The organism is Microbacterium sp. CBA3102 (genome assembly GCF_007954505.1).
GTDB classification, from domain to species: domain Bacteria; phylum Actinomycetota; class Actinomycetes; order Actinomycetales; family Microbacteriaceae; genus Microbacterium; species Microbacterium aurugineum.
This window is the reverse complement of sequence record NZ_CP042412.1, coordinates 3,747,852-3,802,751: the sequence shown is the minus strand read 5'-3', so window position 1 is coordinate 3,802,751 and position 54,900 is coordinate 3,747,852. Positions and strand designations below refer to the sequence as shown.

The 54,900-nt window shown below is 67.6% G+C and carries 55 protein-coding genes, 2 tRNA genes and 1 pseudogene (2 of these 58 running past the window's edge); 25 read left to right on the top strand and 33 right to left on the bottom strand.

All coding sequences use genetic code 11. From position 1 onward, the window contains the following. Positions 1-499, bottom strand: the 5' portion of a protein-coding gene (locus FGL91_RS18285) for a response regulator transcription factor (RefSeq protein ID WP_047522533.1). Its footprint begins 194 nt before the window's first position; 499 of the gene's 693 nt are visible here — the first part of the coding sequence; its start codon is at positions 497-499; its stop codon lies beyond the left edge, outside the window. A 162-nt stretch (positions 500-661) separates the two neighbouring features. Between FGL91_RS18285 and FGL91_RS18280 the strand changes: the two genes are divergently transcribed. Further along, entirely contained in the window at positions 662-1,669 is a 1,008-nt protein-coding gene (locus FGL91_RS18280) for a CPBP family intramembrane glutamic endopeptidase (protein ID WP_153244569.1), read from the top strand. A 35-nt stretch (positions 1,670-1,704) separates the two neighbouring features. Here FGL91_RS18280 and FGL91_RS18275 read toward each other — a convergent pair whose 3' ends face one another. From FGL91_RS18275 to FGL91_RS18265, 3 genes are read right to left on the bottom strand one after another with little or no spacing between them, the layout of a single operon-like run. Then, positions 1,705-3,345: a DNA repair helicase XPB gene (locus FGL91_RS18275; RefSeq protein ID WP_047522531.1), complete on the bottom strand. Its 1,641-nt coding sequence runs from the start codon at positions 3,343-3,345 to the stop codon at positions 1,705-1,707. A 36-nt stretch (positions 3,346-3,381) separates the two neighbouring features. Continuing rightward, positions 3,382-5,094: a helicase-associated domain-containing protein gene (locus FGL91_RS18270; RefSeq protein WP_153244568.1), complete on the bottom strand. Its 1,713-nt coding sequence runs from the start codon at positions 5,092-5,094 to the stop codon at positions 3,382-3,384. 10 nt (positions 5,095-5,104) lie between these two features. Beyond that, positions 5,105-5,380: a multidrug ABC transporter ATPase gene (locus FGL91_RS18265; RefSeq protein ID WP_131491497.1), complete on the bottom strand. Its 276-nt coding sequence runs from the start codon at positions 5,378-5,380 to the stop codon at positions 5,105-5,107. Between the two features lie 118 nt (positions 5,381-5,498). Between FGL91_RS18265 and FGL91_RS18260 the strand changes: the two genes are divergently transcribed. Continuing rightward, complete coding sequence (locus tag FGL91_RS18260) at positions 5,499-5,879, top strand: cold-shock protein (protein ID WP_047522525.1); 381 nt, start codon at positions 5,499-5,501, stop codon at positions 5,877-5,879. After that, positions 5,863-6,495, top strand: coding sequence for a DUF3027 domain-containing protein (locus tag FGL91_RS18255; protein ID WP_153244567.1), 633 nt, complete (start codon positions 5,863-5,865; stop codon positions 6,493-6,495). The genes FGL91_RS18260 and FGL91_RS18255 overlap by 17 nt, the downstream gene beginning before the upstream one ends. Before the next feature lie 10 nt (positions 6,496-6,505). On the opposite strand, the gene serC is transcribed toward FGL91_RS18255, so the two are convergent. Then, complete coding sequence (serC, locus tag FGL91_RS18250) at positions 6,506-7,618, bottom strand: phosphoserine transaminase (protein ID WP_153244566.1); 1,113 nt, start codon at positions 7,616-7,618, stop codon at positions 6,506-6,508. A gap of 101 nt (positions 7,619-7,719) precedes the next feature. On the opposite strand from serC, the gene FGL91_RS18245 reads away from it, so the two are divergent. The 4 genes from FGL91_RS18245 (at position 7,720) to FGL91_RS18230 (ending at position 10,436) form a co-directional block, all read left to right on the top strand. Next, a complete protein-coding gene (locus tag FGL91_RS18245; RefSeq protein WP_047522511.1) occupies positions 7,720-8,421 on the top strand; it encodes a metal-dependent transcriptional regulator in 702 nt (233 codons plus the stop codon). 350 nt (positions 8,422-8,771) lie between these two features. After that, complete coding sequence (locus FGL91_RS18240; protein WP_052193458.1) at positions 8,772-9,509, top strand: M23 family metallopeptidase; 738 nt, start codon at positions 8,772-8,774, stop codon at positions 9,507-9,509. A gap of 309 nt (positions 9,510-9,818) precedes the next feature. Continuing rightward, entirely contained in the window at positions 9,819-10,316 is a 498-nt protein-coding gene (locus tag FGL91_RS18235; RefSeq protein ID WP_134351903.1) for an HNH endonuclease, read from the top strand. Positions 10,317-10,363: 47 nt separating this feature from the next. Continuing rightward, positions 10,364-10,436 (top strand) — tRNA-Arg (locus tag FGL91_RS18230). Between the two features lie 40 nt (positions 10,437-10,476). Here the strand turns inward: FGL91_RS18230 and FGL91_RS18225 are convergent. Genes FGL91_RS18225 through idi form a run of 8 tightly spaced genes read right to left on the bottom strand, consistent with a single transcriptional unit; the run spans position 10,477 to position 18,375 of the window. Then, positions 10,477-12,663, bottom strand: a complete 2,187-nt coding sequence (locus FGL91_RS18225) for an MMPL family transporter (RefSeq protein WP_153244565.1) — start codon at positions 12,661-12,663, stop codon at positions 10,477-10,479. A gap of 38 nt (positions 12,664-12,701) precedes the next feature. After that, positions 12,702-13,595: a prenyltransferase gene (locus FGL91_RS18220; RefSeq protein WP_153244564.1), complete on the bottom strand. Its 894-nt coding sequence runs from the start codon at positions 13,593-13,595 to the stop codon at positions 12,702-12,704. Next, positions 13,592-13,933 carry a lycopene cyclase domain-containing protein gene (locus FGL91_RS18215; protein WP_153244563.1) on the bottom strand — a complete coding sequence of 114 codons (342 nt, stop codon included), beginning with the start codon at positions 13,931-13,933 and terminating at the stop codon, positions 13,592-13,594. The genes FGL91_RS18220 and FGL91_RS18215 overlap by 4 nt, the downstream gene beginning before the upstream one ends. Beyond that, positions 13,930-14,277, bottom strand: a complete 348-nt coding sequence (locus FGL91_RS18210; protein ID WP_047522494.1) for a lycopene cyclase domain-containing protein — start codon at positions 14,275-14,277, stop codon at positions 13,930-13,932. Before FGL91_RS18210 ends, FGL91_RS18215 begins: the two co-directional genes overlap by 4 nt. Next, entirely contained in the window at positions 14,277-15,866 is a 1,590-nt protein-coding gene (gene crtI / locus FGL91_RS18205) for a phytoene desaturase family protein (protein ID WP_153244562.1), read from the bottom strand. The genes FGL91_RS18210 and crtI overlap by 1 nt, the downstream gene beginning before the upstream one ends. Then, on the bottom strand, positions 15,863-16,771 hold the full coding sequence (locus FGL91_RS18200; protein WP_153244561.1) for a phytoene/squalene synthase family protein: 909 nt from the start codon (positions 16,769-16,771) through the stop codon (positions 15,863-15,865). Before FGL91_RS18200 ends, crtI begins: the two co-directional genes overlap by 4 nt. Further along, the gene (locus FGL91_RS18195; protein ID WP_153244560.1) at positions 16,768-17,850 is read right to left on the bottom strand and encodes a polyprenyl synthetase family protein; all 1,083 of its coding nucleotides are present in this window, start codon (positions 17,848-17,850) and stop codon (positions 16,768-16,770) included. The genes FGL91_RS18200 and FGL91_RS18195 overlap by 4 nt, the downstream gene beginning before the upstream one ends. Before the next feature lie 3 nt (positions 17,851-17,853). Beyond that, the gene (gene idi / locus FGL91_RS18190) at positions 17,854-18,375 is read right to left on the bottom strand and encodes an isopentenyl-diphosphate Delta-isomerase (protein WP_153244559.1); all 522 of its coding nucleotides are present in this window, start codon (positions 18,373-18,375) and stop codon (positions 17,854-17,856) included. A gap of 90 nt (positions 18,376-18,465) precedes the next feature. On the opposite strand from idi, the gene FGL91_RS18185 reads away from it, so the two are divergent. Further along, positions 18,466-19,116 (top strand): MarR family winged helix-turn-helix transcriptional regulator, encoded by a 651-nt coding sequence (locus FGL91_RS18185; RefSeq protein ID WP_153244558.1) that lies wholly within the window; start codon positions 18,466-18,468, stop codon positions 19,114-19,116. Positions 19,117-19,146: 30 nt separating this feature from the next. Here the strand turns inward: FGL91_RS18185 and FGL91_RS18180 are convergent, their stop codons facing one another. The 3 genes from FGL91_RS18180 to FGL91_RS18170 all read right to left on the bottom strand — a co-directional run bounded on the left by FGL91_RS18180 (position 19,147) and on the right by FGL91_RS18170 (position 21,072). Then, positions 19,147-19,491 carry a histone-like nucleoid-structuring protein Lsr2 gene (locus tag FGL91_RS18180; protein WP_153244557.1) on the bottom strand — a complete coding sequence of 115 codons (345 nt, stop codon included), beginning with the start codon at positions 19,489-19,491 and terminating at the stop codon, positions 19,147-19,149. A 75-nt stretch (positions 19,492-19,566) separates the two neighbouring features. Continuing rightward, positions 19,567-20,424, bottom strand: a complete 858-nt coding sequence (locus FGL91_RS18175; protein ID WP_131491511.1) for a LuxR C-terminal-related transcriptional regulator — start codon at positions 20,422-20,424, stop codon at positions 19,567-19,569. A gap of 135 nt (positions 20,425-20,559) precedes the next feature. Further along, the gene (locus FGL91_RS18170; RefSeq protein ID WP_047524472.1) at positions 20,560-21,072 is read right to left on the bottom strand and encodes a methylated-DNA--[protein]-cysteine S-methyltransferase; all 513 of its coding nucleotides are present in this window, start codon (positions 21,070-21,072) and stop codon (positions 20,560-20,562) included. 178 nt (positions 21,073-21,250) lie between these two features. Between FGL91_RS18170 and FGL91_RS18165 the strand changes: the two genes are divergently transcribed. Both FGL91_RS18165 and FGL91_RS18160 read left to right on the top strand, forming a co-directional pair. Next, positions 21,251-24,970 (top strand): AAA family ATPase, encoded by a 3,720-nt coding sequence (locus FGL91_RS18165; protein ID WP_372492655.1) that lies wholly within the window; start codon positions 21,251-21,253, stop codon positions 24,968-24,970. Continuing rightward, positions 24,963-25,169: a hypothetical protein gene (locus tag FGL91_RS18160; protein WP_131491512.1), complete on the top strand. Its 207-nt coding sequence runs from the start codon at positions 24,963-24,965 to the stop codon at positions 25,167-25,169. The genes FGL91_RS18165 and FGL91_RS18160 overlap by 8 nt, the downstream gene beginning before the upstream one ends. A gap of 90 nt (positions 25,170-25,259) precedes the next feature. On the opposite strand, the gene mscL is transcribed toward FGL91_RS18160, so the two are convergent. The 3 genes from mscL to FGL91_RS18145 are packed head-to-tail and all read right to left on the bottom strand — an operon-like array spanning position 25,260 to position 26,591. After that, entirely contained in the window at positions 25,260-25,682 is a 423-nt protein-coding gene (mscL, locus tag FGL91_RS18155) for a large conductance mechanosensitive channel protein MscL (protein WP_153244556.1), read from the bottom strand. Between the two features lie 24 nt (positions 25,683-25,706). After that, on the bottom strand, positions 25,707-25,979 hold the full coding sequence (locus tag FGL91_RS18150; RefSeq protein ID WP_153244555.1) for an FmdB family zinc ribbon protein: 273 nt from the start codon (positions 25,977-25,979) through the stop codon (positions 25,707-25,709). A 15-nt stretch (positions 25,980-25,994) separates the two neighbouring features. Continuing rightward, complete coding sequence (locus tag FGL91_RS18145; RefSeq protein ID WP_047524267.1) at positions 25,995-26,591, bottom strand: 5-formyltetrahydrofolate cyclo-ligase; 597 nt, start codon at positions 26,589-26,591, stop codon at positions 25,995-25,997. Between the two features lie 41 nt (positions 26,592-26,632). On the opposite strand from FGL91_RS18145, the gene galU reads away from it, so the two are divergent. From galU to FGL91_RS18120, 5 genes are all read left to right on the top strand, one after another. Then, on the top strand, positions 26,633-27,520 hold the full coding sequence (galU, locus tag FGL91_RS18140; protein WP_131491515.1) for a UTP--glucose-1-phosphate uridylyltransferase GalU: 888 nt from the start codon (positions 26,633-26,635) through the stop codon (positions 27,518-27,520). A gap of 42 nt (positions 27,521-27,562) precedes the next feature. After that, entirely contained in the window at positions 27,563-28,174 is a 612-nt protein-coding gene (locus FGL91_RS18135) for a GNAT family N-acetyltransferase (protein ID WP_081997095.1), read from the top strand. Positions 28,175-28,267: 93 nt separating this feature from the next. After that, positions 28,268-29,116, top strand: coding sequence for a hypothetical protein (locus FGL91_RS18130; RefSeq protein ID WP_047524270.1), 849 nt, complete (start codon positions 28,268-28,270; stop codon positions 29,114-29,116). Between the two features lie 51 nt (positions 29,117-29,167). Continuing rightward, a tRNA-Ala gene (locus tag FGL91_RS18125) sits at positions 29,168-29,240 on the top strand. Positions 29,241-29,384: 144 nt separating this feature from the next. Beyond that, the gene (locus tag FGL91_RS18120; protein ID WP_153244554.1) at positions 29,385-30,638 is read left to right on the top strand and encodes an MFS transporter; all 1,254 of its coding nucleotides are present in this window, start codon (positions 29,385-29,387) and stop codon (positions 30,636-30,638) included. 39 nt (positions 30,639-30,677) lie between these two features. Here FGL91_RS18120 and FGL91_RS18115 read toward each other — a convergent pair whose 3' ends face one another. Continuing rightward, complete coding sequence (locus tag FGL91_RS18115) at positions 30,678-32,066, bottom strand: aspartate aminotransferase family protein (RefSeq protein WP_153244553.1); 1,389 nt, start codon at positions 32,064-32,066, stop codon at positions 30,678-30,680. A 14-nt stretch (positions 32,067-32,080) separates the two neighbouring features. Next, complete coding sequence (locus FGL91_RS18110; RefSeq protein WP_153244552.1) at positions 32,081-33,565, bottom strand: CoA-acylating methylmalonate-semialdehyde dehydrogenase; 1,485 nt, start codon at positions 33,563-33,565, stop codon at positions 32,081-32,083. Positions 33,566-33,665: 100 nt separating this feature from the next. Here FGL91_RS18110 and FGL91_RS18105 point away from each other — a divergent pair, with 100 nt between their 5' ends. Next, positions 33,666-35,207, top strand: coding sequence for a PucR family transcriptional regulator (locus tag FGL91_RS18105; protein ID WP_153244551.1), 1,542 nt, complete (start codon positions 33,666-33,668; stop codon positions 35,205-35,207). 136 nt (positions 35,208-35,343) lie between these two features. Here FGL91_RS18105 and FGL91_RS18100 read toward each other — a convergent pair whose 3' ends face one another. The 6 genes from FGL91_RS18100 to FGL91_RS18075 form a co-directional block, all read right to left on the bottom strand. Next, complete coding sequence (locus FGL91_RS18100) at positions 35,344-36,738, bottom strand: aspartate aminotransferase family protein (RefSeq protein ID WP_153244550.1); 1,395 nt, start codon at positions 36,736-36,738, stop codon at positions 35,344-35,346. After that, complete coding sequence (locus tag FGL91_RS18095) at positions 36,735-37,202, bottom strand: Lrp/AsnC family transcriptional regulator (protein WP_047519065.1); 468 nt, start codon at positions 37,200-37,202, stop codon at positions 36,735-36,737. The genes FGL91_RS18100 and FGL91_RS18095 overlap by 4 nt, the downstream gene beginning before the upstream one ends. An 85-nt stretch (positions 37,203-37,287) precedes the next feature. Next, positions 37,288-38,448: an acyl-CoA dehydrogenase family protein gene (locus tag FGL91_RS18090; protein WP_153244549.1), complete on the bottom strand. Its 1,161-nt coding sequence runs from the start codon at positions 38,446-38,448 to the stop codon at positions 37,288-37,290. After that, a complete protein-coding gene (locus tag FGL91_RS18085) occupies positions 38,445-39,203 on the bottom strand; it encodes an alpha/beta fold hydrolase (RefSeq protein WP_153244548.1) in 759 nt (252 codons plus the stop codon). Before FGL91_RS18085 ends, FGL91_RS18090 begins: the two co-directional genes overlap by 4 nt. 30 nt (positions 39,204-39,233) lie before the next feature. Then, positions 39,234-40,154 carry a sugar kinase gene (locus tag FGL91_RS18080; RefSeq protein WP_153244547.1) on the bottom strand — a complete coding sequence of 307 codons (921 nt, stop codon included), beginning with the start codon at positions 40,152-40,154 and terminating at the stop codon, positions 39,234-39,236. Further along, positions 40,151-41,314, bottom strand: coding sequence for an MFS transporter (locus FGL91_RS18075; protein WP_153244546.1), 1,164 nt, complete (start codon positions 41,312-41,314; stop codon positions 40,151-40,153). Before FGL91_RS18075 ends, FGL91_RS18080 begins: the two co-directional genes overlap by 4 nt. A gap of 434 nt (positions 41,315-41,748) precedes the next feature. Between FGL91_RS18075 and nrdH the strand changes: the two genes are divergently transcribed. The 7 genes and pseudogenes from nrdH (at position 41,749) to FGL91_RS19190 (ending at position 50,342) form a co-directional block, all read left to right on the top strand. Further along, a complete protein-coding gene (gene nrdH / locus FGL91_RS18070; protein ID WP_047519073.1) occupies positions 41,749-41,982 on the top strand; it encodes a glutaredoxin-like protein NrdH in 234 nt (77 codons plus the stop codon). 6 nt (positions 41,983-41,988) lie between these two features. Further along, positions 41,989-42,423 carry a class Ib ribonucleoside-diphosphate reductase assembly flavoprotein NrdI gene (gene nrdI / locus FGL91_RS18065; RefSeq protein ID WP_131491526.1) on the top strand — a complete coding sequence of 145 codons (435 nt, stop codon included), beginning with the start codon at positions 41,989-41,991 and terminating at the stop codon, positions 42,421-42,423. After that, entirely contained in the window at positions 42,420-44,564 is a 2,145-nt protein-coding gene (nrdE, locus tag FGL91_RS18060; protein WP_047519077.1) for a class 1b ribonucleoside-diphosphate reductase subunit alpha, read from the top strand. Before nrdI ends, nrdE begins: the two co-directional genes overlap by 4 nt. Positions 44,565-44,619: 55 nt before the next feature. Further along, a complete protein-coding gene (gene nrdF / locus FGL91_RS18055; RefSeq protein ID WP_017828866.1) occupies positions 44,620-45,597 on the top strand; it encodes a class 1b ribonucleoside-diphosphate reductase subunit beta in 978 nt (325 codons plus the stop codon). A gap of 896 nt (positions 45,598-46,493) precedes the next feature. Further along, positions 46,494-47,000 carry a hypothetical protein gene (locus FGL91_RS18050; RefSeq protein WP_153244545.1) on the top strand — a complete coding sequence of 169 codons (507 nt, stop codon included), beginning with the start codon at positions 46,494-46,496 and terminating at the stop codon, positions 46,998-47,000. 1,227 nt (positions 47,001-48,227) lie between these two features. Next, positions 48,228-48,776, top strand: a pseudogene (locus FGL91_RS19435) (choice-of-anchor K domain-containing protein); the annotation flags it as partial. Between the two features lie 405 nt (positions 48,777-49,181). Then, entirely contained in the window at positions 49,182-50,342 is a 1,161-nt protein-coding gene (locus FGL91_RS19190; RefSeq protein WP_227992089.1) for a SpaA isopeptide-forming pilin-related protein, read from the top strand. Between the two features lie 134 nt (positions 50,343-50,476). Here the strand turns inward: FGL91_RS19190 and FGL91_RS18040 are convergent, their stop codons facing one another. Together FGL91_RS18040 and FGL91_RS18035 are read right to left on the bottom strand one after the other, a co-directional pair. Then, complete coding sequence (locus FGL91_RS18040; protein WP_153244543.1) at positions 50,477-51,595, bottom strand: hypothetical protein; 1,119 nt, start codon at positions 51,593-51,595, stop codon at positions 50,477-50,479. Beyond that, on the bottom strand, positions 51,582-52,202 hold the full coding sequence (locus tag FGL91_RS18035) for an RNA polymerase sigma factor (RefSeq protein ID WP_194239270.1): 621 nt from the start codon (positions 52,200-52,202) through the stop codon (positions 51,582-51,584). The genes FGL91_RS18040 and FGL91_RS18035 overlap by 14 nt, the downstream gene beginning before the upstream one ends. 115 nt (positions 52,203-52,317) lie before the next feature. On the opposite strand from FGL91_RS18035, the gene FGL91_RS18030 reads away from it, so the two are divergent. Beyond that, positions 52,318-52,854 carry a GNAT family N-acetyltransferase gene (locus tag FGL91_RS18030; RefSeq protein WP_153244541.1) on the top strand — a complete coding sequence of 179 codons (537 nt, stop codon included), beginning with the start codon at positions 52,318-52,320 and terminating at the stop codon, positions 52,852-52,854. On the opposite strand, the gene FGL91_RS18025 is transcribed toward FGL91_RS18030, so the two are convergent. Continuing rightward, complete coding sequence (locus tag FGL91_RS18025; RefSeq protein ID WP_153244540.1) at positions 52,826-53,437, bottom strand: flavodoxin family protein; 612 nt, start codon at positions 53,435-53,437, stop codon at positions 52,826-52,828. The two genes, FGL91_RS18030 and FGL91_RS18025, sit on opposite strands and share 29 nt — an antisense overlap. 90 nt (positions 53,438-53,527) lie before the next feature. Between FGL91_RS18025 and FGL91_RS18020 the strand changes: the two genes are divergently transcribed. Then, positions 53,528-53,731: a hypothetical protein gene (locus FGL91_RS18020; protein WP_131491533.1), complete on the top strand. Its 204-nt coding sequence runs from the start codon at positions 53,528-53,530 to the stop codon at positions 53,729-53,731. A 3-nt stretch (positions 53,732-53,734) separates the two neighbouring features. On the opposite strand, the gene FGL91_RS18015 is transcribed toward FGL91_RS18020, so the two are convergent. The 3 genes in view from FGL91_RS18015 to FGL91_RS18005 are tightly spaced (at most 42 nt apart) and all read right to left on the bottom strand, a layout consistent with a single transcriptional unit that may run on beyond the window. Beyond that, complete coding sequence (locus FGL91_RS18015) at positions 53,735-54,337, bottom strand: GNAT family N-acetyltransferase (protein ID WP_153244539.1); 603 nt, start codon at positions 54,335-54,337, stop codon at positions 53,735-53,737. A 20-nt stretch (positions 54,338-54,357) separates the two neighbouring features. After that, positions 54,358-54,756 (bottom strand): ImmA/IrrE family metallo-endopeptidase, encoded by a 399-nt coding sequence (locus tag FGL91_RS18010; protein ID WP_416202669.1) that lies wholly within the window; start codon positions 54,754-54,756, stop codon positions 54,358-54,360. 42 nt (positions 54,757-54,798) lie between these two features. After that, a protein-coding gene (locus FGL91_RS18005; protein WP_227991725.1) for a helix-turn-helix domain-containing protein crosses the window boundary here: on the bottom strand, positions 54,799-54,900 show its final stretch. It continues 273 nt past the right edge of the window; only the last 102 of its 375 coding nucleotides appear in the window; its start codon lies beyond the right edge, outside the window; it ends in the stop codon at positions 54,799-54,801.

Here is a 54,900-nt window from a genome sequence, read left to right as displayed (position 1 = left end):
GCATCAGGTAGCGCAGCAGCTTGAACTCGGTCGGGCTGAGCTCGATCGGCTCCTTGCCCACGTGGACGTCATGGGTGTCCTGGTCCATCGACAACTCGCCGGCACGGATGATCGACTCCTCGTCGGCCTGCATGGTGCGGCGGAGGATCGCCTGCGCTCTGGCCACGATCTCGTCGAGGCTGAACGGCTTGGTGACGTAGTCGTCACCGCCGGCATTGAGACCCTCGATCTTGTCGTCGGTGCCGTCTTTCGCCGTCAGGAAGAGGATCGGGGCGGTGAACCCGGCGCCGCGGAGGCGCTTGGTCACGCTGAACCCGTTCATGTCGGGGAGCATGACGTCCAGGATGATCAGGTCCGGTTCCTCTTCGAGGACGGCCGAGATCGTGGCGGCGCCGTTGGCGACCGTCTTCACCTGGAATCCGGCGAAGCTGAGACCCGTGGAGAGCAGGTCGCGGATGTTGGGTTCGTCATCGACGACCAGGATGCGCGGAGCAGTCATGTCCCCATTATGGTGACTCCGGCCATGCGGATGCTGACTATTGTGCGGAACGGCGTGGAGTCGCGCTCTCCCGGGAGGCCGCCGACGCGCTCGTCACCCGCGGGAAACGACATCATTCCGGGGTGGGAGGAGAGGCACAGGTGAACAGGCCAGGATTGAGACATGAGCTCGAACGAGGACGCGTCCGCCGCCCCCGCCCCGCCCACACTCTCGCCTGCCACGCAGATCCCGTACCACCGCCTGGCGCACCTGCGACCGCGATATCGCTGGTGGCGGCCGCTCCTGACCGGGCTCGTCGCCCTCGCGTTCTACATCGTCCTCCTCCTCGTCCTGACGGTGCCCCTGGTCGTCGCAGCGGTGGTCATCCCGGGGTGGGGCGACGAGATGATGGTGCTCCTCACCTCCGTGCGGTACTTCGACCTCGACCGTCCCTGGCTGCTGATCGCGCTGGTGCTCCCCTTGATCCTGATGATCCCCGCCCTGCTGCTGGCATCCCGGGTCGTGGAAGGCCGTGGCGTCGGGCTGCTGTCCTCGGTCACGGCACGACTGCGGATGGGGTGGCTCGGGAAGAGCCTCCTGCTGGCGCTCGCGGTGTTCGCCGTGTACTTCGCCGTCGTGCTGGGGTGGTCGGCGCTCGCCGGAGAGGCGGTGGTCGCTGACTTCTCGCACCCCGGACTGTGGATCATGGTCCTCCTCGTGCTGGTGCTGATCCCCTTCCAGGCAGCCGCAGAGGAGTACGTCTTCCGCGGCTACCTCATGCAGCTGGTCGGCAGCTGGCTCCGGCATCCGGCCTTCGCCATCCTGGTGCCCGTCCCCTTGTTCGTCCTCGGCCACGGCTACGACGTCTGGGGCGCTGCGAGCGTGGGGGCCTTCGCGATCGTCGCCGCCTGGCTGACCTGGCGGACCGGCGGCCTCGAGGCGGCGATCTCCCTGCACATCGTCAACAACGTGCTCATCTTCCTGCTCGGATCCGTCGCCCTCGTCGATGCGAACGCCACGTCGGGGACGGCGGCGGACCTCGTCGGCTCGATGATCGCGATGGTCGTGTACGCGGTGCTCGCCGACCGGTGGGCGCGACGCCTCGGTGTCACGCGCACGGCGACGGTGCCCGTGTCCGCACCGGCCCGGCACGAGGGGACCCACCATCTGCCGCGCGCCCTGCACGGCTGAGCGGCTCGACCTCCGGGGAGGTCGAACGGACGAGATCAGGCGGCGAGGGCGTCGGAGTCCATGATCGTGTAGCTGTAACCCTGCTCGGCGAGGAAGCGCTGCCGGTTCTGGGCGTAGTCCTGATCGATGGTGTCGCGGGCGACGAGGGTGTAGAAGCTCGCGGTGTGTCCGGACTGCTTCGGGCGCAGCAGGCGTCCGAGTCGCTGGGCCTCTTCCTGGCGCGATCCGAACGAGCCGGACACCTGGATGGCGACGGATGCCTCCGGCAGGTCGATCGAGAAGTTCGCGACCTTCGACACCACCAGGAGCGAGATCTCGCCCTCGCGGAAGGCCCGGTACAGCTCCTCGCGCTCGTCGACCGGCGTCGCCCCGGTGATCTGCGGAGCATCCAAGGCCGCCGACAGCGACTCGAGCTGATCGAGGTACTGGCCGATCACGAGGATGCGCTCGCCCTCATGCTTGGCGATGAGCTCGCGCACCGCCGTCACCTTAGCCGGCGCGGAAGCAGCGAGCCGATAGCGTTCGTCGTCGGTCGCCGCGGCGTACTCGAGACGGTCGCTCGGCGGGAGGTCGACGCGCACTTCGTAGCAGGCGGCGGGGGAGATGAACCCCTGCGCCTCGATCTGCTTCCACGGCGCGTCGAAGCGCTTGGGCCCGATCAGGCTGAACACGTCTCCCTCGCGCCCGTCCTCGCGGACCAGGGTCGCGGTCAGGCCGATACGGCGGCGGGCCTGCAGGTCGGCGGTGAGCTTGAACACGGGGGCCGGGAGCAAGTGGACCTCGTCATACACGATGAGGCCCCAGTCGAGGGCATCCAGCAATGCCAGGTGCGCGTACTGGCCCTTCCGCTTCGCGGTGAGGATCTGATACGTCGCAATGGTGACGGGCTTGACCTCTTTGGCCTGGCCGGAGTACTCGCCGATCTCCTCGGGGGTCAGACTCGTGCGCTTGAGCAGCTCGTCGCGCCACTGCCGGGCCGACACCGTGTTGGTGACGAGGATCAGCGTGGTGGTCTTCGTCGCGGCCATCGCCCCGGCGCCGACGATCGTCTTCCCCGCACCGCAGGGGAGCACCACGACGCCCGAACCGTCCTTCGAGAAAGCATCGACGGCATCCTGCTGGTACGGACGGATCTCCCAGCCGTCTTCGGCGAGGTCGATCTCGTGCGGAGTGCCGGGGGTGTAGCCGGCGAGGTCCTCGGCGGGCCAGCCGATCTTCAGCAGCTCCTGCTTGATCTGTCCGCGTGCCCAGGCGTCGACGACGTACGTCTCAGGGCTTGGGTGACCGATCAGCAGAGGCTGGATGCGCTTGTTGTTCGCGACCTGCGCGAGGACGGCAGGATCCGACGAACGCAGGATCAGGGTGCCTTCGTCGTCACGCTCGATGACCAGCCGGCCGTAGCGATTCACGGTCTCGCGCAGATCGACGGAGACGGAGGGCGGCACCGGGAATCGCGACCAGCGGTCCAGCGTCTCGAGCATGTCGTCCGCGGTGTGCCCGGCGGCACGGGCGTTCCACAGACCGAGCCGGGTGATGCGATAGGTGTGGATGTGTTCGGGAGCGCGTTCCAGCTCGGCGAAGATTGCGAGTTCGTGGCGGGCGCTCTCGGCGTCGGCATGGGCCACTTCGAGCAGCACGGTGCGATCGCTCTGGACGATCAGGGGGCCATCAGACATAGCTGACCAGTTTACCGGTCGCGCGAGGCACGGGGCCTACGGCGCGACGATCGTCGCAGCGCGGATGCTCGATACGGGAAGGGTGCGCTCCACGTCGGCGGCGCGATCGCGCCCGCGCAGCCGTCCGCCGCCCATCCCCGTCGCCTCCAGGAGAAGCTCTCGCGTCGAGCCGTCCGGCATGCCGACGGTCACCTGCAGCACGGACTTCGTCCGTACCGCGGCCTCGAGCTCGCGATCGAGCCAGGCGGCGTCGGCATCCGGTCCCTGGTGCGACCGCAATCGGTCGATGAGGGGGCTCAGGTCCGACGCGTCGGCGTGTGCGGCCTCGGACGCGGGGGCCGGGTGGCGCTCGCGGACGAGGAGGGCACCGTCAGACCCGACCAGGGTGGCCGGGTATCGCGCATCCGTGAGCGCCCAGTACACGGTGTCTCGGCCGACCCGGGTGGTGAGCGATCCGACGTGTGCGGTGAGAGCGAGCGGCCGCAGCGACTGGTCGACGGCCATCGTGTCGATGAGGTGTCCGTCTGTGCTCTCGATCCGGGTGCGGCCGGTCTCCTCGTCCGTGGAGACGCGGACCAGACCGTGCCGTTGCGCCGTCTGCGCGATCAGGTAGCTGAGCGGCTGCGGGATTCCCGTGAGCGAGAGGGTGCCGAGGAAGTCGAGGATCGACTGCTCCGTCTCTCCGGTCGCGAATGCGTGTGCGACGGACTCCGCAGTGAAACGGTAGGACGAAGCCTGCGCCGCGGACTCCCGGGCGGCGATCGTGCGCAGCCGCACGTCGAGAGCGGGTTCCAGCGGGCCGGGGGCGATGGCCGTGAGGTCGTTCTGCAGGAAGATCCGGTCGACTTCGGCGGGAAGGAGTCGCGCGAGTGCGTCCGTCTCCGCTGCATCGCCGCTGCGCAGTGCCGCGGCCCACTCGGGTTCGGTGCCGTCTTCGGCGATCAGGCCCAGCAGGCGGGCCGCGTCGTGCAGCGCTTCAGAGCGCTCCGGCCAGCCCTGGTCCCAGGGGTGAGCGTCGAGCCACGACTCCGGCGGGATCCATCCGCCGTCCGCGGACCGGATTCCGCGCGGAAGGGCATCGCGAAAAGAGCGTGCCAGCACGCTCCAGCGGTCGACGGCCGAGGAACGCAGCCATTCCTCTGCGGACCGGCTCGATCGAAGACGGCGGTCGGCGGAGACCGCGAGACCTGCCTGGAGGGCGATGGAGGCCAGCGTGTCGACCAGCTCCCCCGGTACACCTGCTTCGGTGAGCTGACGCTTCTCGCCCGCGTTCACACCGCCGCCGGTGAGCAGCGCGAAGGGACGTTCCCGCGCGATGAGGAGGAGGTCTGCGAGCACGGCCACCGTCGTGAAGGCGCGTTCGGCCGCGTGCGCCGAGGCGGCGTCGGAGGAGCGGGGCGGAACCGGTCGATCCGTCACGGGCTCGGGAGAAGGTCGTCCCGCGATCGCGGCGGTCACGGGTGGATACGGTGTGCCGTCGGGGCGCAGCAGAGCGAGCGCTGTCAGTCGTTCCTGCAGGGCACCGGCAGAAGCGCCCGAGGTCGTGTCGGTGAGGGCCCTCGCCTCGGCCGCGGTCAGTGAGGGGAGGACTTTCGCCAGCGACGCCGGGTCGAGCAGCGCCTCAGCCACGTCGAAGAAGTCCTGCCAGGCTGCGTCCGGCCGCACTCGACGCGCGGTGAAGAGCCGTCGGAGGTCGTCATCGCTCGCCGCTGCCAGCCAGTCCGCCAGCGGTCGTGCGTGAGTGCTCATGGCCGATTCCTCACGAACGCGTGGAAGCGCGTCCCTTTCGGACGAAGCTCATGATGAGGAGCGTGAGGATCATCAGGAAGGCGACGGGGAGGCCCCAGTAGGGGATCGCCGCGATGAACGGCCACGCTCCCTCGCCGAAGGCGCTCTGGTCCATGCCGACAGCGGTCCCGATGATGATGGCGAAGAAGCACACCACGGAGGCCGCGGCGATACCGAGCGCGGTGAACGCCAGGAAACGATCCAGCCGGCGGACGGGAACCTCCGGTTCGGAATTCTTCGTGCTCATCCGCCTCAGCCTACTCTCACCGACACCATCGGATCGGCGAAGCCCGCGACCGGTAGGCTGGGAGTACGCGCACGAGCGCGTCAATGGTTCTGCATATCGATCTCAGCGAGGTTCTCCCATGCCCACCGGCAAGGTCAGGTTCTACGACGAAGACAAGGGTTTCGGCTTCATCGCCAGCGATGACGGCCAGGACGTCTTCCTGCACGCCTCTGCGATGCCTGCGGGTGCCGCGGTGAAGGCGGGTGCGCGCGTGGAGTTCGGCGTGGCAGACGGCAAGCGCGGCCTCCAGGCGCTCTCGGTGCGGGTGCTCGAGGCGCCGCCCAGCCTGTCGAAGGCCAAGCGCAAGCCCGCCGACGACATGGCGATCATCGTCGAAGACCTTGTGAAGCTCCTCGACGGCATCGGCGGAGACCTGCGCCGCGGACGCTACCCCTCATCCGGACACGGCCGCAAGATCGCGGCCGTCCTGCGCAAGGTCGCCGATGACCTCGAAGCCTGACGCCGACGCCCGTCTCATCGGCGCCCACGATCTCGCGCTGGCGGCTCTGCGCGAGATCACCCCTGCGTCCTCCATTGGACCGGCTGCCGGCTACCTCCCCGAGGACGACGGCTCGGTCTCGCTGCGATTCGAGAACCGTCTCGCCGGCTACCCCGGGTGGTACTGGACGGTGACGATCGCCCGAGTGGACGACGAGGATCCGACGGTCCTCGAGGTCGAACTGCTCCCCGGTGAAGGTGCTCTCCTGGCGCCGGAGTGGGTGCCCTGGGCCGAGCGGCTGGCGGAGTATCGCGCACACCAGGCCGAGCTCGCCGAAGCGGCCGCGGCGGACGGTGACGGAGAATCGCCCGACGACGAGCTGGACGACGACGCGGACGACGATCTCGACGAGGACCTCGACGAAGACGAGGATGACCTCGATGAGGGCGACCACGTCTCGGACATCCTGCATGCGGGTGACGTCGACGGCGTCGACATCGATGAGCTCGACGATTCCGCCGCCGAAGCCGACGCGGACGCGACCGAGGACGACGACGAGGACGAAGACGAAGACGCCGAGGACGACGAAGCCGGCGCCCTCGATGAGGACGCCGGCGAGGTCGACGAAGAGGAGTGAGCCCGGGCGCTCAGGCGCCCAGGTTCTCCAGCACGTATTCGATGGAACGGGTGAGCTGGCGCACGTCGTCCGGCTCGATGGAGACGAACGTCGCCACGCGCAACTGGTTGCGACCGAGCTTGCGGTAGGGCTCCGTGTCGACGATCCCGTTGGCGCGGAGCGTCTTCGCGATGGCGGCGGCGTCGATGCTGTCGTCGAAGTCGATCGTCGCGACCACGGGTGACCGGTGCGCGGGATCCGCGACGAACGGAGTGGCGACCGACGACGCTTCCGCCCAGTCATAGAGCACCGAAGAGGACTCCGCCGTGCGGGCCGCGGCCCAGGCGAGTCCTCCGTTGTCGAGGATCCACCGCAACTGGCTGTCGAGCAGGTGCAGCGTCGTGAGGGCCGGGGTGTTGAGCGTCTGGTTGAGACGCGAGTTGTCGACCGCATTCTTCAGGCTGAGGAACTCGGGGATGTACCGGTCGGTCGCGGCGATGCGTTCGATGCGTTCGATCGCGGCGGGGGAGACGGCGGCGAACCAGAGGCCACCGTCCGAACCGAGGTTCTTCTGCGGTGCGAAGTAGTACACATCGGCCTGGGCGGCATCGAAGTCGATTCCGCCGGCAGCGCTCGTCGCGTCGATGACGGTGAGCGGCCCCTCGGCGTCGACGCGGGCGATGGGCGCCGCGACTCCGGTCGAGGTCTCGTTGTGGGGCCAGGCGTAGACGTCGACACCCGGCACGGCCTCGGCGACGGTCAGCGATCCCGGCTCGGCCTTGCGGACATCGGGAGCCTCGAGCCACGGAGCCCCCGCGGCGGCGGCGAACTTGCCGCCGAACTCACCGAACACGAGGTTCTGGCTGCGGCGCTCGATGAGTCCGAACGCGGCGGCATCCCAGAACGCGGTGGATCCGCCGTTGCCGACGATGATCTCGTATCCCTCGGGAACGCGCAGCAGTGCAGCGAGCTGTTCACGCACGCTTCCGACGAGGTTCTTCACCGGGGCCTGGCGGTGCGATGTCCCCAGGATCGAGGCTCCCGAGGCGGCCAGGGCCTCGAGTTGCGCGGGGCGCACCTTCGAGGGGCCGCAGCCGAAGCGGCCGTCAGTGGGCAGGAGGTCACGGGGAATCTCGATCGCCATGGCTTGATTCTAGAGGGCGAGCGGTGGGCTCCCGCACCGTGCACGGGTCCGATGTCCGTCCGGGAATGTAGGCTTGCCTAAGAACCCCGGAGGGCCTGCACATGACCGATCTGATCGACACCACGGAGATGTATCTCCGCACCATCCTCGAACTCGAGGAGGAGAACATCGTGCCGCTGCGCGCGCGCATCTCCGAGCGCCTGGGCCACTCGGGTCCCACGGTTTCGCAGACGGTGGGGCGTATGGAGCGCGACGGTCTCGTCATCGTCTCCGAAGATCGCACGCTCGAGCTCACCGACGCGGGGCGTCGCAAGGCCGTCGACGTGATGCGCAAGCACCGTCTCGCCGAGCGCCTGCTCTCGGATGTCATCGGGCTCGACTGGGCGTTCGTCCACGAAGAGGCCTGCCGGTGGGAGCACGTCATGAGCGAGCAGGTGGAGCGCCGCTTGGTCGAGCTCCTCGGCCACCCGACCGAGTCGCCCTACGGCAACCCGATCCCGGGCCTCGACCAGCTCGGCGACATCCCCGCTCGTACCTTCGACGAAGGCGTCATCGGTCTCGTGCAGCGTCTGAACGCGGCGGGGGAGCCCGTCGAAGGCACGGTCCGCCGTCTCGCCGAACCCGCGCAGGTCGACCCCGAACTGCTGGAGCAGCTCCGCGACGCCGGCGTGGTGCCCGGCGCGCACGGTGACTTCCGTTTCAGCGAGGGATACGTCCTCATCCAGATGGACGGCCAGACCGACGGACTCGAGCTTCCCGTCGAGCTGGCTTCGCACATCTTCCTGGTGGGTGAACCGGCCTGATCCTCCGCGGGATCCCAGCGCGGAGACGGCCACCGACCGGGCCTCTGCGATGATTGTCAGGTTCCTGGGGTGACACGATCGTTATCTTCCGGTAACCTCGGTCGAGTCGCCAGCGAAGAAGCCCGCTGGAGACGCACCGCGAAGATTCGCCTTCCAGGCTCGTCGTCTTCACGGCAGGAACGCACGAAGTACCCCGAGCTACATTCATGCCACGAGAGCAGAGTGCCGACGAGCCAGCGCTACCCGAAAGCGCGAGGGCCCAGGAGGACCACGTTTTGGCCGCAGACATCGAACCGACCGCGAAGAAGACATCTGAAGACCGAGTACCAGCCCGCCGGACCGGCGCGCGCGTGGGTGCTCGCAAGGCTCTGAAGCCACTTCGTTCCATCGCCATCTTCGGGGCCGTCGGTGCACTGGTCGCCGGGATCGCTCTTCCGGCCTTCGCCTCGCCGAAGCCGACCGAAGCCGCTGCGACCACGACCCTGCAGCAGCTCGCCGCGGTCGACGCGCAGTCACTCGTCGTCGCCTCGCAGGCCACCGCCGCGCCGCTGAGCCGCGGAACCTTCAGCGCCACGACTCCGGAGGAGATCGCGAAGAAGAAGGCGGAGGAGGCCGCAGCCGCTCGTGCCGCCGCCGCGACCACTGCGTCCGCTCAGTTCAACTCCGCGGGTTACGCCCTCACTTCGCCCGGGTCCGGCGAGGTCCGGTACCCGCTCCCGATGGGCTCCTGGAACGTCAGTCGCACGATCGGCGGCGGCCACAACGGTGCCGACATGCTCGCTCCCGCTGGAACCCCGATCTATGCGGCCGCGGCGGGTGTGGTCCGCGCCTCGGCAGAGAGCATCGGCGGCTACGGCGTGTGCATCATGCTCGACAGTGTCGTCGGTGGGCAGCGCGTGCAGACCACCTACGGGCACATGATCTACGGCTCGCGTCAGGTGCAGGTCGGCCAGACGGTCGCCGCGGGGCAGCTGATCGGCTACGTCGGCAGCACCGGACGATCGACCGCGAACCACCTCCACTTCGAGGTCTGGATCAACGGCGGCCTCGTCGAGCCCATGTCGTGGCTGTCGGTCAACGCCGGCTGATTCCCCGACACGTTCTCCGTCATTCACCCGCTGTTTCGCCCTGCATCCAGGGAGATGGGTTAGCCTGATCCCGTTGTCGAACAGCGGGGAGAGGCAGATGGAGCGAATACCGAACATCCGAACCATGGATGCCCTCGGTCGTCACGTCCTTCTGCATAGCCCGCAGGGATGCCACGGCGTTGCCGTGCGCGAAAGGCGCTGTCTTTAGACGGCGCCTTTTTTCGTCCCTGCGATCGCTCTGCCACCTGCGCGACCTCGTGTGAGTCGAGAGTGCCGGGAAGCCGTCCCGGCGGATCGAGAGGATGACGAATGCGCACACTGGTCCTGAATGCCGGATACGAGCCGCTCGCGATCGTGTCGTTCAAACGAGCCCTCGTGCTCGTCATGAACGACAAGGCGACCGTTGTCGAACGCGTGGAAGACGACCCCGTCTGGGGCACCCACGGTGTCTACGATCGTCCCGCGGTCATCATCCTCGCCCGGTACGTCCGGGTGCCGACGAGCAGACGAGTGCCGGTCACGCGGCGTGGCGTGCTCCGTCGCGACAATCACCGGTGCGGCTACTGCGGGAAAGCCGCATCCACGATCGACCACGTGCTGCCGCGTTCGCGTGGAGGCGCGGACTCCTGGGAGAACCTCGTCGCCTGCTGCCTGCGCTGCAACAACGTCAAGAGCGACCGCACCCCGCAGGAGATGCGCTGGCAGCTGCGATTCACGCCGCGGCCCCCGCACGGCACGGCCTGGACGGTGCGGGGAACCGAACGCAGCGACCCGCGATGGGAGCCGTACCTGGCTCTCGCCGCCTAGCCAGGGGCGCCGAGGGCGCGCTCTCGAGTCACGTAGACTTGACGCGCGCCCTCGTAGCTCAGGGGATAGAGCAGCCCTCTCCTAAAGGGCAGGTCGCAGGTTCGAATCCTGTCGAGGGCACCCAACGAGGTCGTCGCTTCCCGCTGTGGGGCGGGGCGTCTCAGTCCTCTCCGCGCCGCCAGAGCTTCGAAGGCCACCAGATCGCTTTGCCGATGTCGTAGGTCAGGGCCGGCACGAGCAGAGAGCGGACGACGAACGTGTCGAGCAGCACTCCGAAGGCGACGATGAACGACAGCTGGACGAGGAACAGGATCGGGATCACGGAGAGCGCGGCGAACGTCGCGGCCAGGACCAGACCGGCCGACGTGATCACGCCCCCCGTGATCGAGAGCCCGCGCAGGATCCCTTCGCGCGTGCCGTGCGCCTTCGACTCCTCGCGCACACGGGTCATCAGGAAGATGTTGTAGTCGATCCCCAGCGCGACCAGGAACACGAAGCCGAAGAGCGGGACGGCGGGGTCCGCACCGGAGAAGTCGAAGACCCCGTTGAACACGAGCGCCGAGACTCCCATCGCCGTGCCGAACGACAGCACCGTGGTCAGGATCAGCAGGACAGGGGCGAGGATCGAGCGCAGCAACAGCATCAGGATCACCATGATCACGACGAGGATCACCGGGATGATCAGGTTGCGGTCGTGGATCGACGCGTCGTTCGTGTCGATGGACGTGGCGGTGACTCCGCCGACGAGGGCGTTCGTGCCGTCGAGCTCGGTCCGCAGCTCACGCACCGTGGCCGCGGCGGCTTCGGAGTCCGCCGCGTCCGTGAGCGTTCCCTGGAGGAGCACCTCGCCGTCGACGGTCGTCGGCTCGGGGGCCGGCGTCCCGGGAGGACCGACGGCCGTGATGCCGTCGGCCGTCACGGGTGCGCTGCCGCTGGGGGAATCCGCGGCGGTGACCGAGACCGCATCGACGCCGTCGTTGGCGAGGAGCACGTCGGCGACGTCCTGCAGGCGGTCCTCGTCGACGACCACGTACACGGGGCTGCCGGATCCGCCGGGGAAGTGTTCACCGAGCGCGACCTGCCCGTCTCGGGCCTCCGAGGCGCCGAGTACCAGCTCGGACTGCGGAACACCGTTGGCATCGAGCTGGGTCACCCCGGCGGCTCCGGCCAGGAGGACGAGTGTGGTCACGATCCAGATCACCCGAGGGCGGCGCTTGATCACGCCGGCCAACCGAGCCCACAGGCCCGTCGTCCGCATGCCGTGCTCGGCGGCGACGACCTCGGGCTCGAAGTGCGGACGTCGCGGCCAGAACACCGCACGGCCGAAGAGCAGCAGGAGCGAGGGCAGCAGCGTCAGCGCGGAGAGCATCGCGAACACGATGCCGATCGCGGCCACGGGGCCGAGAGTGCTGTTCGATTTCAGGTCGCTCAGCAGCAGGCAGAGGAGCCCGGCGATCACGGTCCCACCCGAGGCGGCGATCGGCTCGACCGACCCCTTCCAGGCGGCGAGCAGCGCCACGCCCTTGTCCTGGGAGACCCGCAGCTCTTCCCGGAAGCGTGCCACGAGGAGAAGGGCGTAGTCGGTGGCGGCGCCGATCACGAGGATGAAGAGGATGCCCTGGGTCTGGCCACTGAGCAGCAGCACCTCGAACTTCGCGAGCCACCACACGACCAGGAGTGCCACGCAGAGCGCGAACAGGCTCGTGGACAGCACGACGAGGGGCAACAGGAACGATCGGTAGACGAGCACCAGGATGATCAGGACAGCGAGGAGCGCGACACCGAGCAGCAGGCCGTCGATGCCGGCGAAGCCCGCGACCAGATCGGCGCTGAAGCCGGCCGGACCGGTGATGTACACCCTGATGCCGTCGGGGACGGCGCCGCGCAGCTCGTCGCCGAGAGCCGCCGTCGCATCGGCGAGTTCCGCGTCGCTCTCGATCGGGATGAAGGCCTGGACGGCTTTCCCGTCCTCGGAGGGGAGCGCCGGAGAGACGTCGTCGCCGACGCCCTCCACGTTCGGTGCGTCCGCGACGGCGTCGGAGATGGCGTCCAGCTCGGAAGAGGTGAGCGCGTCGTCCGAGGTGAACACCGCGATGGCCGGGATCGAATCGCTGTCGTTGAACTCGCCGAGCAGTTGCTGGACCTCGGTGGCCTGCGCCGACTCCGGCAGATAGGTCGTCTGGTCGTTGGACGACACCTCGTCGACCTTGCCGAACAGCGGACCGCCGAGCGACGCACCCACCAACCAGACGAGGATCAGTGCCACCGGAAGGAACACGCGTACCCAGGAGTGGCGTCGTGAACGCTCCCTGATCGGTGGAGTCGGCGCGGAGTCGGGGCGGGACATCGTGTTCCTCTCGGAAGGGTTTCTGTTGTCGGGGAGGGTCAGGACACCCACGCGAGGATGAGGATCATCGTCGCGAGGAAACCGGCGAAATAGTTCAGCGCGATGAAGCGCCGCCAGGCCCGGTTCGTGGCTGCCGAGCCGGCGTCGTCGACGTTCCACCACGGTGCCGCGTTCACCACATAGGGCAGTGCGAGCACCGCGGCGAGCGGTCCCGGCCAGGGAGTCAGGAGCATCGCGGCTCCGGCGAGCACCCACAGCGACAGGGACAGTCGGACGGTCGCCCTCGCCCCGATCACGGTCGCGATCGAGGAGATCCCGGCTTCGCGGTCCGGTCCGACATCCTGGACGGCACCGAAGGCATGCGCTGCCATGCCCCACAGGAAGAACGCGACGAGGGTGAGCGTGGTGGCGGCCGTGACGGATGCGCCGGCCAGCGCGAGCCCGACGATCGCCGGGCTGACGAAGTGCGTGCTCGACGTCATCGAATCGAGGAACGGCCGCTCCTTGAAGCGCAGCACCGGTGCGGAGTAGGCGATCACCGCGAACATGCTCACGGCCAGCCAGAACCAGGACGCCGGGTTGCCGACGATCACGAGGTAGGCGAGGAACGGGATGTTCGTCCCTGCCGCTGCCCAGAGGGTGGCGCGATGGATGCGCGGTGCCAGGAGCGCGCCCTCGATCCCGCCCTTACGCGGATTCGCGAGGTCGGACGCGTAGTCGAAGACGTCATTGATGCCGTACATCGCCAGGTTGTACGGGATGAGGAAGTACAGCGTGCCGACCAGCAGGGTCACATCGAGCTCACGGGTGGTGAGCAGGTAGGCGGCTGCGAAAGGGAACGCGGTGTTGATCCAGCTGATGGGTCGCGACGACAGCAGGATCTGCGAGAGATCCCGTCCGAGCGTGCGGGATGGTGTGGCTCCGGCGCTCATCCGTGCTCCTCGTCGGTGTTGCGGTCCTCGCGTGCCCGCCGTCGCGCGCGCAGTTCGGCCCACACGGCGGGAAGGAGCAGGGCACCGGCCAGCGGGTAGGCGAAGTCCTCGACGGGGGCCAGCCCGATGTGGATGCCGAGCAGCGGACCTTGCGCGTAGTGGAACAATCCGCTCGCGATCATCACGGTGTCGAACACGGCGGTGAGGACGAAGAGCACCAGCACGGTGAGCAGCACAGCGGCCGGGAGCGGTCCGCGGCGTCGGCGGAGAAGCGGCAGGATGACACCGACCACGACGGCGACGAGCAGGAAGCAGGCGGCGAGTTGGATGTAGCTCATGACGCACCCGCCCCTGCACGACGGTTTTCACGCCAGCGCGTGATCAGGCGTTCGGCCCCGGTGTAGATCACCATCGTGCACACCACGAGGAACAGCAGGAACACGGGTTCTTCGATCGGCAGTTCCGGTGCGAGCACGATCCCGGTCGCGATCGCGCCGTCACCGCGGAAGAAGATCCCGTTGGCGATGCCCGCCACATCCCACAGGAGGAAGAAGACGAGCCCGACGACCGTCACGACCGTCGCCGACACGGCATCGCGCCAGAAGAAGAGGCGGAACCGCCAATCCAGCAGCAGCATGCAGCCCAGCGACAGGAGAAGGGCCGCCAGGTACACCATGCCCATCAGGACGCCTCCGTCCCGACAACGGTGGGCACGGGAACGGGGAGCGGGCCGGGGGAGTGATCACCGCGGATGCGCTTGAGGACGATCTCCGCACTGATGAGGCACATCGGGACGCCGACACCCGGCGCGGTGGTGGCCCCGGCGTAGAACAGGCCCTGCACACGCCGGGAGGCGTTCTGCGCGCGGAACATCGCACTCTGGGACAGGATGTGCGCCGGTCCCAGCATTCCTCCGCGCCAGGAGTGGTAGTCGTCCTGGAAGTCCGCGGGGCCGATCGTCTCGCGCACGACGATGCGTTCGCGCAGGTCCGGGATCCCGGCCCAGGTGGCGATCTGATCGATCGCGGCATCCGCCGCGCTCTCGACCGCGGGTGATCCCGTCCCGTCGGGTCCGCCGTGTCCGAGTTCGACGTCTGCCGGGACCGGGATCAGGACGAACAGGTTCTCATGGCCCTCCGGAGCGACATCGGGATCCGACGCGCTCGGTCGGCAGACGTAGGTCGACGCCGGATCGGGAACGGTCGGGGTCGCTCCGAAGATCGCGTCGAAGTTGGCGTCCCAGTCATCGGTGAAGAACAGGGAATGATGCGGAAGCTCAGGCAAAGAGCCCCGCACTCCCAGCATCACGAGCACTCCGCCGGGCCCGCTGGTACGCCGCGACCACCAGGACTCGGGGTAGGTCTGCAGGGAAGGCGGCAGCAGCACGGTCTCGGTGTGGTGCAGGTCCGCGGCCGAGACCACGATGTCGGCGTGCTCCACGTGTGCGACGCCCGCGTCGTCCGTCCAGCCGACCCCGGTCGTGTGCACGCCGTCGGGGCCGTCCTGCGTGTGGATGCCGGTGACATCGGCACCGGTCACGATCCGCGCGCCCGCCGCGCGAGCCAGCGCGTCGATCCGTTCGACGACGCGCCAGAAGCCGCCTTGGGGGTAGCGCACGCCCTGATCGAGGTCGAGTGCGCTCATGAGGTGGTACATCGCAGGAGCGGTGCGCGGGTCGGTGCCGAGGAAGACGGCGGGGTAGCCGAGGATCTGGCGCACGACCGGATGAAGGAATCGCTGCTCCGCGAACGACTGCAGTCGGGTGCCGAGGAGCGTGAACAGCCGGGGGAGCGCCCGCAGGACCTCCGGGGCGGCGAGCGTGCGCATGCGGGTGAACGGGTTGTACAGGAAGTACTTCTCCGCCATCGCCGCTGCGTCGCGCGCGGAGTCCAGGTACGCGTCGAGGGCGGGACCGGAGCCCGGCTCCAGCTCGTCGAAGAGCTCGGTGACCGCGTCACGTCCCGCGGGGACGCTCACCGACCCCGAGGACCGAGGCGAACGGAACACCCGATATCCCGGGTCGAGCGCGGTGAGGTCGAGCTGCTCCGACGTCGAGGTCCCCATCATCGCGAAGAAGTGATCGAACACCTCCGGCATCAGGTACCACGAGGGCCCTGAGTCGAAGCGGAACCCGTCCCGCTCGATGGATCCTGCGCGCCCGCCGACACGGTCGTTCTTCTCGAGGACGACGACCTCGTGCCCGTCCTTCGCCAGGAGGCCGGCCGTCGCGAGGCCGGCGACGCCCGCACCGATCACCACCACGCGGCTCATCGGTCCCGCTCCCACGTCGTCACGATCACGGCGCGACCCGCGAGCACGGCCTTGATCGGATCCGGCACACGAACGCGTCGGCGGTACAGCACCTCCACGGGCGTCTTCGCCACGCGTCGGGTGAGCGCGGCGAACAGGGCGAGGGCGCTCCGCACCGCGGCGCGGGAATCCTTCGGGAGGAGGGGGATGGCGGCTTCGGCATCCGCCAGCTGCCGGAACACCGTCGCCACCCAGGCATCGCGGTCCGCATCCGTCAGCCGTGCGGACCCCCCGAGGTACCCGCGGTGGAGCCGGTCCGTGTCGTCGGCGAGATCGCGGAGGAAGTTGACGTTCTGGAACGCGGCGCCCAGTTGGCGCGCACCGCGGCGGAGGGTGCGGAGCTCTTCGTCCGTCCGATCCGCCCCCCGAAGGAAGACCTGGAGGCACATGAGTCCGACCACCTCGGCGGAACCGTAGACGTAGTCGGCGTGGGCGTCGGCATCGTAGGCCGTGAAGTCGGCGTCGTCGGCGAGGTCGGCGCTCATCGAGGCGAAGAACGGCCCGGTCAGGTCCTCGCCGATACCGCACTCGCGTGCCGTCCGTGCGAAGGCGTGCAGGATGAGGTCGCTGCTGTACCCCGTCCGCATCGAGCGGTGCGTCTCTTCGATGTAGGAGGCGAGCGCCGCCGTCTGTGCGGTGCTGTCGAGTCCGGCCTCGGCGGCGACCCCGTCGACGATCTCATCGGCGATGCGCACCATGGCGTAGATGTTGCGGACGTGCTGACGATGACGTCGGCCGAGAAGCCGGGTGGCGAGGCCGAACGAGGTCGAGTACGTGCGGATCACATCGGTCGTGGCGATCTCCGCCGTGCGGTTGAAGCGCCGCAGCGCGGTGTCGTCCGTACGATCAGCCGGTTCCGCGGTCATCGGCGGCGCCCTTCGACGCGGGACGCGTGAGCGCGGATCGTCTGGGCAGCCGCGGCGGGGAGCGTGCCGTCGGACTCCGCGGCGGCAAGCGCGGTGGACACCGCATCCAGATGCTCGTGGATGAGTCCGAGGACGAAGCTCTCGGCACCGCACGCGCGCAATCGATCGCGGGCTTCGGACCCCTCCGAGACGGTGAGTTCGGATCTGCCGAAGTGCACCTCGATGCTCTCCCAGTGCGCCGTCATGCGGGCGTAGGCGATGATCGCCGTCTCCTTGCCCTCGCGCAGGTCGGAGTAGGCGTCCTTGCCGTGTTGTCCGGGGTCGCCGAACGCGGAGAGCAGATCATCCTGCAACTGGTAGGCGAGGCCGAGATGCCGACCGATCTCGCTGAGCTGTTCCTCGGCGGCGGGGGATGAGCCCGCGAGCACGGCGGCGGCGCGCAGGGGGAGCACGAAGGAGTAAGTCGCCGTCTTGTAAGTGCTCGTCGCGAGGATGGTCCGCAGATCGGGCGCGATCACGCCGTCGCTCAGTGCGACGTCGGCATGTTCTCCGGCCACGGTCTCGAAGATCGTCTGCTCGAGCAGTGAGAGCAGGCGCTCACGGGCGTCGGCGGAGACATCGGCTCGCGCGAATCCCAGCACGGCCGAGGAGAGAAGCATGTCCCCGAGGAGGATCGCACTCGAGCGCGCCCAGTGCAGTGCGGGCTCGACGTGAGTATCGGCGTGGGCCGCGACCAGAGCGCCGATCAGGTTCGGACCGCGCCGCCGGGTCAGGTCGCCGTCGATGACGTCGTCGTGCAGGAGGAAGGCGAAGTGGAGGAGCTCGACGTGTGCGGCCACATCGATCGCGCACGCGGTCTCCCGCTCCGACAAGGGGGAGGGGGAGAGTGATTGCAGAAGGTCGATGAGGAGGCGAGGACGGACGAGCTTTCCGCCGAGAGCGTGCTGCGCGGCGGCGCGCCAGAGTCCGACGAACTCCGCTCCGTATTTCTCGGCAGCCGCGCTGCGCTCCGAGAAGCGGTGGCGCAGAGCTTCTTCGATGCGCGTCCCGAGGTCCTCTTCCGTCACCGTGCCGCTCATCGGTCAGACCTCGCCGAGTCGTCGAAGAATCGGAAGCTGCTCGACGAGCCAGGGGCTGAAGGCGAACGGGGCGTGCGTGATGCCCTCGACGAGAGCGGCCACGTCGACCCAGATCCACTCGGACACCTCGTCGGGGTTCGCCGAGGGCCGGCCGTCGATGACGGCGACGTGCACGGGACAGATCTCGTTCTCGACGATCCCGCTCGCGTCCACGGCTCGGTAGCGGTAGTCGGGGAGGACGAGGCGCAGGTCGGTGAGATCGATCCCGAGCTCGTGGACACCGTGCCGCCGGACGGCGTCGAGCATGTCCTCCTCGGGGCGGGGGTGACCGCAGAAGCTGTTCGTCCACACACCCGGCCAGGTCTTCTTCGCCAGTGCGCGACGAGTGAGCAAGAGTCGACCGTGCGTGTCGAGGACGTAGCAGGAGAACGCCAGATGCAGCGGGGTGTCGCGGGTGTGGACGTCGCGCTTCGGCAGCGTGCCCACGGCGGTCCCGTCTTCGGCAAGGAGGGTCACGTCATCCATGGCATCTCCTTGATTCCGAGGCGTCCGGTGTTTCGCTAACTTGGTAAGTAGTCAACTTAGCATGAAACTGTTGGTGTGTAACATGATCGCATGGACACGGAGCCCGGCACCACCCCGCAGGAGAGCGCGGAGGAAGTGTTGTCGAACGGTGACCCCAGCGAGACTGGGCACGAGAAGACTCCCGACGGGCTCACGCACTCGGCGATCTACGACGTCGACGCCAGCGATCCGCGCAGCACGCTCGTGGACCGGCAGGGTGTGCCACCCGAGGAGCTGCGACAGATCGCCCGACTCATGGAGTCGCTCGCGAATCTTCGGGAGGCGGAGCAGAAACTCTCACAGGCGTCCCGGCGCTACATGCGGCTCAATGAGACCGACATGCGCGCGCTGCACTACTTGATCGTGTGCGCGAACCGGCAGCTGGTCGCGACCCCCGGGGGCATCGCGCACCACCTCGGTGTCTCCACGGCGGCGACGACGAAGCTCCTCGACCGGTTGGAGAAGGGTGGGCACATCACGCGGGCGCCGCACCCCACCGACCGACGGGCACTTCATATCGCCATCACGCCGGAGACGCGATTGGCTGCGATGGAGACGGTCGGCCGTCAGCAGGCCAAGCGCTTCTATTCCGCCGCGCGCCTCAGCCCTGCGGAAAGGGAAGTCGTCATCCGATTCCTCGCGGACATGACCGAGGAGATCACTTTGCGGGATGAGCCGTGGTTGAAGGAGACGGCCGAATAGTCTTCCCCGAAGGGATGACTCGGTACGAGATCAGTGTGCGGCGTTGTACGCGTCGACGATAGGCGCGGGAATTCGTCCGCGCTCGGAGAGGGCGTGGCCGTTCTCCTTGGCCCAGGCGCGGATCGCCGCGACCTCCGGATTGCGGGCAGGGCGCTTGCGCGAAGGCGACGTGCGGGTCGCGGCGGAAGAACCGGCGCGGCGTCCGGCGGAGATGTACGGCTCGAGAGCCGCGCGCAACTCCTCGGCGTGGGACGAATTCAGATCGATCTCGTAGGAGGCGCCATTCAACGAGAAGTGGACGGTCTCGCCTTCACCTACTTCGAGGACACTGCCGTCGATGTCGTCTACCAGCTGATGCACAATTCTTCTCGCCATGAATGCGAATATATGTCATCCGGCGAAACCGAGCAACCGGACAATAGCGAATTGACATTCATGCGGTGAATATGTTCACGGGAGGAGACCTGCACGCCGTGCGCGCGTGACGGCGGCATGTCGCGTGGAGGCGTCGAGTTTGGACATCGCCGTGCCGAGATACGCCTTGATGGTGCCCTCGCGCAGACCCAGTTGCGTCGCGATCTCCGCGTTGGTCGCACCCATCGCGGCGCAGGCGAGCACGTCGGTCTCCCGTGGAGAGAGGCGAACGGTGGGGATCGGACTGGTCGAGACGGTCGGATCGTCGCCTGCGAGGGTGACGAGGCGCTGCTCGACCCGCGCGATGCGCGCACGGAGTTCGGCGTCATCGAGGGAAGCCGCGATGCTGCGCAATTCGGCGAAGCTCTCCCGGAGTTCCTCACGCTGTGGCGGGGCTACGGCATCGCCCCCGCCGGTGTTCGCCTGGATCCGCCGCTGGACCTCGTCACGGATGCGCAGCTCGTCGGCCACCGACTGCGCCACTTGCATGGCAGGTGCGGTGGTCACGCCGCCGACCTGTTCCTCATCCCACCCGCCGGCATAGAGGACGCCGCGGGGGCGTCCCTGCACGATGATCGGCAGGGCGAGGAGCGTGCGCAGGCCCTCACCGAGGACGAACACGTCGTAGTCATGCGTGATCTGCTGGGACGAGCCGTAGTCGCTCGTCATCCGCGGGCGCAACTCCATCATCGCTCGTCCGCCCAGTCCGCGCTCCGGGCGGACGCGCAGTCCGTCCAGCGAGCGGGTGCGTGCGCCGACGATGCTGGTGACGCTCACGACGCCCTCTTCGATGAGACCGCCGAAAGCGACGGGGAAACGAGTTCGTCTGGCGAGTTCGCGCACGGCATTGGCGACGAGTTCGGTCTCGGATTCGAGGGTGGCGGGAGCGCTCACGATTACCTGCTTCCGGGTGACGACTGCGTGCCCCGTTTCGTAGCGTCGACTTTATCACCCGGCCTTCTTCTCTCCTGGCGTCAGACGTGGACCCGGCGGCCTACTCGCCGGGTCCACGTCTCGCGCCACGCCGGGTCAGCCGGCTTCGAGGTCGAGCAGGAACCGCTTCCGTTCGGGGTGTGCGCCGTAGTGCCCAGGGCTTCCATCCGAGCGCACCACCCGATGCACGGGGACGATGATCGAGAACGGTGTGAGCCGACACGCGGTGCCGACGGCGCGAGCGGCGCCGGGGTGTCCTGCCATCACGGCGACGTCGCCGTAGCTCATCGTCTCTCCCCAGGCGATGCCGCTGATGGTCTGCAGCGCGGTGCGCGCGAAGCCGTCGGTCAGGCGCCAATCGAGCCGGAGGTGCTCCTGGAAGGCGACCGGTGTGCCGTCGAAGTACTCGGCGAGCAGGTGCGCGAGCTCGTCGGCGGCGCCGGGATCGGGTTCCGGGACGGCGTGCAGTTGGCGGGCGACCCCTTCGAGGAGCCAGGGGACGTGCGGGTCTTCGGACTCGGAGAGGTCGAATCGTACGATGCCCTCGTCGGAGAACACCGCGAGGGCGTCGCCGAACGGAGTCGGAGCGAAGTCGTAGCGGAAGGTCATGGCACCATCCTGACCGGCGACAGTGGTCGCGAACCATCCTCCGCCCGGCTCAGGTGGATAAGACGAAACGGTGGAGCGCGGGGCAGGAGGAGTGCTGGTCGCCCGTCTCCGGCGGAAATTCGGCGGAAACCCGCCTGGGATACTCTCGCTCTCCGCGTGTCGCGCCTAGGGTGTCAATGTGTGGCGACGTGAAGACAGGTCTGCGGAGGACGCAGCGGCGGAAGCCGCTGTGTCGATCGGTGACCTGCGTGAGACCGCGACCGGTGTCGACATCGCGCATGCCGCCGAGGCCGAACGGACCCGGTTGAGGGCCGAGGCCGCTGATCTGGGAGGCCCGTCGCCGCTGGTCAGCTTCCGCGACACCGTCGAGTCCGGCATCGACATCTCCAAAGCGCATCCGGGCAGCCTGCCGCAGTTCATCACCGGCAAGTCGACCCTCCTGTCGAATCTGTTCCGCGATGAGGTGGGCCTGCGCACCGCGCGGCTCGCGGCGGAGCGCATCACCGCGAAGAACACCGAACTCCGCACGGTCCGAGGGATCGAGGCCGTGCACCTCGCCGTCGGCGTCGCGGGGTGGCGCATCGGAGGGGCAGGCTTCGCCGCACCCGTGCTGCTGCGCCCGCTGGCGATCCGTCGCCATCACTCGGACTTCGAGCTGAAGCTGCAGGGCGCCTTCGAGGTGAATCCCGCGCTCGTTCGGATCGCACGCGAACACTTCGGCCTCTCGATCGACGCCGCGGCGCTCGCCGCCCTCGCTTATGACGGCGGCATCTTCAAGCCGCAGCCCGTGATCGACAGCCTGCGAGCGATGACGCGCTCCATCGATACGTTCTCGGTCGAACCGCGGCTCGTCGTCTCGACGTTCGCGGACGTGTCCGGTGCGATGTCGCGTGATGGGGGAAGCCTCGACCACGTGGTCCTCAACGCGCTGGGCGGCCACGTCGGCGACCGCGAGCGTGTCACGGCACCGCGGGCCACGCCGCACCACACCGGCCCCGACGATCGTGCTCCCGCGTCCGACAACCTGCTCCTCGATGCCGACGCCGAGCAGGAAGCCGTGCTCGCACGCATCGCCGCGGGGCACTCCCTGACCGTCGCGACACTTCCCGGCACGGGCGGAACGCAGACCGTGATCAACGCGCTCGGCGAACTGGTGCGGGGCGGCAAGCGGGTGCTCGTGGTCTCCGCCCGTCGGTCGACGCTGGACGGTGTGCGGCATCGGCTCGCGGGCATCGGTCTGGACAGTCTTGCGATCTCGCCCGCCAGCGTGCGCCGCGACCTCGTGAGGGCCATCGGTCGCAACGAGAAGGCCACGGCTCCGAAGGTCAGCGAGGTCGACGATGCGCTGGTGCGCCTGCGCACGGTGCTTCGCGACTATCGACAGGCGCTCACGGCGCCGATCGCCGGCATGGATGCATCGGTGCTCGACGCGACCCGCCAACTCACCCGGCTCGCCTCCCTGCCGGTTCCTCCCTCCACGACCGCGCGGCTCGGATCGGACGCACTGCGTCGTCTGGCGTCCGACCGCAGCGAAGCCGCCGAAGCGCTCGCCCAGGCGGCACGTCTCGGCGAGTTCCGCTTCGGTCCGAACGACTCTCCCTGGTACGGCGTCACCTTCGCCAGCACCGAGGCCGCACGCGCCGCCCACGAACTGGCCGGGAGGCTGCACTCCAGCAGCGTGCCCGCGCTCCTGGAACGCGGCTACGAACTCATCGCGCAGACGCACATGCGTCCGTTCTCGACCATCGACGAACTCGGCGAGTACCTGCGGCTGCTGCAGGGCATCCGCGACTCCCTGGACCGCTTCAGTCCCACCGTGTTCGAGCGCCCGCTCGGCGAGCTCATCCAGGCGCACGGCTCGCGTCGCGATGCGCCCGGGCTCTCCGGGGCGAACAGGCGGCGGCTGCGTCGTCTCGCCAAGGAGTATGTGCGTCCGGGCGTCCACGTCACCGAGATGCACGAGGCCCTGCTGCGGATCCAGGCCCAGCGCACGCAGTGGCAGCGCTATGTCGAAGCCGGTGCCGCTCCGGAGATCCCGCTCGGTCTCGCCGACGTCTACGCCGCCTGGCAGCGGGCGGAGGCCGAGCTCGCGGAGCTCGATGCCGCGCTCGGGCGCCGCGAGCCTCTGGCCTCGCTGCCCGTGGCACGACTCGTGCGGACCCTGGCCGGGCTCGCCGCCAAGTCCGACGTCTTCGAGAACCTCGTGGAGCGCGCACAGCTGCGTGATCGTCTGGCGCTCCTCGGGCTCGAGCCGCTGCTCACGGAACTCTCGGTGCGACACGTCTCCGAGTCGCAGGTGGGGGAGGAGCTCGAGTTCGCCTGGTGGCAGTCACTCCTCGAGCGAGCATTGCAGGACAACCGTGCCCTCCTCGGCGCGAACACCGCCGTGGTCGACCGTCTCGAGCGGGACTTCCGGTTGGTGGATGAAGCGCATGCCGCGATGGCGGGTCCTCTTCTCGCCTGGCAGCTCGCGAACCAGTGGCGGATCGCGATCGTCGACGAGCCTCAGCAATCGCAGCACCTCCGCCGCGCGCTGACGCAGCAGTCGGCGACCACCGCGCAGATCGTCAGTGCCGCGCCCACGCTCGTCGACGTGCTCGCTCCCGTCTGGATCTCCTCGCCGTATCAGGTGCCGGAGATCCCGGAGTCCGTGGAGTTCGACACCGTCCTCCTCGTCGACGCGGCGGCGATCAACCTCGCCGAGGCAGCGCCGACGATCCGTCGTGCTCGTCAGATCGTGGCGTTCGGGGACCCGGTCACACAGCGTCCGACGCCCTTCCACATCGCGGTCGATCCGGAGGATTCGTGGGAGCCCGAGGTCCCGTTCGACGACGTCTCGGCGTTCGAGCGGCTGTCCGAGCTGCTGCCTGTGATGACGCTGACCCGGAGCTACCGAGCCGGTGGCGAAGACCTCGCGGAACTCATCAACGACGCGTTCTACGGCGGCGAGATCGTGTCGCTGCCCTGGGCCGGCTCGTACCTCGGTCGCGGCAGTCTCACGGTCGACTACGTCGAGGGCGGCACCGGCACTCCCGATCCGATCTCGGGCGCGGTCGAGAGCCCGGATGCCGAGGTCGCCCGAGTGGTCACACTCGTCGTCGAGCATGCCGTGCACCGCCCGTCGGAGTCGCTCATGGTCGTCACGGCCAGCGCTCGCCACGCGGAGCGGGTGCGCGCGGCCGTCACCTCCGCCTTCGCCGGCCGATCGGATGTGGCCGATTTCGTCGGACGGGACACGGTCGAGCCCTTCGCGGTGCTGACCCTCGAGGAATCGGTCGCCGAGAGCCGGGACCGCGTCATCTTCTCGCTCGGCTTCGGACTCACCAAGCACGGTCGTGTCCTGAGCGACTTCGGCGACCTCTCCACCCCTGACGGCGAGCGGCTCCTGACCGTCGGGATGACCCGTGCCCGCCGTTCGATGGTCCTGGTCTCCTCGATCCGGCCCTCGTCGTTCGACGATGGGCGTCTCGAGCACGGCGCGGCCACATTGATGTCGATCCTCGGGGGACTCGCCACGCGCAGTCGGGATGCGCGGCTCGAGGACCTCGCAGACCCCCTCACCCTCGCTCTCGCCCGGGAGCTCCGGCGGCTCGGTGCCTCTGTCGACGTCGACTACCGCGGGCTGCTGCCGCTCGTCGCGCAGCACGCGGGCAAGGCCGTCGTCATCGAGTCCGATCCGGAATCCCGGGGTGAATCGTTGCGGGAGACCCTGCGTCTGCGGCCGCACGTGCTGCGTCGTCTCGGCTGGCACTACGTGCGCGTGCACGCCTTCGATCTGTACAGCGATCCGGTGACGGTGGCGACGCGCATCGCCGCCGTGCTCGGCATCTCCGACTCCGCCCCGCGTGCGGAGAACGACACGCAGCCGATCGACATCATCGACACCCAGAATGACTGACGAGAACGACGACCGGATTCCGCGCCAGAGCGTGGTGCGGGTCCCCGGCTCTCGTCGTGCTCGCCTGACGCCGGTTCCCGGCAGTGATCCGGCACCGGAGTCCGCACCCGGTGAGTCGACGCCGCCACCGGCGCGATCGAAGGGGCCGAAAGGTCCGAACGACGACCAGCTCATCCAGGACGTGCCCCCGCACTACTGAGGGACCGGGCGGCCGATCGTGCGGTCGGCGGACGAGAAACGCACGGTCCTCCGAGGAGGAGTCGTGCGTCTCTGGTGACGGGGGGAGCGGTCAGGCCCCGCGCTGTGCCTTGAGCAGGTCGCGGATCTCGACGAGCAGCTCGGCCTCGCTCGCTGCGGCGGGCTCTTCCTCAGGCTCTTCCGCCGGCGTGCCCTTTCGTGCTTCGACCCGGGCCTTGAAGGTGTTCATCGGCAGGACGAAGACGAAGTAGACCACCGCGGCGACAGCCAGGAAGCTGATGATCGCCGAGATCAGGTCGCCGATCGGGAACAGGACCTCTTCGCCGTAGATGTTCGTCACGGGGATCCCGAAATCTCCCGCGGCGTCGGCCTTGAGGAAGAGGGAGATCAGTGGGTTGATGATGCTGTTGACGACCGCGGTGACGATCGCGGTGAACGCCGTGCCGATGACGACGGCGACGGCGAGGTCGATGACGTTGCCGCGGAGCAGGAAGTCCTTGAAGCCTTTGAGCATGGGATCTCCGAACAGGTCAGGGCCTCAGGAAGAGGCCGGTGTCGACGCAGCGGCCGGCTTGGCGCTCGTCGTCGATTCCGACTTCGATGATGCCGAAGTGTCTGTCGAACCACCGGATTTGGCGCGCGAGTCCGTGCGATAGAAGCCGGAGCCGTTGAACGTCACCCCGATCGAGCCGTACTGCTTGCGCAGGGCGCCGCCGCACTCCGGGCACACCGAGAGCGCATCATCGGCGAAGCTCTGCACGGCATCGAACTGGTGTCCGCACGAGGTGCAGGCATAGGCGTAGGTGGGCATGGGCGTCCTTGCGGGTCAGCGTCGCGGAGGCGACAGGGTGAGCGTCTGCGAGGGGGTGACGACGCCGTTCACCGGCTGGTCGTGCACCTCGCTCGGAAGTTCGTCGAGTACCTCGGAATCATAGACGACCGCATAGACCGGAGGGCATCTCTCCATCGAGCCGATCGTCTTGTCGAAGTATCCGCGCCCCCAGCCCATCCGCATCCCGCTGCGGTCGACGGCGGAGGCGGGGACGATCATCAGCTCCACGTCGTTGACGGCGATCGGGCCGAGGACCTCTCCGGTCGGCTCCGGAAGTCCGTAGAGCCCCTCGGCGATCTCATCGTCCTCCGTGGCGACGGCCCAGTCGAGAAGCCCGTCGGCGCGGGTGACGGGAAGGAGGACGCGGATGCCGCGGCGCACCGCCCGTGTCACGAATTCGCGAGTGCCCGGTTCTGTGGTGGTGGAGAGGAAGCACGAGATCGAGCGGGCGCCGAGATCGTCGATGAGCGCGTCGAGTCGTTCACCGATGGCGGTGGCGGCGGCTTCGCGCTGCGCGTCCGAGAGGAGCTGACGCCGCTCGCGCAGATCGGCGCGGAGCGCGCGTTTGGCGTGTTCGACGTCGTTCGACATGGCTTCGAGTCTACGGCGATGCTCACCGCTAGGCTGTGGGGATGGGTGCACAGAAGATCAAGGCCGTCATTCCCGCAGCAGGACTGGGGACACGATTCCTGCCTGCGACGAAGGCGATGCCGAAGGAGATGCTTCCGGTCGTCGACAAGCCGGCCATCCAGTACGTGGTCGAAGAGGCGGCGGACGCAGGGATCGATGACATCCTCGTCATCATCGGCCGCAACAAGAACGCCATCTCCAACCACTTCGACTCGGTTCCCGAGCTCGAGGTGAAGCTCATGGAGAAGGGCGACACGGGGCGGCTGGAGCGGGTGATGAAGTCGAGCGACCTCGCCGACATCCACTTCGTGCGTCAGGGAGAGCCGAAGGGCCTCGGGCACGCCGTCCTGCGGGCACGGACCCACGTGGGGGACAGCTCCTTCGCGGTGCTCCTCGGAGACGATCTCATCGACGAGCGCGACCCCCTGCTGACGGACATGATCGCCGAGCACGAGCGCACCGGTGCCGCGGTGATCGCGCTCATGGAGGTCGACCCCGCGAACATCCACATGTACGGCGCGGCCGCGGTCGAGGACATCGAGGGGTCGGACGCCGTTCGCGTCACCGGGCTCGTCGAGAAGCCCGCGCAGGAGGATGCTCCCTCGAACCTCGCCATCATCGGCCGCTACGTCCTGCCGGCATCGGTCTTCGAGATCCTCGAGCGCACCGAGCCGGGTAAGGGCGGCGAGATCCAGCTCACGGATGCGCTGCAGGAGCTCGCGACCGATCCGCAGGGTCCCGGCGTCGTCGGCGTCATCTTCGGCGGACGCCGCTACGACACGGGCGACCGCGTCGACTACATCAAGGCGATCGTCCAGCTCGCAGCGGACCGTGATGACCTCGGACCCGAACTGCGCCCGTGGCTCAAGGAGTTCGCGGAACGCCTCTAGGCGACTCTGCGGGGTCGGTGCGGCATGGAACTGGCGGCGGGGATGCGACACGGACCCATCGAACTGCGGCTCATCCGCGCGAAGGATGCCCGCCCGCTGCAGCACGAACTGCTCGCGAACCGTTCCTGGTTGCAGCCGTGGGAGGCGACGGTCCCCTACGGCTCGGTGTCCTTCGACATGCGACTCAGCATCAGGAGGCTGCTGCAGCAGTACCGTGACGGTTCGGGCTACCCCTTCGTCATGGAGTACGACGGTGAGGTGGCGGGACAGCTCAACGTGTGGGGTGTCGCCCGCGGCTCCCTGTGCTCGGCGACGATCGGTTACTGGGTGAGCGAGCGGTTCGCCGGGCGGGGCATCACCCCGACCGCCGTCGCGCTCGCCACGGACGCATGCTTCACGGAGTACGGGCTGCACCGGATGGAGATCTGCATCCGTCCCGAGAACGCCGCGAGCATCCGCGTCGTGCAGAAGCTCGGGTTCCGCTACGAAGGTCTGCGCCGCCGGTACATCCACATCGATGGCGACTGGCGTGATCACTACGCGTTCGCGCTGACGCAGGAGGATGTGCCGCAGGGAGTGCTGGCGCGGTGGCTGAGCGGTCAGGTGCCGCCGGATGCCTCGACCGTGCCGCCCTCCGACCGCATCTCGTTCTGACGAGACCCCGAACCGGGCGGATCCGGAAGGACTCGCCGCGACACGCGCCCTTCTGTACGGCCACGCCGCCCCTGTGCCCGTAGCGTTATCACCATGGACGGGCCGGTGCTGAGTGGAGGGGTGATCGTACTCGTCGCCGTGCTCCTCTGGATGCTCTATCTGCTCCCGTCGTGGCGTGGTCGTTTTCAGTACAACGCCGCGGAGCGCAACGCCGTCCGCCTGAATCAGGCCCTGAGGGTTCTCGCCGAGACGAGCGAGACGCCGCAAGAGGTGCGTTTCGAACTGAATGCACGCACCGCACTGGCGCAGCAGAAGCTCGCCAAGCGCGTGCAGTCGGAACGTGAGGCCGCAGAGCTCGAGTCGCTGCGGGAGCAGCTCGCCGCGACCAGGGCCGACCCGGTGATCCGTCGTGCCCGCGCGCGTCGTCGCGTGCGCATGGTGTCGACCGTCTCGCTCCTGCTCGGTCTCGCCGCCGTCGGCTTCGGGATCTGGCAGCTCGTCGTCGCCGGCTCCTCGCTGCTGCTGTGGCTCGGTGGCGCTCTGATCGTTCCCGCCGGAATCGCGCTTCAGCGGATGGCAGCTGTCGCCGCTCGGGCCGCACGCGCCACGCACGTCGTGTCCACTCCGGTGGTCGAACGCGTCGCAGCTCCCGAACTGCATGACCAGGGCCGGGCGACCTGGACGCCACGGCCGTTGCCGGAGCCCTTGGTCTCCGTCGCCGGGTCGCGTGCACAGGCCGCTCAGGATCAGATCGAGGCGCAGGAAGAACGTCGGAAGGCGGCGCGGGTGGCCGCGCTCCGCGAGCGTGCCGAGCAGATGGCGCCCGCCGCTCCCACACCGCTTCCCGCCGCATCCTCGCCCTACGCGAAGATGGGCTTCGTCGACGACGCCGAGATCGAGGCGCACGTGCGTGAACTCCTCTCCCGCCGTGCCGCCGGATGATCCGACGGAAGCGAGCAGCCCGCTCGCCGTGATAGCGTAGATGTTGTTCACGGGCCTATGGCGCAGTTGGTAGCGCGCCTCGTTCGCATCGAGGAGGTCAGGGGTTCGAATCCCCTTAGGTCCACCGAGAAGACGGCCGATCAGACATGAGAGATCATGACTGGTCGGCCGTTCTTGTTTCGGTGTGCGTACGTGTCGGCGCACACCCGGCAGATGCCGCGTCCGATTCCCGCCGGAGTCCGCCGCGGACGATCAATACCGTGAGGATGTGTCTTCGGTAACGAGCAAGCTTCCCCGATCCTTCGTCCGCGTCGGCTGGTCGGGTGTCCTCGTCCAATTCGCCGAGCAGGTGTCCCTCGCCGCCGCGCCGCTGGTCGCTGTGCTGGTCTTCTCAGCCTCTCCGGCTCAGACAGCAGTTCTGCAGGTGGCTCACACGCTCCCGTTCCTGCTCTTTGCAATCCCCGTCGGCTTGCTGGTGGACAGGCTGAACCGCAGAACCGTGCTGATCGTCTCCGAGTCGCTGCGTGCCGTGACCTTGGCGCTGACCATCGTCCTCCTGGTCACCGAGGTGCTCACGTTCCAACAGCTCGTGCTCATCGGCTTCCTCGGTGCCGTCGGAACCGTGGCGTTCAGCGTCGCGATGCCCGCTGTCGTACCGCAGCTCGTCGATCGGGATCAACTCATCCAGGCGAACCGCTGGGTGGAGCTCGGCCGGAGCGCGGCGCTCATCGCCGGGCCCGCGTCTGCCGGCATGCTCGCGTCGTGGCTCGGCGCATCGAGTGCCTTCGTCGTGGCGACCACACTGTGCGTGCTGGGCATACTGTTGCTTCTCCGCCTCGACATCCCACCGCAGAGCGGCGCACCTCGCCGACCCATCCTGCGTGACCTGCGCGAGGCCGCCCGATTCGGATGGTCGATCCCGGTGCTGCGCACCATCATCCTGACCTCGTTCGTCTTCAACATCGGCTGGTTCATCATCCAGGCGATCTTCGTCGTCTACGCCGTCGACATCCTTCTCATGACGCCGGTGCACGTGGGGTACGCGATCGCCGCGAGCGGAGTGGGCATGGCCGTGGGCGCAGCCGTCTCGCCCGCGATCACCAGGCGGCTCAGCCTGGGAGGCGCGGCGCTGCTCGGTCCTCTCGGAGGTTTCGGAGCCGCGCTCGCCCTGGCGGCCACGCTTGTCGCACCGACGTCCGTGCTCGCCGCGCTGAGTTATTTCCTCTTCGGATTCGGCCCGGTGATCTGGGCGATCACGACGACGTCCATCCGTCAGGCGATCACGCCGGTCGAGATGCTGGGGCGCGTCTCCTCACTTCTCGTCGTGGCGACCTACGGTGCCCGACCGGTCGGCGCGGCACTGGCCGCGCTGGTGAGCGTGTTCTGGGGCACGACAGGATGCCTGCTTCTCGCCACGGCACTGTTCGCTGCGCAGCTGCTCTACGTCGCCCTCTCGCCGTTGGCGAAGCTGCGCTCGCTCCAGGGTGCTGCGACCACGAACGCGGACCCGTCGGGCGGTTGAGCTCAAGCCCCGCGGGAGCGCGCGGGGCTCGAGCTCGGATCAGCCGGCGGCGACCTCGTCGGTGACGGTCAGCGCGCTGTCGATCGCGTCCAGACCGCGCACCAGCTCCTCTTCGTCGATCACCAGCGGGGGAGCGACATGCACCCGGTTGAAGTGCGTGAACGGCCAGACGCCGGCCTTCTTGGCGGCCGCGGCGAAAGCACCCATCGGGGCGGCATCCGCTCCGGTCGCGTTGAACGGCACCAGCGGCTCGCGGGTCTCCTGATCGCGCACAAGCTCGATCGCCCAGAACAGCCCGCGCCCGCGGACCTCTCCGACGCTCGGGTGCGTCTGCTCCCATCGACGCAGGGTCGGCTCGACCACACGCGCGCCCAGGTCGCGCACGCGCTCCAGGATGCCGTCGCGGCGGAACACCTCGAACGTCGCGACCCCGGCCGCGCACGCGAGCGGGTGCCCGGAGTAGGTCAGCCCGCCGGCGAACGGCATCGTGTCGAAGGCACTCGCGATCCGGTCCGAGATCACGACCCCGCCCAGCGGCACGTAGCCGGAGTTCACACCCTTCGCGAAGGTGACGAGGTCGGGGCGCCCGTCGAACGCGTCGATGCCGAACCACTCGCCGAGCCGACCGAATCCGACCATGACCTCGTCGGCGATGTACACGATCCCGTAGCGATCGCACAGATCGCGCACGCCCTGCAAGTAGCCGGGCGGTGGCACGAGCACGCCGTTCGTGCCCACGACGGTCTCGATGATGATCGCCGCGATCGTCTGCGGCCCCTCCAGCTGGATCGTCTGTTCGAGGTGCGCGAGCGCGCGCTCGGACTCCTGCTCCGGCGTCTCGGCGTGGAACGGCGAACGGTACAGATAGGGGCCGAAGAAGCGCACCGCGCCGGAGTCGACCGTGTCATTGGCCCAGCGACGCGGGTCGCCCGTGAGCGAGATCGCCGTCGACGTCGAGCCGTGGTAACTGCGATACATCGAGAGCACCTTGCGCCGGCCGGTGAACTGCCGTGCCATGCGCACCGCGTACTCGTTGGCCTCGGCGCCGCCGTTGGTGAAGAAGACCTTCTCCAAGCCGTCGGGTGCGACCTCTGCGATCAGACGCGCCAGCTCACCGCGCACGTCGTTCGCCATCGAGGGCTGGATGGTCGCGAGGCGCCCCGCCTGCTGCTGGATCGCGGCGACCAGGTCGGGGTGCTGGTGCCCGAGGTTCAGGTTCACCAGCTGGCTCGAGAAGTCGAGGTAGGCGTTCCCCTGGTAGTCCCAGAACGTCGAGCCCTGACCCGTGGCGACGGGCAGCGGGTCGATCAGTGCCTGCGCGCTCCAGGAGTGGAACACATGGCCGCGGTCGTCCGCGCGCACCTGCGCCTCGGCCTCGGGAGCGGGGAGCGGGTGGGCGGCCCCGTGGCGGTCGGTGAAGTTCGTCATCGTGGTCGCTCCAGTCAGTGGTTGCTCGGGAAGCCGAGGTCGATCTGCGACGGGGTGTGGTCCGGCCAGCGGGTCGTGACGACCTTGGAGCGGGTGTAGAAGTGCACCGACTCGGGGCCGTAGATGTGCGAGTCGCCGAACAGCGAGTCCTTCCATCCGCCGAACGAGTAGGCACCGATCGGCACCGGGATCGGGACGTTCACGCCGACCATGCCGACCTCGATGTCGAACTCGTACTGGCGTGCGGTGCCGCCGTCGCGGGTGAAGATCGCGGTCCCGTTGCCGTAGGCGTTCGCGTTGACGAGCTCGACGGCTTCGGCGTAGGTCTCCACGCGCACCACGGACAGCACCGGCCCGAAGATCTCATCGTCGTAGACCTTCATGCCCGGCACGACCCGGTCGATCAGGCTGACGCCGAGGAAGAACCCCTCGGAATCGAAGGACTTCTGCGTGCCGTCCACGACGACCGTCGCGCCCTCGGCGTCGGCTCCCGTCACGTAGGAGGCGACCTTGTCGCGGTGCTCGCGCGTGATGAGGGGACCCATCTCGCTCCCGGCATCGGTACCGGGGCCGATCTTCAGGCCGTCGATGCGCGAGGCGATCGCAGAGACCAGGTCGTCGGCGATGTCACCCACGGCGACGAGCACGGAGACGGCCATGCAGCGTTCCCCGGCAGAACCGTAGGCGGCGGAGACCGCGGCATCGGCGGCGGCGTCGATATCGGCATCCGGCATCACCACCATGTGGTTCTTCGCGCCGCCGAGCGCCTGCACCCGCTTCCCTGCGGCCGAGGCGCGCTGGTAGATCGAGCGGGCGATCGGGGTCGACCCCACGAAGCTGACGGCGTTCACCCGAGGCGACTCCAGGAGTGCGTCGACCGCCTCCTTGTCGCCGTTGACGACGTTGAGCACGCCGTCAGGAAGCCCGGCCTCGGCGAACAGCTTCGCGATCCACACGGCGGCGGAGGGATCCTTCTCGCTGGGCTTGAGGACGACCGTGTTGCCGCAGGCGATCGCAGAGGCGATCATCCACAGCGGCACCATCACGGGGAAGTTGAAGGGCGTGATCGCCGCCACTACACCGACGGGCTGCTTGACGGAGTGGACATCGACGCCGCGGGCGACCTGCTCACAGCGCTCGCCCTTGAGGAGGTGCACGAGGCCGGCGGCGAACTCGACGTTCTCGATACCGCGCGACACCTCGCCCGCGGCATCCGAGAGCACCTTGCCGTGCTCGGACGTGACGATCGCGGCGAGTTCGGGGGTGCGCTCCTTGAGGAGCTGCCGCAGACGGAAGAAGACGTCGGCGCGCTTGATCAGGCTCGTCTCGCGCCATGCGGGCAGGGCGGCCGCTGCGGCGGAGATGGCGGATTCGACCTCGGCGGACGAGGCGAGGGCGACGTGCGTGGAGACCTCGCCGGTGGCGGGATCGAAGACCTGGCCGGTGCGAGCCGCCTCGGCGGTCTCCACTCCGTTGATGACGTGACGGACGATGTCCACGGTGTTCCTCCGAGTGTTGAAGAAGTGATCTCGAACACTCTGACCGAGGTTCGCTACGCTGGTGTTTCTCAATGTTCACAAAGTCTGGGGGGCAATAGCGATGTCAGACCGTCAGGACTTCGCGTCGGATCAGACAGATCGTCCGATCCGTGCCACCGCCCTGCTCACGGTCGCCGAGGTCCTCGCGGAGCCGGTGGTGCAGGCCGGGGCGCCGGAAGTCCTCGTCGGTGGGACCGCACTCGACGCCGAAGTGCGCTGGGCTCACGTCTCCGACAGCGCCGGTGTCGCCCGGCTGCTCGACGGCGGGGAACTGCTGCTGAGCACGGGCGCAGGGTGGCCGGAGGAGGCGGAGGAGCAGAGGGCTTTCGTCCGAGGACTGCATCGCGCGGGCATTGCGGGGATCGTCCTGGAACTCGGCGCGTCGCATGCCCGGGTGCCGGATGCGGTGGCCGATGAGTGCGCCGAGACCGGACTCGCGCTGATCGTGCTGACGAGCGAGGTCAAGTTCGTGGCCGTGACCGAGGCCGTGCATCGAGCGCTGATCTCCGCGCAGACCGACGCCCTCTCCGAGCGTCAGCGCCTGCACGAACTCTTCACGGCGCTCAGCCTCCAGGGCGCTCCGGCGGACGTGGTGGTCGCGGAGACCGCGCGGGCACTGGGGTCTCCGGTGGTGCTGCAGAATCTCGCGCACGAGGTGATCGCCGTCGAACCTCTTCGCGTACCCGTCGTCGAGGTGCTCGCGCGGCTCGCCGACGACGGGGAGTCGGTGCCCGTGCAGGCGCGAGGGGTGCGTTGGGGGACCCTGTCAGCGCTGCAGGGGCCCGCGCATCCGGCCGGGCGACTCACGGTGCTCGAACAGGGGGCGACGGCGCTGGCCTTCGGGTGCCTCGCCGACGGGGGCAACGCCGAATGGTCGATCCTGGCGCAGAGCGGACTCATCGACGACCTGCTCGGAGCGCGGTTCGCGAGCCCCGCCGACATCGCCGCCCGTCTCGCCGCCGGTGGTTTCGTGTTCGACGGGCATCACTGCCACGGCATCGTCGCGCACGGGGCGGTGTCGGCGAGCGAGCTCGCCTATCGGGCGCGTCAGGTGGGGTGCGCGGTGGTCGCGGCCCGCGTGGACTCCCACGATGTCGCGCTGCTCTCGGTGCCGGCATCCGTGCCCTTCACCGATGCCATGCTCTCGCGCATCGTGGGTCCCGACCGCACCGTGTTCGTCGGTCCGTCCGCGGAGGACGTCCTCGGACTCCTGGCCTCCCTGCGCATCGCCCGAGACCTCGCGGCGGGGGATCATCCGGGTGCCGGTCCTCGTGTGCGCAGGGTCGAGGATCGCCCCCTCGAACGGCTCGTCGCTTCGTTGCGGGACGATCATCGGCTTCACGAGCACAGCGAACGGATGCTCGCGCCGCTCGTCGAGCATGACCGGGAGCGCCGCGGCGACCTCGTGGATGTGCTGGCGGCGCTCGTCGCACACCCCGGCAACCGGTCAGCAGCGGCGGCAGCGAGCCATCTGTCCCGGTCCGTCTTCTACCAGCGCCTCACCCTGATCGCCGAGCTTCTGGGTGCCGACCTCGACGACGGGGAGACCCTCGCGGCGCTGCACCTCGCCCTCACCGCACGGCGGAGCGCTGCGCACGGTTGAACGCGCCGTCTCTCTCACTGATGCCGAGACCCCCTCTCCGCGTCGAGGCCCCCGCCAGGTCGCGTGAACCACCGGGGGTCTCGACGACAGGACGGGGTTTCGACGACAGGACGGGGTCTCGAGGACGGGACGGGGCCTACAGTGCGGACTGCGCGCGGGTCAGCACGTCCCGGAGGATCTGCTCGATCTCACGGAACTCCGAAGGGCCCACCGTGAGCGGAGGGGCGAGCTGGATGACGGGGTCGCCGCGGTCGTCGGCGCGGCAGTACAGACCGGCCTCGAACAATGCGGGGGAGAGGAAGCCGCGCAGCAGGCGCTCGGACTCGGCATCGTCGAAGGTCTCCTTCGTGCCCCTGTCCTTGACGAGTTCGATGCCGAAGAAGTAGCCGTCCCCGCGGACGTCGCCGACCAGCGGCAGGTCGAGCAGCTTCTCGAGCTCGGCGCGGAAGAGCGGCGAGTTCTCACGCACGTGGGCGTTGAGTCCCTCCTCGTCGAAGATCGCGAGGTTCTCCAGCGCGACCGCAGCCGACACGGGGTGCCCGCCGAACGTGTAACCGTGCGGGAACGACACGTCGCCGTGCGAGAACGGCTCGTAGATCCGGTCGCTGATGATCGTCGCGCCGATCGGGGAGTATCCGCTCGTCATCCCCTTGGCGCAGGTGATCATGTCGGGCACATACCCGAGCCCCGTGCAGGCGAACGTGTGGCCGAGGCGACCGAACGCGCAGATGACCTCGTCCGAGACGAGCAGGACATCGTGGCGGTCGCAGATCTCGCGCACCCGGGCGAAGTAGCCGGGAGGGGGAGGGAAGCACCCACCCGAGTTCTGCACCGGCTCCAGGAAGACCGCGGCGACCGTGTCGGCTCCCTCGAACAGGATCATCTCCTCGATGCGATCGGCCGCCCACCGGCCGAAGGCTTCGAGGTCGTCGGCGGGTCCTCCCATCTCGGCCGCGCGGTAGAAGTTCGTGTTGGGTACGCGGAAGCCTCCGGGCGTGACCGGCTCGAACATCGACTTCATCGCCGGGATGCCGGTGATCGCCAGCGCTCCCTGCGGAGTGCCGTGGTAGGCGACCGCGCGCGAGATGACCTTGTGCTTGGTGGGCTTCCCCCGCAGCTTCCAGTAGTGCTTGGCCAGCTTGAACGCGGTCTCGACCGCCTCGCCGCCACCGGTCGAGAAGAAGACGCGGTTGAGGTCACCGGGCGCCTCGTCGGCGAGACGGTCGGCCAGCTCGATCGCCGCCGGGTGGGCATAGGACCACAGCGGGAAGAACGACAACTCGGATGCCTGTGCGGCAGCGGCCTCGGCAAGCCGACGTCGACCGTGTCCGGCGTTCACGACGAACAGGCCGGCGAGGCCGTCGAAGTACTCCTTGCCCTTCGCGTCCCAGATCCGGTGCCCTTCGCCTTTCACGATGATCGGCACACCGGACTCGGCCATCGTCGACTGGCGCGTGAAGTGCATCCACAGATGGTCCTTCGCCATCGTCTGCAGTGCGGACTCCGAGGGAGTGGTGCGGGCGGTGTTCATCTGGTCCCCCAGTTGTAGAGCTGCTTCTGCAGCTTCGCGTAGATGAAGGTCTCGGTGGAGAGGACTCCGTCGATCGGCCGGATGGTGTCGTTGATCAGTGCCAGCAGGTCGTCGTCGTCCTCGCAGACGACCTCGGCGAGCACGTCGAAGGAGCCGACCGTGATGACCACGTAGTCGACCGCATCGATCGCCGCGACGGCCTCGGCGACGTGGCGCGTGTCGCCGGAGACGCGGATGCCGATCAGGGCCTGGCGCGGGAAGCCGAGCTGCATGGGGTCGGTCACGGCGACGATCTGCATCACGCCGGACTCGGTGAGCCGCTGCACCCGCTGACGTACGGCAGCCTCGCTCAACCCGACGACACGTCCGATGTCGGAGTAGGAGCGACGGCCGTCTTCTTGGAGCAACTCGATGATCGTCTTGGAGATCGCATCGAGAGGGGGATGCTTCTTCACCGAACCCATGGTGCGATCTTCGCACTCGAGTGCGCCTCTGGCAACCGATTCCGCCGTATTGAGGGCGAATGTCGGCGGAATCGGCTGTCCGGGCTCAGCTGTCGATCGGTCCCAGCAACGCGCTCGCCGCGGTGGAGTGCGCGGATTCCGGGTCGGAGGGGTGGAACGCGCCGGCCAGGACGTCCCGGTAGAGCCGCGACAGCTCGTTCGCCGAGAAGTAGGAGCCGCCGCCCGCGACCAGCATCGCCTCGTCCACGACCTGCTTCGCCATCGTGATCGCGCGGTGCTTGACGCCGGACAGCAGGGGGAACCAGCGCGCCCCGTGATCGGCGCGGTCGTCGACGTCACGGGCGAGTGCGGCGATCTGGGGAGGGAGCGCGTCGTAGGCGATCGACATGTCGGCGATGCGCCAGCGGATGTCGGGATCCTGGCTGTATGCCGCGCCGGTCTTCTTGGAGTGCCGCTTCTGCGCGGTCGCGACCGCGAGCTCGAGGGCACGGCGCGCGATGCCGGTGTAGACCGAGGCCAGCAGGATCTCGAACACCGAGAAGATGCCGAACACGATGGGGTCGGGGCTGGGTCCGGGCGGAATGCGGCGCACCACGTGATCGGCCTCCGCCACGGCGCCGTCCAGTCGTGTGGTGCGGCTCTGCGTGGCCCGCATGCCCAGCGTGTCCCAGTCGTCGGACGTCGTCACCGCATCCGTCCGGTCGATGAAGGCGAACACGAGCTGCGGGGCATCGGCGCTCGTGGTGTCGAGTCCGTGCAGGCCGAGTCGCGTCCACACCGGAGCGAGGGAGGTGAAGATCTTGGTTCCGGTGAACGCATAGCCCCCGTCGCCGTCCGGCACCGCGTCGGTGTCGCTGCCGAACAGGACCAGGTCGTTGCCTCCTTCGCTGATGCCGAAGGCGAAGACCTCGCCCGCGACCGCGCCGTCCTGCACGAACTCCAGGCCGGGGACCCCGCGATCGGAGAACACCTTCGCGACGCCGGTCCACACCAGGTGCATGTTGATCGCGAGGGCCGTCGCCGGTGCGGCGCCCGCGAGGCGCTGCTGCAGGATCGCGGCCTCGGCGAGACCGAGCCCCCCGCCGCCGCGTTCCGCCGGCACCAGGATCGACAGGTAGCCCGCGTCGCGCAGTTCCTCGAGGTCCTGTTGGGGGAAGGTGTTCTCGCGGTCGTGGATCGGAGCGCGTTCGCGGATGCGGTCGAGGAGGTCGTCGGGCAGGAAGGTCGTGGGATCGAAGTCGTTCATGCCAGTGCCTCCAGAAGCTGCCGGATGGATTCGTCGGGGCGGTCGCGGTGCAGGGAGTGTCCGGCACCCTCGACGATGGACAGGGTGATCAGGGGGTTCGCCGCGAGGACCTCCTTCGCGAGGGCACCCGTGAAGATGCTGTAGACGGCGGGGTCTGCGCCGATCACATGGGTCGGCACCGTGAGGCGCGCGGCGTCGGCTCGCACGTCCCACGGCTGATTCTGGGCGCTGGTCTGCTCCACCGCCCATGCGCTTGCGCGCCGTACCGCGTCGATCTTGAGCTCGTGATCCTGCGGATGCCAGTGCGGATGCTCCTCCTGCACGACCTCGAGTCGTGTGTCCGCGAACGCGCGCTCCTGGCTCTTCCTGACGATGGCGGCATCGCGCCCGTCGACGTGGATCGCGGGATCGATCAGGACCAGGCGCCGCGTCCACTCCGGAGCGGCTGCCGCGGCGACTGTGCTGGCGGCACCTCCGAGCGAATGACCGATGACCGCGTCCCAGGGGCCGCCGTCATCGGGCTGTGTCGCCGCGAGATCGGCACCATACGCGGCGACGCTGTAGTCGAGGGACCGCGGGGCGTCGCCGTGTCCGCGGAGGTCGACGGCCGTCGCATGCCAGCCCGCCGTGGCGAGAGCATTGCCGAGGCGCCACATCAGAGCGCCGGAGGAACCGAGACCGTGGACCAGGAGGGCCCGCCGAGAGGCCGTGGGGGAGCCCCAGGCGATACGAGGCAGGGTGAGCGGTGCGGGCATGGCACCAGCCTACGACCGGTGGGGGCGCGGTCAGTCGAGCGGCACCAGAGGCGGCAGGTCGGCCGCGATCGTCAGGACGCGCTCGGCTGCGGCGTGACCCGCGGAGAGGCGCGTGGCGAGGTCGTCGCCGTCGAGGGTCGCACTCAGGAAGCCGGAGGCGAAGGCGTCTCCGGCCCCGACCGGCTCGACGACCTCGACCACCGGGGCGGGGACGAACACCGGCTCGGATTCGCCCTCGAAGGCGGTCGCCCCCACGTCGCCGTCCTTGACGACCAGCAGGCCGCAGTTCGGCAGGAACGCACGGATCTCGGCAGGTGAGACCGTCCCCCAGATGCGCTCCGCCTCGTCGCGCCCGACGAAAGCGATGTCGGCGGCGTCGGCCAGGCGGGCGAGGGTCTCGGCCGCGTCTTCCCTGCTCCACAGCTGACGGCGGTCGTTCACGTCGAAGGACACGAGAGCGCCCGCCGTGCGGGCATCGATGAAGAGCCGATCGGTCATCTCCCGGCAGGACGCGGAGAGGGCGGGGGTGATCCCGGTCGTGTGCACGATGCGCACACCCACGAGCCGTGACGGGGCCAGGAAACCGGGTTCCATGAGGGAGGCGGCCGATCCTCGGCGGTAGTAGTAGACGGTCGACGTCTCGACGCCGGGGTTCTTGAACATGACTCCGGTCGGGGAGTTCTCGTCCCGTTCGACCCACAGCTCCACGCCACGACGTTCGAGCTCCGAGGTGATCCGGTCGCCCATCGGGTCCGCGCCGAGTCGCGAGGCCCAGGCGGCGCGGTGTCCGCTGGCGGCGACGCCGACGGACACATTCGCCTCCGCGCCGGCGAGACCGAGCGTCGCCTGCCCGGCATCGGCGAGACCGGCGTCGGTCGGGGTGATCAACACCATGGACTCGCCGACGCAGACGATCTCGGGGGCGGAGCTCGGAGTGGAAGGGGAGTTCATGAAGGAGTGACCGCCAAGGGTTCGGTGTCGGGATGCGGGCTTGCGTCGCGATGACGCAGATCAGGGAAGGAACGGACGAAGACGACGGAGACGATCAGCCCGACCGCCGCGAAGATCGTGGCGGCGAGGTACGCGCCTCGCCAGTCGCTGACATCGACGAGGAAGCCGGCGACGGCGGAACCGGCGGCCGCGCCGATCAGCTGGCCGGTGCCGGCCCAGCCGAACGCCTCCGCGGTCTCGCTGAACTTCACACTCGCGGTGGTGATGGCGAAGAGGACGGCGAGGGCGGGGGCGATGCCGATGCCCGCGAGGATCAGGGTGCCGCCGAGCCAGAACACGTTGAGCATGACCATCGTCAGGCCGAGTCCGATCGTGACGATCAGCAGACGGCGAGCCATGGCCCAGGGGCCGATGGGGATGTGCCCGAACGCCAGGCCGCCCGCCAGGCTCCCGGCCGAGAACACCGCGAGGATGAGTCCGGCCGCCAGGCTTCCGTGTTCGAAGGTGGCCACCACGCCCACCTCCACGGCGGCACAGGCGCCGATCAGCAGGAAGCCGATCACCGTCGCCAGCAGGACCGGCGGCTTGAGGACGACCTTGCCCAGTGCATGGCGGCTGCGCGGGATGCGCACGCGTCCGACTTCGGGGGAGAGGATGAACCAGGCTCCACCGACGACGAGGACGATCGCGACGAGCAGAAGGCCCTCCGTGGTCCCGACCTGGGTGGACACGAGCGTGATGACGACCGGCGCCAGCACCCAGATGATCTCCTGCAGCGACGCGTCGAGGGAGAACAGCGGAGTGAGGTGGGAGGAGTTGACGAGCTTCGGGTAGATCGTGCGGACTGCAGCCTGGACCGGCGGGGTGGACAGCCCGGCGACCATCCCGAGGGCCATGTAGCCGGGCACATCGAGGGGAAGGACCGCGAGGCCGAGCACCGCGACGACGCACACGGCGAGCGTCAGGGTGAGCACCCGCCGCATCCCCCAGGCGCCCATCCACCGACTCGTGACGGGACCTGCGACGGCCTGACCGACGCTGGTCGCCGCGAGGACGAGTCCGGCCGATCCGTACGACCCGGTCTGCTGCTCGACGTGCAGCAGGATCGCCAGCGACATCATGCCGTTGGGGAAGCGCGCGGTCAGCTGAGCCGCGATCATGCGCGCCACACCAGGCGTGCGAAGAAGATCCCGATATCCCGCCACGAGACAACGGTACCGGGCCTCGGAGGCGGTCGTGGAAGCGCTCGTGCGGCGACACGCCGCGACACGCCGAACGACGAATTCCACAGGAATCCGAATGTCCGAGGACCGGCGTACGGTGCCCCCTGTGGATGGATCGTTCACAGGGGCTTCCCAGCCGCGATTTCACGCGGTTCGCGCCCCTCAGGACGGGGCCTTCGCCTGTGGAGGAAACGGTGGAGAACCTGTGTTGAGGCCGTGGAGAACGGTGGATAACTACACGGATGTAACTACTACCCCTTGTGGTCGCCCCCAATGTCGGTCCCCATATGTAGTATTGAAGTCCCGGCAGGGGGTCTACCGGGAAACAGCCTGATGAGAAGCAGGCCAGAGATTTGAGGGGTTACGAAAAGATGTCGATCACGGTCTACACCAAGCCTTCCTGCGTTCAGTGCAACGCGACCTACCGTGCCCTGGATGCCAAGGGCATCGAGTACGAGGTTCTCGACCTCTCCGAGGACCCGACGGCCCTCGAGCAGGTCAAGGCGCTCGGCTACCTGCAGGCGCCTGTCGTCGTCACCGACGAGGGCCACTGGTCGGGCTTCCGTCCCGACAAGATCGACGAGCTCGCCTCTCGTCTGGCGTGACCTCCCATGAGCGCCGTCGCGACCGCAGCGCCGCTCCTGATCTACTTCTCGAGCGTGTCGGGTAACACCGCGCGGTTCGTCGAGAAGCTCGGGCTCCCCGCCCGACGAATCCCCCTCCACCGGAACGAAGAAGACCTCGTCATCGACGAGCCCTTCGTGCTGGTCACCCCCACCTATGGCGGGGGCGCGGGACGAGGCGTCGAGAAGGGCGCCGTTCCCAAGCAGGTGATCCGGTTCCTCAACGACGAGCGCAACCGGCGTCACCTCCGCGGTGTGATCTCCGCGGGCAACACCAACTTCGGCGATGCCTTCTGCCTCGCCGGTGACATCATCAGCCGCAAGTGCCACGTGCCTCACTTGTATCGGCTCGAGATCTTCGGCACACAGGACGATGTGGATCGCGTGAGCGACGGATTGGAACGACGGTGGCAGCTTCAGTGACCGAGACAGTGGCATTCAAGGCGAACCCCTCCTACGAGGGACTCGACTATCACGCCCTCAACGCGATGCTCAACCTGTACGACGCGAACGGGAAGATCCAGTTCGACGCCGATAAGCGGGCCGCGCGGGAGTACTTCCTGCAGCACGTGAACCAGAACACGGTGTTCTTCCACTCGCTCAAGGAGCGCCTGGACTACCTCGTGGAGAAGGAGTACTACGAGGGCGCCGTCATCGAGAAGTACTCGATGGAGTTCATCCAGAAGCTCAACGACCTCGCCTACGGCAAGAAGTTCCGCTTCGAGACGTTCCTGGGTGCGTTCAAGTACTACACGAGCTACACGCTCAAGACCTTCGACGGCAAGCGCTACCTCGAGCGCTTCGAGGACCGCGTCGTGATGACCGCCCTCGGCCTCGCGGACGGCGACGAGAAGCTCGCCGTCGCCCTCGTCGAGGAGATCATCTCCGGTCGCTTCCAGCCGGCCACCCCGACGTTCCTCAACGCGGGCAAGGCACAGCGCGGTGAGCTCGTCAGCTGCTTCCTGCTGCGCATCGAGGACAACATGGAGTCCATCGCCCGCGGCATCAACTCCGCGCTGCAGCTGTCCAAGCGCGGTGGCGGCGTGGCACTGCTGCTGTCGAACATCCGCGAGTCGGGTGCGCCGATCAAGCAGATCGAGAACCAGTCGTCCGGAATCATCCCCGTGATGAAGCTGCTCGAAGACAGCTTCAGCTACGCCAACCAGCTCGGTGCCCGTCAGGGTGCGGGAGCGGTGTACCTCAACGCGCACCACCCCGACATCATGCGATTCCTCGACACGAAGCGTGAGAACGCCGACGAGAAGATCCGCATCAAGACCCTGTCGCTGGGCGTCGTCGTCCCCGACATCACGTTCGAGCTCGCGAAGAACGACGAAGACATGTACCTGTTCTCGCCGTACGACGTCGAGAAGGTCTACGGCGTGCCCTTCGGCGACATTTCGGTCACCGAGAAGTACCGCGAGATGGTCGACGACCCGCGCATCAAGAAGACCAAGATCAACGCGCGCGAGTTCTTCCAGACCGTCGCCGAGATCCAGTTCGAGTCCGGCTACCCGTACGTCATGTTCGAGGACACGGTGAACAAGGCCAACCCGATCAAGGGTCGGATCAACATGTCCAACCTCTGCAGCGAGATCCTGCAGGTGAACACGCCGACCACCTACAACGATGACTTGTCGTACGACAACATCGGCAAGGACATCTCCTGCAACCTCGGCTCGATGAACATCGCGCTGTCGATGGATGCCGACGACCTCGGCCAGACCGTCGAGACGGCGATCCGCGCGCTCACCGCGGTCAGCGACCAGAGCCACATCGGCTCGGTGCGCTCGATCGAGGACGGCAACGACCGTTCGCACGCGATCGGCCTCGGCCAGATGAACCTGCACGGCTACCTCGCTCGCGAGCACGTGCACTACGGGTCGGAAGAGGGCATCGACTTCACGAACATCTACTTCTACACGGTGCTGTTCCACGCGTTGCGTGCCTCGAACAACCTCGCGATCGAGCGCGGTACGACGTTCGACGGGTTCGAGGACTCGAAGTACGCGTCGGGGGAGTTCTTCGACAAGTACATCGATCAGGCGTGGGTGCCCGCGACCGAGAAGGTCAAGGAGCTCTTCGCCGGCAAGCACATCCCGACGCAGGAGGACTGGGTCGAGCTGAAGGCCTCGATCCAGAAGCACGGCATCTACAACCAGAACCTGCAGGCGGTCCCGCCCACGGGCTCGATCTCGTACATCAACAACTCCACGTCGTCGATCCACCCGATCGCGTCGAAGATCGAGATCCGCAAGGAAGGCAAGCTCGGTCGCGTGTACTACCCGGCGGCGTTCATGACGAACGACAACCTGGAGTACTACCAGGACGCATACGAGATCGGCTACGAGAAGGTCATCGACACGTACGCGGCGGCCACCCAGCACGTCGATCAGGGTCTGTCGCTGACGCTGTTCTTCAAGGACACCGCCACCACGCGCGACATCAACAAGGCGCAGATCTACGCGTGGCGCAAGGGCATCAAGACGATCTACTACATCCGTCTGCGTCAGCTGGCGCTCGAGGGCACCGACATGGCCGAGTGCGTCTCGTGCATGCTCTGACCTGAGAACCTGTCGACCCGAGAACGCGGCTGAAAACCGAGAAACGACGAAGAACATGACCCCTGAAAGACTCAAGCTGGTCTCCAGCGTGCAGGCGATCAACTGGAACCGCATCCAGGACGACAAGGACCTCGAGGTCTGGAACCGTCTGGTGAACAACTTCTGGCTGCCGGAGAAGGTGCCGCTGTCGAACGACGTGCAGTCGTGGAACACGCTCACCCCCGACGAGCAGCTGCTCACCATGCGGGTGTTCACTGGTCTGACGCTGCTCGACACGATCCAGGGCACCGTGGGTGCGGTGTCGCTGATCCCCGACGCGATCACGCCTCACGAAGAGGCCGTGTACACGAACATCGCGTTCATGGAGTCGGTGCACGCGAAGAGCTACTCCTCGATCTTCTCGACTCTCGCGTCGACGAAGGAGATCGACGAGGCGTTCCGGTGGTCGACCGAGAATCCGAACCTTCAGAAGAAGGCTCAGATCATCATGGACTACTACCAGGGCGATGACCCGCTCAAGCGCAAGGTGGCCTCCACCCTGCTGGAGTCGTTCCTCTTCTATTCGGGCTTCTACCTGCCGATCTACTGGTCGTCCAAGGCGAAGCTGACGAACACGGCCGACCTGATCCGCCTCATCATCCGTGACGAGGCCGTGCACGGGTATTACATCGGCTACAAGTTCCAGAAGGGCCTCGAGAACGAGACCCAGGAGCGTCGTGACGAGCTCAAGGACTACACGTTCTCGCTGATGTACGAGCTCTACGACAACGAGGTGCAGTACACGCAGGACCTCTACGACGGCGTCGGTCTGACCGAGGACGTGAAGAAGTTCCTGCACTACAACGCCAACAAGGCCCTCATGAACCTGGGCTACGAGGCGATGTTCCCCTCCAGCGTCACGAACGTGAACCCGGCGATCCTGTCCGCGCTCTCGCCGAACGCCGACGAGAACCACGACTTCTTCTCGGGGTCGGGCTCGTCGTACGTCATCGGCAAGGCCGAGGCCACGGAAGACGACGACTGGGACTTCTGAGAATGCCTGTGCGGCGTCACGCATTGTGGCGCCGCCACACGTTGAAGTTGGCGCCCGTCACAGGAACCGTCACAGACTCGGTAGTTGGCGTAAGAAACCGTTGAGAGTGGGGTGCGAGGCCGATGCCCAGCAAGCCGCACCCCACTCCCCAGAGCATCACCAGTTCGTGGCCTGACGTCCCCTTTGAGGATCCCGCTGGTGAGGCTGCACGCCGATTCGTCGTGAAGTTGCGTTATAAGTCATGGCTGAATAGCGTCAGTCGGCGCCTCGACCAGGCTTTGACGAAGGCTGCTTTCGACGCGGGCGCCTAGGTGACATACGAGAGTCCGCAGTATCGTTCAGTGGGCACAACGTATGCGCGGAAAACCCGGTGCTCCGCCGGTTGGTGCTGACGACCACCCCGGGCGACGCCGGAACATGGATCCATCCACCCAATGCTGCCGGGTTCGGTATATCGGCGCAGAGGTCAGTCCCGAATCAGTTCGGGACTGACCTCTACGCGCAAGCGGCCAACAATGCCGTCGCAACGGAACGGGTTCCGCTGTCTGCCCCACTCTGGCCGCGGGCGCACCGACGACTTGCTACGCCACCTTGCGATGGATGGAGGGGCCGACAGCAATGAGTGTCCGCTCCTTCAGTAGCTGCGGACAGGGGCGCCGTCTGGGGCTACGCTCCGGCGCTGCGGGCACGCAGACGAGCAACTCCTTGTCTCGGACCAGCGCGCATGACAAGCAGAACTTCCGCCATGCGCCAGACTCGTTGAATACACCAGACCTACCGGGAAACACGTACGCGATGGACGCTCGGCTCACGACAGCGTGCCTGGGAGGAGGGAACGAAACATGGACCGGAGACCTTTACCGTTAGCGCGAACGGTCGCGACAGCGGCTGGACTGTTGCTCATCGCCGGGCTTGCCGGGTGCGACAGCGGCCAGCGCATCTACGAGGAAGCTGTGACTGCGGCGGAGCAGGGGGTGGCTCTGTCACTAGAGAACACGACGGCTCAGATCAGCGATCTTCTCGCGGAGCGCTCTGCGGCGAGTGAGATCTCGACAGAAGATATCTCCGCGATCTTCCTGGCGGATGCGAGGGGCTACGAGACCGAACCGCTGGACGCGATTCAGACACGTGCGCTTTTCGGTATGACGGAGAACAGCGACGGATCTTTGACCTTCTCGATTTTCATCGTGGACAGTGTGTACCGCGCGAGTGGACTGACCACCACTAGCCAGTCGCGGTATAGCTGCGGGGAGATCACGGGCCGCTTCGGAGGTGGCGCGCTGTCGGTGGAGGATCTGGACTGCCCGCCGGTGTTCGAACAGCGGGCTGGGGACGAATCGGTGTACCTATCCATGACCGAGAACGCGGGGAAGTACGGAGTGAGTGTGGGTACGTCGCCATGACGCGCCCGAGAAGAGCGCCCTGGAAAGTCGTGGCGGCGTGCTTGCTGATCCCCGCAGCGACATACCTCAGCTCGTGCACCGGAGACGACGCTGCGCAGAGGACGGTCGTCGAGGTTGAGACCTGGGTCCTCGTGATCGGACCGGCGCTCAGCGTGGCTGATATCAGCGGTCTGGTGAGCCTGTGGACTTTGTGACCCGCGCGGAATCATCGACGCGAGAAGGTCGCCGACTCGGCGCGGCTTGCTCCGGTCGAGCGGGCGATGAACGAGTCCTAAGCCCCCATGCGCGAACTCCTCGAAGACGAATCAAAGTGTGCCGCGCGTCGCCGTTGCCGGTAACGGCGCGGTCGCTCCGGCCGGTCCCTGGAGTGCCCGGCGGATCGAGGGTTCGGCAGTGTACGGGTACGGGCTACGCGGAATCACCACCGCCGATGGACGTCATCGGTGCGCATCTGGTGGTGCTGAAGTTCAGACGGGGCTTGAGCCAACTGCGACAGATCTGCGCCAGGCTGGTCGACGCCGCACACCGTTGCAGTCTCGGCTGACGTCTTTCACAACCCAGGTTTGATCCTGCAAGGGTCGCGGAATTCTCTGATTCCGCGACCCTTCTTGCAATTTCTCTGACGCGCGCCATTCAGTCGGACGAGCTCAGCGGGTCGTGGCTGCCGGAGTTCGTCGGCTTTCCGTCAGGCGGGGATGTTGAGGTACTTGGAGACGGCTTCGCGCACGACAGCGCCGATTGACGCCACGTCGGAGGGTTCGCCGGCAGCGGTTCGGCGGGCTACTTCAGTCTTCACTGCCGTATACATGGCTTCGGATACTTGCGCTCCCAGAAGGCGCGGGTACAGGCCGCCGGTCCCGCGTCGTCGCGGTGCATCAGGCAAGGCCGAGGTAACGTCTGCGGCGGGAGCTGCCGGGGTCGCCTGAACCGGTGCGGTCGGCTTGGTCGAGGGGGCCATGGGATGCCGCCTTTCGGTTCTTCGGTGATCAGGCCGCAGGGGGGCAGGATCGTTGTGGGCCTGGGCGACCGACGGGACGAACCTGTCGGTGTGCCGTGCGTCAAGGTGGCTTCGACGAGTCCGCACGAATGCCGTGGCAGTTACAGCAACGGCGTTGATCGCGTCGACGCTTCCGGGAGGCGCGTCGATCACGGTGCATCAATCGCACCGAAAGCATACACCTTAGGCCTTAGGCCTAAGGCCTAAGGCCTAAGGCCTAAGGCCATGTTATGCTTCGACTTCTGCGGCGCCGTGGCCGGAGTTTTCACGCCACTACCGAAGAAGCCGCACCGGGGGGGCTTATGAAAAGGCAAAGAACCAGAGTCTGGGCAGGGGTGACCGCAGCCGCGCTCGGGGTGATGCTGTTGGTGGCGGTCCCGAGCGTGACGGCATCCGCTGTGGGGAGCAATGACCTGCTGGTACGGTCCGTCGGTTCGTTCAGCAGTCCCTCCCGCCCCGACGGAACGACAGCGCCGCTGTGCGTGAACTACGGTACCGGCGATCCAGCGACCTTCTCGCCGACGAACAACCAGTCGACGGCGTGGGGGGCATCCAATCAGGTGCGTTCAGGTACGCAGCTCAGCGTTCTGAGCAGTCCGACCCCGCCGTGCTGGCCGTCGCCTGAGCAGAGCAGCGGCTTGGGCTTCGAAGGCATCACTGCCGCGTCCCCGGTGGGCGAATATTTCGAGATCGGGCGCTTCACGCACTTCAACAACACGATCCAGAACGGTCTGCACTGGGTCAACCTCGACGCGTCGATGACCATCACGAACCCGTACACACTCGCACAGGAGCAGCTTGATGCGTCGTACCGGATTCGGCTGCAGGAGAGCCCTGAGCAGTTCCAGCTGCCTGGCGACCCCGTACCGACAACGGCTGACTGTCAGTTCCAACCCGGCGAGACGAACTCGTTCGCGGGCGGGACCACCGTCCCGGCATACGTCAACGGATACAACACGGGTCCGGCATCGTTTACGTTCAACGACCCGAACCTTCCGAGTTCCTTGAACCCGGTGACGACGCAGCGGGTGGCCTGCGCGGACAGCTTGTATGTCGTGCCCGTGGATCCGACCGATCCGTCAGAAACGCTCACCTGGGGCGAGACGTCAGTGCGAGTGGGTATCGGAGGCTGGGCACCGGTCGTCGGCGGAACCTGCGATTCCACGAATGTGCTGGCTGGTCCCGTGGTGTACACCCCGGAATCCGAGACGACGATGCTCTGCATGCTGGGGAGGATCATTCCGGCGACGATCTCGGTGGAGAAGCTCGTTGAGGACATGCCGGATGGAGAGTTCGGCTTCGAGCTGGTTGAACAGGACCAAGGGCAGGATCCGCCCGTCGATGACCCGAGCCGCAGTACTGAATTCTCGATCACGACAAGCGGTGGCACCGGGACCCTCGATCTCGGTGAGATCGAGCCCGGGCTCTACCGGATGACCGAAACGAACGTCCCAGATGGCTACGAGCTCAACGATCTGAGCTGCGTGAATGCCGACGATGAATCCATCATCACGACCGACGGCTTCCTGGATCTCGACTCGGGAGTCGCGGCGACCTGCAGGTTCGTGAACGGGCCCGTCACCACGGCGGGTCTGACACTCTCGAAGCAGGTCGATCTGGGTGCCGCAGAGCCGACGGCGTGGACGCTGTCGGCAAGCGGGCCCTCCACGATCAGCGGTGCGGCGGGTGCCGCCTCGGTGACCGATGCGAGGGTCGCCCCGGGAGAGTACTCGCTCACGGAGTCGGGCGGGCCGGCGGGGTACGAGCAGACCGGCCTCGTGTGCCTGGACGACGAGCAGACTGAGGTTCCTCTCACCGATGGGAACCGGATCACGCTTGCCGTGGGCCAGGAAGTGACCTGTACCTTCACGAACACAACCACGATGGGCACGCTCACCTTGGTGAAGGAGGTGGCTTCGGGAAGCGCTGCACCGTCTGCGTGGACGCTGACTGCGGATGGTCCGACCCCGATCACAGGGAGGAGCGGCGCGGCATCGGTCACGGCCGCGTCGGTGGCTGCTGGCGTTTACACGCTCACAGAGTCGGAGGGGCCGGCAGGGTACCAACAGCAGAGCCTTGCGTGTGCGAACGGTGCAAATGCGGTGGCGATCGAAGGCGCACAGCTGCGGATCGCTCCAGGCGCAGATGTGACGTGCACCTTCACGAACAGCGAGCAGTCGACTGCTGGCGGCGCTTCGGGACCGGCCGGACTTGCGAATACGGGCTCTTCGTTTCCGGTGTGGCCGGCGCTCGGCGGAGTTCTGGCGATGCTTCTCCTCGGCGGTGGCGCAATGTGGGCCGGAACACGTCGGAAAGAAGACCTCACGGAGAGGTCGCCCCGCTAGCAGTATCCCGCAGTCCGCCCATCGGAAAATCCGCAGGTTCCCCGCCTGATGGCGCGGCGTCATCCCTCGTCGGTCACCACGAAGACCCCAGCCCGCAGCTCCCCTCGAGCGGCGGGCCGGGGGCTTTCGCGTGATCAGCCCAACGGCAGCGACGTGAAGGAAGCGGAGAAGTCCGGCACGTTCGCCGGCAGGAACGGAGCAGACCCGACGTCGACGAGCGGGTCGTCCTTCGTGTGCGTGTTCCAGAGCTCCGGGAGGGCGCGAAGGAGGAACTTCTCGATCTTGACGATCGCTCCGGCCTCGGGATTGACGGTCAGGCGGAACCGGGCGTCGTCGGTCTCGTAGCCGAGCACCTTGTTCGCTGAGGAGCCCTCCTCGACCGTGATCCCCCCGGCGAGAGCGAGGGCTTCGAGGAAGGTCGCCCGGTACTCCGCTGACGCGGTCAGGATGACGACGGAGTGTCCGAGCGCGTTGAGCATGTGCTCGGCGGCAGGTACCGCGAACTCCTCCTCGATGCTCTCGTACAGGCCGTTGGTCTCGGGCTCGCCGTCCTGGGGCATCTTGGCCGCTTCTGCCTTCTCTGCGACCAACTTCGCTTCCAGTCCTTCCTCCCATGCGGCGAGGAAGGCTACGGGATCGGCGGGGAAATCAGACGGGGAAACGGGGAGGAACTCGAGCGCTGCTTCGTATTCGAGGACTTCGGTGGAAGTCGCGGGCGCCGCACCGATCGGATACTGCGAGCCGTAGTAGGAAGTCCATGCTCGTTCGACCGCCGACTCGTCGCCGTACTGCGCCGCGGCGTGGAGATCGGTGTGCGACGTCTGCGAGTACGTGTGGTCCGTGTTACTCACGTACGTGTCGCTCGCCTCCGTGACGACAGCGGCGGTCGCTCCCGTTCGGAAACTCCCGAAGGGCAGGAACTTCTCGTTCGGGCCACCGATCATCCCCAGGTGATGCGTGGTGATGGTCACCTGCATCGGCTGGACGACGGCGCCACGGATCGAGGCTGCGGTCTCGTTCAGGTACGTCGAAGCGGAGGCGGTTCGCGGCTCGCCGACGACCCCTGGTGGGATCAAGAGGGAGGCCGTGACGGCAACGGCGGCCACCGCAGTGCCACCGACCGATACCGCCACGACGCGTCCGATGGGGCGACGTCGGGTGCGACCGATCTCCCGGTGGAGCGCACGTCGCGGAGCCTGCGAGGAGGTGGCGTAGGTGGGCTTCATCTCGCGCACCGTGTCAAGGATGTCCATGGATGATCTCTTTCTCAGCGAGTCGGATGTGTGTGGTCGCGGGACGAGGCGCATGGTCAGCCTCCGGCGACGGTGGGGGTGCCGCGAGCTTCGCCCGGATACGGCTCAATCGCGATCGGACCGTGCCGACGGGGATGCGCAACGCGGTCGCGATCTGCTCGTAGGTGAGGTCGCCCCAGGCATGCAGGAACAGGACTTCGCGGTCACGAGCCGACAGCGCGGCAATCCGTGGATAGAGGCGTTCGATTGCCTCCGCCGCGTCGAGTTGAGCGGATGACCGGTCGTGATCGTCCGGAGCGATCGGGTCGCTGTGGGCGAAGGCCGCCTGCAGCACACGCCAGTGTTGAGCCTGGGCTCGGCGGTGTTGGCTGAGCACTTTCGTCGCGATGCCCATCAACCAGGGGAGCGCGGACGTGCGATCCAGATCGAAGTGCCTGCGCTTGCGGAACGCGATGAGGAAGGTCTCGCTCACGATGTCGTCGCTGGCGGCTGGGCCGACGCGGCGGGCCACATAGGCCGAGACCGCCTCGATATGTCGTTCGAATATCTCGGAGAACCTCTCCGCAGCCCGGATCGATTCGCGGATGATGTCGTTGTCGTTGGTCACACTGGATATCCGTCACTCGGCGCGATTCGGTTCCATCGGTGGCCCCTCGCCTACGCGACTCACGCTAGCGCGCGGACGAGGCGCTGATGTCGGAGGCGCCTGCGATCATCCAAGGATGGATCCCCTGCGACTCCGGCTCTGGTCGGAACACGACCACGATCTGCTGCACGCCGCGAACACCCCGGCGATGACCGATCATCTGGGCGGCCCCGAGACCGAAGACCAGATTGCGGAGCGCCACGCCCGCTATCTTCGTCTGATCGAGGCCGGCGAGGCGCGGATGTTCGTGATCGAGGATGCCCGGGGCTCGGCGCTCGGATCGATCGGCCACTGGCACGTCGAGTGGCGGAAGGAGCCGGCACTGGAGAGTGGATGGTTCGTCCTGCCCGAAGCGCAAGGACGAGGGGTGGCGTCGAACGCCTTGGCGCTCGTCGTCGACGACGCTCGTGCGCATCGAGCGGGCCGGCGCTTCCTGACTGCCTTCCCCGAGGTAGGGAATGCTGCGTCGAACGGGGTCTGCCGACGCAACGGCTTCACCTTGGCGGGGACCGTCACCGAGCGGTTCCGCGGCGCGGAGCTGACCGTGAACGAGTGGGTGCTGCCGCTCACCAGCACGTCAGAGGTCAGCCCGCCGGATACTCCTGGGCCTTGAGCGCCCTCGCGAGGTGGGCGGCGTTGCGCGCGGCCGTGCTGATCGCCGACGCGACCTTTTCCGGAGTCTCCTCCAGGTCTTTGTAGTCGGTCGTGTGCATGGCCTCGCCGTTCCAGTAGACCGAGCCCTGGGCCGGAATCGTGTAACCCACGTCGTTCAGGGACTGGAACAGGGTCGCCGCGATGTGGTGAGCCCCGTCCTCGTTCCCCACGATGCCGGCCACGGCGACCTTGTCGAACAGGGTCGGCCTGCCGCGGGCATCGGTCTCGCCGAGCTCAGCGTCGAGCCGCTCGAGCACGCGCTGTGCGATGCTCGAGTGCTGTCCCATCCAGGTGGGGGTGACGAAGACGAGGATGTCGGCGTCCAGCACACGCCGTCGGATGCTCGGCCACTCGTCGTCGCCGCCCATGTCCTTCTCCACGCCAGGACTCAGGGTGAGGTCGACCGCGCGGACGAGGTCGCCGGTGACGCCGTGCGCGGCGAGGGCGTCGAGCACCTGGGTCGCGAGGAGGTCGGAACTGGAGGCAGCGGGCGACGGCTTCAGCGTGCAGGAGACGGCGACCGCGGAGAGTGGTGTCTTCATGCTCCGAGCAGACCAGAATCCACGGCGGGTGCACAGGGGCTTCCCGTGTCCGGGCTATCCTGGTAAACGGCACCGACGACAGGAGATCCCGTGATCCTCAGCTTCCTCTTCTTCATGATCCTCTTCATCGGGGGAATCCTGCTGCTGGGCATCTCGTTCGGGCTACCGGCGTTCCAGGCGCTCGCGTTCTGCGGCGGCCTCCTGCTGGTGACTCTGGCCATGGCGTTCATGCTCCGCGAGGGCGGTTCGGCTACTCGCCGCTCGAAGAACTGGTCGGGCAACCCCACCGAGTGATCCTCACCGCCGCTTGGCGAGTCTCGCTTCGAGGTTCGCCCTGACGGCGGGCCACTCCGGCTCGATGATCGAGTACTCCACGCTGTCCCGCAACGCGCCGTTGCGATAGCGGCTCATCGCGCGCATCACGCCGTCCTGTTTGGCCCCGAGTCGTTCGATGGCCGCGCGGGACTGGAAGTTCACCCACTGTGTGGTGAGCCCGACACGGAACGCCCCGAGTGACTCGAACGCGTGGCGGAGCAGCAGCAGCTTCGACTCCGCGTTCGTGCCGGTCCCGTGCGCGGATGGCCGGTTCCAGGTGTAGCCGATGTGCAGCCGCGGGACATCCGCGACGATGTCGTAGTACGAGGTGAGCCCGAGGACGCGGCCGGCGGCGTCGAAGGCGGTGAAGGGCACCATCTCGCCCTTGTCGATGAGCCCCATCCGCCGCTCGACCTCGGCGGCGACCCCATCCGGCGCGGGAACCGAGGTGTACCACGCCGTCTTCCACAGGTCGCCTTCCTGCACCGCGTCGATGAGGCCGTCGACGTGCGAGCGTGCGAGCGGACGAAGCTCGACGAGTTCTCCGGTGAGGGTGACGGGGGCGGGAGCGACGAGGAAGGCCATGAGGATATTCAATCAGCGCGTCAGGAGACTGCGAGCGGGACGGCGCCCTCGCTCAGCAAACGCTGGAACGCGGCGACCAGCTCGACCGTGACGCCCAGCTCGAACGCGAGGCTGGCGAGGTGCGGGCCGCGGACAGCTTCGGCCTCGGCGTAGGCGCGCGAGGTGATGAGCTGGCGCGCCGCCCACTCATCGGCGCGACGTTCCTGCTGTGCGCGGAGCACGGGAGCCGAAGTGGGACGGTGCCCCAGGTGGGCGTGGCCGAGTTCGTGCGCGAGGACGCTGCGCATCGTTCGGCTGCTCATCCCCGGCGCGAGGCGGATCGTGCGTGTCTCGGGGTCGAAGCCACCCCGGGTGCGGCCAGGACGTTCGACGATGCGCAACCGCCGCTCCTCGGCGAGGCGGACGAGGTGCTGCATGATGCTCCTCCTCGTCGCGGTCCGTGCCGGCCCCTGATGGCCGGATCAGTCGTAGAGGTCGTCCGAGTCGGCGTCGTGGTGGACGCGGGATTCGAAGGCGACTTCGCGGCTATCTTCGCGTGGACCGGTGACATCGGGTGTGCGGCG

Excerpts from the sequence above, each read along its gene's own strand:
- FGL91_RS18235 (WP_134351903.1), top strand. The coding sequence starts at position 9,819 with ATGCGCACACTGGTCCTGAATGCCGGATACGAGCCGCTCGCGATCGTG.
- FGL91_RS18280 (WP_153244569.1), top strand. The coding sequence starts at position 662 with ATGAGCTCGAACGAGGACGCGTCCGCCGCCCCCGCCCCGCCCACACTC.
- FGL91_RS18180 (WP_153244557.1), bottom strand. The coding sequence starts at position 19,491 with ATGGCGAGAAGAATTGTGCATCAGCTGGTAGACGACATCGACGGCAGT.
- FGL91_RS18015 (WP_153244539.1), bottom strand. The coding sequence starts at position 54,337 with ATGGCCTTCCTCGTCGCTCCCGCCCCCGTCACCCTCACCGGAGAACTC.
- FGL91_RS18195 (WP_153244560.1), bottom strand. The coding sequence starts at position 17,850 with ATGAGCGGCACGGTGACGGAAGAGGACCTCGGGACGCGCATCGAAGAA.
- FGL91_RS18100 (WP_153244550.1), bottom strand. The coding sequence starts at position 36,738 with ATGAACACCGCCCGCACCACTCCCTCGGAGTCCGCACTGCAGACGATG.
- crtI (WP_153244562.1), bottom strand. The coding sequence starts at position 15,866 with ATGAGCCGCGTGGTGGTGATCGGTGCGGGCGTCGCCGGCCTCGCGACG.
- FGL91_RS18135 (WP_081997095.1), top strand. The coding sequence starts at position 27,563 with ATGCGACACGGACCCATCGAACTGCGGCTCATCCGCGCGAAGGATGCC.
- FGL91_RS18275 (WP_047522531.1), bottom strand. The coding sequence starts at position 3,345 with ATGTCTGATGGCCCCCTGATCGTCCAGAGCGATCGCACCGTGCTGCTC.
- FGL91_RS18025 (WP_153244540.1), bottom strand. The coding sequence starts at position 53,437 with ATGAAGACACCACTCTCCGCGGTCGCCGTCTCCTGCACGCTGAAGCCG.
- FGL91_RS18105 (WP_153244551.1), top strand. The coding sequence starts at position 33,666 with ATGTCAGACCGTCAGGACTTCGCGTCGGATCAGACAGATCGTCCGATC.
- FGL91_RS18260 (WP_047522525.1), top strand. The coding sequence starts at position 5,499 with ATGCCCACCGGCAAGGTCAGGTTCTACGACGAAGACAAGGGTTTCGGC.
- FGL91_RS18130 (WP_047524270.1), top strand. The coding sequence starts at position 28,268 with ATGGACGGGCCGGTGCTGAGTGGAGGGGTGATCGTACTCGTCGCCGTG.
- FGL91_RS18170 (WP_047524472.1), bottom strand. The coding sequence starts at position 21,072 with ATGACCTTCCGCTACGACTTCGCTCCGACTCCGTTCGGCGACGCCCTC.
- FGL91_RS18215 (WP_153244563.1), bottom strand. The coding sequence starts at position 13,933 with ATGAGCTACATCCAACTCGCCGCCTGCTTCCTGCTCGTCGCCGTCGTG.
- FGL91_RS18200 (WP_153244561.1), bottom strand. The coding sequence starts at position 16,771 with ATGACCGCGGAACCGGCTGATCGTACGGACGACACCGCGCTGCGGCGC.
- FGL91_RS18085 (WP_153244548.1), bottom strand. The coding sequence starts at position 39,203 with ATGCCCGCACCGCTCACCCTGCCTCGTATCGCCTGGGGCTCCCCCACG.
- FGL91_RS18145 (WP_047524267.1), bottom strand. The coding sequence starts at position 26,591 with ATGTCGAACGACGTCGAACACGCCAAACGCGCGCTCCGCGCCGATCTG.
- galU (WP_131491515.1), top strand. The coding sequence starts at position 26,633 with ATGGGTGCACAGAAGATCAAGGCCGTCATTCCCGCAGCAGGACTGGGG.
- FGL91_RS18265 (WP_131491497.1), bottom strand. The coding sequence starts at position 5,380 with ATGAGCACGAAGAATTCCGAACCGGAGGTTCCCGTCCGCCGGCTGGAT.
- FGL91_RS18245 (WP_047522511.1), top strand. The coding sequence starts at position 7,720 with ATGACCGATCTGATCGACACCACGGAGATGTATCTCCGCACCATCCTC.
- FGL91_RS18090 (WP_153244549.1), bottom strand. The coding sequence starts at position 38,448 with ATGAACGACTTCGATCCCACGACCTTCCTGCCCGACGACCTCCTCGAC.
- FGL91_RS18075 (WP_153244546.1), bottom strand. The coding sequence starts at position 41,314 with ATGATCGCGGCTCAGCTGACCGCGCGCTTCCCCAACGGCATGATGTCG.
- FGL91_RS18185 (WP_153244558.1), top strand. The coding sequence starts at position 18,466 with ATGGACACGGAGCCCGGCACCACCCCGCAGGAGAGCGCGGAGGAAGTG.
- FGL91_RS18150 (WP_153244555.1), bottom strand. The coding sequence starts at position 25,979 with ATGCCCACCTACGCCTATGCCTGCACCTCGTGCGGACACCAGTTCGAT.
- FGL91_RS18115 (WP_153244553.1), bottom strand. The coding sequence starts at position 32,066 with ATGACGAACTTCACCGACCGCCACGGGGCCGCCCACCCGCTCCCCGCT.
- FGL91_RS18225 (WP_153244565.1), bottom strand. The coding sequence starts at position 12,663 with ATGTCCCGCCCCGACTCCGCGCCGACTCCACCGATCAGGGAGCGTTCA.
- FGL91_RS18095 (WP_047519065.1), bottom strand. The coding sequence starts at position 37,202 with ATGGGTTCGGTGAAGAAGCATCCCCCTCTCGATGCGATCTCCAAGACG.
- nrdH (WP_047519073.1), top strand. The coding sequence starts at position 41,749 with ATGTCGATCACGGTCTACACCAAGCCTTCCTGCGTTCAGTGCAACGCG.
- nrdF (WP_017828866.1), top strand. The coding sequence starts at position 44,620 with ATGACCCCTGAAAGACTCAAGCTGGTCTCCAGCGTGCAGGCGATCAAC.
- FGL91_RS18210 (WP_047522494.1), bottom strand. The coding sequence starts at position 14,277 with ATGGGCATGGTGTACCTGGCGGCCCTTCTCCTGTCGCTGGGCTGCATG.
- FGL91_RS18160 (WP_131491512.1), top strand. The coding sequence starts at position 24,963 with ATGACTGACGAGAACGACGACCGGATTCCGCGCCAGAGCGTGGTGCGG.
- idi (WP_153244559.1), bottom strand. The coding sequence starts at position 18,375 with ATGGATGACGTGACCCTCCTTGCCGAAGACGGGACCGCCGTGGGCACG.
- FGL91_RS18255 (WP_153244567.1), top strand. The coding sequence starts at position 5,863 with ATGACCTCGAAGCCTGACGCCGACGCCCGTCTCATCGGCGCCCACGAT.
- FGL91_RS18220 (WP_153244564.1), bottom strand. The coding sequence starts at position 13,595 with ATGAGCGCCGGAGCCACACCATCCCGCACGCTCGGACGGGATCTCTCG.
- FGL91_RS18030 (WP_153244541.1), top strand. The coding sequence starts at position 52,318 with ATGGATCCCCTGCGACTCCGGCTCTGGTCGGAACACGACCACGATCTG.
- FGL91_RS18080 (WP_153244547.1), bottom strand. The coding sequence starts at position 40,154 with ATGAACTCCCCTTCCACTCCGAGCTCCGCCCCCGAGATCGTCTGCGTC.
- mscL (WP_153244556.1), bottom strand. The coding sequence starts at position 25,682 with ATGCTCAAAGGCTTCAAGGACTTCCTGCTCCGCGGCAACGTCATCGAC.
- nrdI (WP_131491526.1), top strand. The coding sequence starts at position 41,989 with ATGAGCGCCGTCGCGACCGCAGCGCCGCTCCTGATCTACTTCTCGAGC.
- FGL91_RS18270 (WP_153244568.1), bottom strand. The coding sequence starts at position 5,094 with ATGAGCACTCACGCACGACCGCTGGCGGACTGGCTGGCAGCGGCGAGC.
- FGL91_RS18040 (WP_153244543.1), bottom strand. The coding sequence starts at position 51,595 with ATGGACATCCTTGACACGGTGCGCGAGATGAAGCCCACCTACGCCACC.
- serC (WP_153244566.1), bottom strand. The coding sequence starts at position 7,618 with ATGGCGATCGAGATTCCCCGTGACCTCCTGCCCACTGACGGCCGCTTC.